The organism is Williamsia limnetica (assembly GCF_003217475.1).
GTDB classification, from domain to species: Bacteria; Actinomycetota; Actinomycetes; order Mycobacteriales; family Mycobacteriaceae; genus Williamsia; species Williamsia limnetica.
Map to the genome: position 1 here is coordinate 1 of NZ_QJSP01000024.1, position 57,467 is coordinate 57,467.

The following is a 57,467-nucleotide window of genomic DNA, read 5'->3' on the forward strand; positions in this document are numbered from 1 at the left end:
AGAAAACCGTCAAGGATCAGTCGGCGGCATCTTCCCGGGAAGGGGGCATGTATCCAGATTCGTCATCATTGGGGCCGACTGAGTCCAATGGTATCTCATCGAACATATGTGCGCAAGGGTCTCGTGCGGTCAATCCCCATGATCTGCAACATCTTTCGCCGCACGAACAACCTTTGCGGATCTGCCGATCACAGCTTACCGAAGGCCTCTGACATCGCGAGTTTCACTCAGGACCGGGCAAGTCGAAGCGCGCGAAACTCATGGCCTCGACGTCAGTTAGGCACGATCGACGTTCAGAAGAGCACGATCGACGGGTGGATTCCATGGAACGTTGCAACACCGGTTACGGGGTCGATGTTAGCAACGCTGTGAACGCCTCGCTTGGTGTGCGGAAGTCGAGTGCTTTTCTGGGTCGATTGTTCAGGGCTCAGGCTACGAAAAGGAGGTCTTCGGCACTGTAGACCGAGAGGTCAGTGTCCTTGGGAAAGTACTGCCGCAGAAGCCCGTTGGTGTGCTCGTTGGTTCCGCGTTCCTACGGTGAATGTGGGTTGCAATACTTTCAGGCTATGGGCGATAGCGATATCCCGATACGCCCCTCGCATTTCCGAGCCCTGGTCCCAGGTGATCGATCGTTTCATCTCAGCCGGCAAGTCACCAATGGCGGCGACCATCGCATCCCGAGTCTCCTCACCGGTACGGCCGTTCGGAAGGTGCAGCAAGATCGCATAGCGAGTCATCCGGTCCACCAGCGTCCCGATCTGCGAGAGACCGTCCTTGCCGAGAATGCAGTCCCCTTCCCAATCCCCAGGCAGTGCCCGGTCCTCGATGTCGGGACGTCGATGGGTGATGAGCAATTCCTCCGGCACGATCTGGCGGCGCACGTCGGTTTGGCGATGGGGCATGCGGACCGCTCGGCCGGTCCGTAACCGTTTGACCTCGCGTTTGAGCTCACCCTTAGGCAACACGTACACACTCTGGTAGATCGTTTCAGGGCTGATGCGCATACTGAAATCATCCGGGAACTTTGACGTTGGAATCACTCCGCCAGCTTTAGTCACCAAGTACCGCCCGTAGCGCTCGGAGAAGCCCGCGCGTGTCGCTGCGACCTTCGTCGACATCCCGTCAGCCTTGAACTGCCAAAACGTCCGAACCTTCATCACCGGAACAGGCGGTGTGCCCATCGAATCACCCTTTTTTGTCAGGGTGTTGCGACGTTCAGAAGAGCACGATCGACGCTCAGAAGGGCACGGTCGACGTCGGTCAGGCGCCCTCGGAACCCCCGCGACGACCCAGCGAGCGAGCGAGCAAATTCAACGCCGCGCCAACTCCTCCGTGCGTCTGCGGACCACCTCGGTCTGTTCGGGTGATCCGATCAAGTCTCGGATGGCCACTTGTTCGGCATCGAATCCCTCGGCCAAGGTTGCGTGACCGGCGAGGTCGAGCAAGTGCTTTGCGTGGACGAGGGCATTGCGTGAATTGCCGGCTATTTCTGTGGCCAGCGCGGTCGCGGCCGCCAGCGGGTCGTTGTCGACGCGTGTGACCAAACCCAGCGCAGCAGCTTCGGTTCCGCTGATCCGGCGTCCGGTGAAGACCAGCTCCTTGGCCACGTCTCGTCCGACCAGCTCGGGCAGCAATTGGGTGCCTGTCATGTCCGGGATCAGGCCCCACACGATCTCCATCACAGACAGCTTCGTGTCGGGTGCCGCGATCCTGATGTCGGCTCCGAGCGCCACCTGCAGGCCGCCGCCGAAAGCGACGCCGTGCAGCGCAGCGATCACCGGCACCGGCACCAGCGACCAGATGTGCGCAGCCTGCTGTCCGAGCGCCTTCGCTGCGCCGATGCGTTCGGTCTCCACCACGATGTCGTCTGCGCCATCCGCCATTTTCGCGAACTGCCCCATGTCCAGACCGGCGCAGAACGCACGGCCCTCGCCGGCGAGGACAACGGCTGACACATCTGTGCGGTCGATCAGACCCGAGCCCACCGACACGAGCGCTTCGAACAGCGCCGGATCGAGGGCGTTCATCTTGTCGGGACGGTTGAGGCGTACCTGCGCCACGCCGTCTTCGACGTCGCACGTCACTCGATTGGTGTTCACACGAGACTTCCTATCAGACTCGGACGTCGCGCGGTCAGAGTTTGCCGCCCGCAGCGGCAGGCGCCGTCGTATCGGCTCCGGTCACGGGTGCCATCTCCCTCGAGACGAAGTCCTCGAGATCAAACAGGGTTCCGCCGTTGCGGGTCGCGACCGTTCGCAGAGTATTCATCGCCGCGACCTCTTCGACCTGCTCTTTGAGGAACCACTGCATGAATTGCTCGCCGAGGTAATCGCCTTCGTCACGAGCACTTTTCGCCAGTGCCACAATCTGGTCGGTGACCTTCTTCTCGTGTCCCAGCGCCAAGGTGAGCGGTGCGATGTAGTCGTCGAAATCACTGACCGGTTCGTCGATCGCCGGAATCGGCGCCACCACGTCGCGATCCAGGAAGTGCTGGACGATCATCATCGCGTGGTTCCGCTCTTCGACGGCCTGGGCGTAGAAGTGTCTGGCCAGCTGGGGCAGCTTCTGGCTGTCATAGTAGATCGCGATCACGATGTACTGCTGCGACGCGTACAGCTCATTACCGATCTGTTCGCGTAACAGCTGACCGAACTCGCTCTGTGAAGACATCATGCGAGTGTAAGCGTGCCCTTACTGGTCTGTCGAAGGAGCTGCGCTCTCTGCCTGCGCCTTGATGGAGCTCAGGCGCCGGTCCCAGCCGCCGGCGATGGTCTCGAGTTCGCGCCCGATCATGCTCAGGGTCGCACCCACTGCGGTGAACCGAACCTCCCGCCCCGCTTTCTCCGCGGTCACCAAACCCGTCTCCTGCAGCACAGCAAGGTGTTTCGCGATCGCCTGCCGTGACACCGGGAACTCCGCCGCCAACGCTGATGCCGACGCGGGTGCGCTGCCAAGCCGGACGAGCAAACCCCAGCGCGTGTCGTCGGCAAGGGCCGCGAAGACCACGGGCAGCGCTACGTCAGCTCCGGACATCGACCTGGGCATCTTCGAGATGGGATTTCGCGACCCCGAGTTCGATCGTCCATCCCTCGGTGTTGTCGTCGAACTTCTTCCGACGTTCTGCTGCGTCGCCGGGAAGTGATGCGAATCCGCTCTCCACCACCTTGAGAACGACGGAGTTCGAGCCGGTTTCATCGATCCAGAACTCGACCAGCGTGGACGGCCCGTCTGTCTTATCCGGATCGGCAATCCAGCGGAAGGCAGCGTATTTCGGCGGATCAAGCGTCACCGTCCGGAACGCGAACGCCCCGTGAACCGGGTCGTGGACGATGTCGACATCGCCGGACCGCTCGATTCGATGTTCGGTGATGGTCTTGTCGTTGATGTACCAGCCCGGCTCGCTGATCAGGGACCAGACCCGTTCTGCGCCGGCGTCGATGTCGATCTGCTTCTCGATGCGATCAAAAGTTTCGGTCATGGTGTCCTCCAGCCAGGTGAAATGTCATTGTGCAACCAGAGCATTGCACATACACCACCCGACATGCAACCCTTAGGTTGCACAACAATCAACTCAGCGAGATTTTCAACTGCTCGGCCCACGCCGCGACCACTTGTTCACGGCGCGCCGAATCGTCGGACAGCGTGTCGGCAAGTCCGAGACCACGAGCGAAATCCAGGGTCGCCTGCACCAGGCGATGCACCCGCGGATCGGAATCGTCAACGCCGAGCATGCGGACGGTCATCTGATGCGCGGCCGCACCGAAACGACCCTCCAGCGGAAGAATCAGCTTCTTGAGCGCTTCGTCAGACGCCGCCGCGGACCAGACCTGAAGCGCTGCCTTGAATTCCGAACCGGTGTAAAAGGCCACGGCGCGCGCCACTGCGACTTCGATTCGGTTTGCGCCGGGTGGCAGCCGGTCCGTCTCGTCCGTCGCCATGTTCGTGAGTCGTTCGAAGATGTTCTCCAGCGACGCGGTGATCAGATCTTCGCGCGTGGGGAAGTGATGTTGCGCCGCGCCCCGCGACACACCGGCCCGCCCGGCGACCACACCTACGCTGCACGCCGCCCACCCGTCGACAGCGAGCACATCGATCGTCGCATCGAGGAGTCGCTGCCGGGTGACCCGACTGCGATCCTGTTGGGGCACACGGGTCGTCATTCCGACGCCCACGGAGGCGGCTGCCTGGTCAGGAACGCCGTCATACCTTCCCGGGCCTCGTCGGAGGCGAACAGCACCGCGGATTCCGATGCCAACCGCGCCGCGTCCCGATCGAACTCGCGGAGCACGTGCGCGGTGGTCAGCGCCTTGCTGGCTGCCAGCCCCTGAGGCGAACCCTTGCGCAGGTTGTCGCACCAACCGGCGACGACGGAATCCAGATCGGCTGCGTCCGCCACCGCGGTGGTGATCAACCCGATGTCCTGGGCGATGTCGGCACCAAACTTCTCTCCGGTCAAGAAGTACCGCGACGCCGCCCGTGAACTGAGCCGCGGCAACACCGTCAGTGAGATCATCGACGGTGCGACCCCGATCCGCGCTTCCGTCAGCGCGAAGGTACTCGAGGCGCCGGCAGCAACAAGGTCGCAGGCCCCGAGGAATCCGAAGCCACCCGCCCGCACATGACCGTCGACCCGGCCGATCACCGGCTTCGGGAGCTCGAGGATCATCCGCATGAGGTCGATCATCACCTCGGGTCGAGACTTCCCCGCCTCACTGAGATCGGCTCCTGCACAGAAGGTTCCCCCGGTATGCGTCAAGACCACTGCGCGTACCGCAGTGTCCTGGCGCGCTGAGCCCAGATGAGCGATGAGCTGCTCGACGAGCGCCGCGGAGATGGCGTTGCGGTTGTCAGGGGAATCGAGCGTGATGGTCGCGATGCCTGCGTCGACGTCGAACCGGACGAGTTCGGGCATGTCAGTACGACTTTGGCAGGCCGAGGCTGTTCTGCGCGACGAAGTTGAGAATCATCTCGCGACTGACCGGTGCAACCCGCGCAATGCGGCACAGGTTGAGCAAGGGTGCCAACCCGTATTCGGTGGACAGCCCGTTACCGCCGAGAGAGTGCACAGCCTGGTCGACGATCTTGACACAGGCCTCTGCCGCGGCGTATTTCGCCATGTTGGCCGGTTCGGCAGCGCCCCAGTCGTCGCCGGCGTCGTACAGCGTCGCGGCCTTCTGCATCATGAGCTTGGCGAGTTCCATCTCGATTTTGCCGACGGCCAGCGGATGGGCGATCGCCTGGTGCGCGCCGATCGGCGTCTTCCACACGGTCCGGTTGTTGACGTACTCAACTGCTCGACCGAGCGCGTACCGACCCATACCGACCGCCGACGCGGCGGCCATGATCCGTTCGGGATTCAGGCCGGCGAAGAGCTGGCTCAGCGCCGCGTCCTCTGACCCCACCAGGGCATCACCCGGGAGCCTGACATCGTCGAGGAACAGCAGGAACTGCTTCTCCGGGTTGAGCAGTTCCATCTCGATCTTCTGGAACTCGAAGTTCGGGGCGTCGGTCGGGACGATGAACAGTGCGGGCTTGAGCCGGCCGGTTTTTGCGTCCTCTGTGCGTGCCACGATCAGGACGGCCTGCGCCTGATCGACACCCGACACGTAGATCTTGCGGCCGGTCAGCAGCCAATCGCTGCCGTCCCGCCGAGCGGTGGTCGTGATGTTGTGCGAGTTCGAGCCTGCGTCGGGTTCGGTGATGCCGAAGGCCATGGTGATCGTGCCGTCAGCGAGACCGGGCAACCAGGTCTGCTTCTGCTCATCGGTGCCGAAGCGCGCGATGACGTTGCCACAGATGGCCGGGGAGACGACCATCATGAGCAGTCCGCTGCCGATGGCGGCCAATTCCTCCATGACGATGGCCAACTCGTACATCCCGGCCCCGCCGCCGCCGTATTCCTCCGGCAGGTTGACGCCGATGAATCCGAGTTTGCCCGCCTCGGACCACAACTCATCGGTCTTGCGGCCGGCACGTGCACATTCTTGGAAGTACTCGTGCCCGAACCTGCCACCGAGTCCGGCAACTGATTTCCGCAGGGCTTGCTGCTCTTCGGTCTCCACAAAGCTCATGTTCGTTCCTCAGTCCTGTTCTGTGATCACGGCGAGGATCTCTCCGACCGCCACCTGCTGTCCTGCCACCACCGGTAGCGCCCCGACGACCCCGTCGGCCGATGCTGCGATCGTGTGTTCCATCTTCATCGCTTCGAGCCACATCAACGGATCGCCACGTTTGATGGTCTGCCCTTCGACCACCGCGATCCGGATGACCGACCCCGGCATCGGCGCGAGGAGAGAGCCGGGCGCGCTGACGTCGGATGGATCGACGAATCTCGGCAGACGTTGCAAGGCAACCGATCCACCGGCGAAGTCAATCCACAGGCTCGCACCACTGCGCTCGACCCGGTAGGCGCGGTCGACACCTCCGACGGTCAGGATCACCTCGTGCGGCGTGATCGCGCCGACCGTCACATCCGGGTCATCGGGCAGCGCCACGCCGTCGCGGGTGAGCCGGTACCGGACCGCGATCTCGGTGTCGCCATGGGTGTAGCCCTTCGTCTGCGGCCCCGACGCAATGTTGCGCCACCCGGAGGGCAAACTCGCACCGATCTTCGCGTGACCGCGATTTGCCGCGGCGTCGGCCAACGCGGCGGCGATGGTCGCTCGGCGTACCTGCCGCTCATCGGCCAGCGGAGCCGCAAGCACATCGAGGCCGACTTCGTCGATGAACTTCGTGGTGGTGTTGCCATTACGAAACTGGCCGTGCCGCAGCATGTTGACCAACATGTCGCGGTTCGTCCGGGGGCCGTGCAGGCGTGCCGACGTGAGAGCACCTGCGAGCAGGTTGATCGCGGTGTCGCGATCGGGGGCCCAGCTGATCACCTTGGCCAGCATCGGATCGTAGAAGGTGGAGATCTCACTGCCGTCGACGACGCCGGAATCCAGGCGTACCCCCGCCTCGGCAAGCCTGCCGAACGTGGTGTCGGCGTCGATGCCGACGTGGTGGATCCGGCCGGACTGCGGTTGCCAGTCCGCAGCCGGGTCCTCGGCATAAAGTCGCACCTCGATCGAATGGCCTTGCGGGGGTGTCGGCACCGCCGCGAGTTCGTCGCCGCGGGCAATCCGCAACTGCCAGGCGACGAGGTCGAGTTTGCTCGTCTCCTCGGTCACCGGATGCTCGACCTGCAGCCGCGTGTTCATCTCCAGGAAGTAGAACCGGCCGTCGTCGTCGGCCAGGAACTCCACGGTCCCCGCCCCCGTGTAGTCGATCGCCGATGCGGCCGCCCGAGCGGCGTCGAACAGTTTGTCGCGCAGCCCCTGTCCGAGCCTCTCGACCAGTGGTGAGGGCGCTTCCTCGATCACCTTCTGGTGTCGGCGCTGGATGGAGCACTCGCGTTCGCCGACCGCCCACACTGCGCCGGCGCTGTCACCGAGAACCTGCACTTCGATGTGATGACCCCGCTCGATGTACGGCTCGCAGAACACTGTGTCGTCGCCGAACGCAGAGGCCGCTTCCCGGCGTGCGCCGGCCACCTGCTCCGGTAGGTCCGCAAGGCTGCGCACGATGCGCATGCCGCGGCCACCGCCACCGGATGACGCCTTGATCAGCACGGGCAGCTGTTCGTCGGTGATGGTCGCGGGGTCTAGGCTGCCCAGGACCGGGACACCCGCCCGTTCCATGATCGCCTTCGCGTTGACTTTTGAACCCATCGACTCGATCGCCTCGGGCGAAGGTCCGATCCACGTGAGGCCCGTTGTGAGCACCGCTCGGGCGAAACCTGCATTCTCCGAGAGGAACCCATAGCCCGGGTGGATGGCATCCGCGCCGGCTGCCACCGCCGCGCCGATGATGCGCTCGACGTCGAGGTAGGTCTTCGCCGAGGTGTCTCCCGGAAGGCGCACCGCGACGTCGGCCGCACGAACGTGTGGAGCGCCGGCGTCCGGGTCCGAATACACCGCAACCGTGCCGATGCCCAGGCGACGGCACGTCGCGAAGACGCGCAGCGCGATCTCGCCGCGGTTGGCTACCAATACTGTGTGCATGTTCCCCCTCACATCCGGAAGACGCCGAAGTTGGACGTACCTTGGACCGGTCCGTTGTCGATCGCCGAAAGGCATAGCCCGAGAACGGTTCTGCTGTCTCGCGGGTCGATGATTCCGTCGTCGTACATCATCCCGGACAGAAAAGCGGGCATGGACTCCTTTTCGATCTGCGCTTCGATCATTGCGCGCATCCCGGCGTCGGCCTCCTCGTCGACGGTGCCACCGCGCGCTTCGGTTGCCGCCCGCGACACCAGCGAGATCACGCCTGCGAGCTGCGCAGCTCCCATCACTGCCGACTTGGCGCTCGGCCAGCTGAACAGGAACCGAGGGTTGTACGCACGTCCACACATGCCGTAGTGCCCCGCGCCGTAGCTGGCGCCGATCAGCATGGAAATGTGCGGCACGGTGGAGTTCGACACGGCATTGATCATCATCGACCCGTGTTTGATGATGCCGCCACGCTCGTATTCCTGACCCACCATGTATCCGGTGGTGTTGTGCAAGAACAACAGTGGTGTATTCGAACGGTTCGCCAGCTGGATGAACTGTGTCGCCTTCTGCGCCTCGGCGCTGAACAACACGCCCTGCGCATTCGCAAGAATCCCGATTGGATACCCGTGGATGCGAGCCCATCCGGTGCACAGAGACGAGCCATATTCGGGCTTGAACTCGTCGAACAGGCTGCCGTCGACAAGGCGGACGATCACTTCGCGAGGGTCGAACGGGATCCTCAGATCTCCTGGCACGATTCCGAGCAGGTCGCTCGCCAGGTGGTGCGGATCGACGGACTCGGCGACCGGCCCCGGCCCCTGTTTGCGCCAATTGAGGCGGGCCACGATCCGTCGGCCTATTCGGATGGCGTCCTGCTCGTCGGTCGCATAGTAATCGGCGAGACCCGAGACTCGCGCATGCATCTGGGCGCCACCGAGCGACTCGTCGTCACTGATCTCACCGGTCGCCATCTTCACCAGTGGCGGACCACCGAGGAACACCTTGGACTGACCCTCGATCATCACGGTGTGGTCTGACATCCCTGGCAGATAGGCACCGCCTGCGGTCGAGTTACCGAACACCAGGGAGAGCGTCGGTATGCCGGCTGCACTGAGACGGGTGAGGTCGCGGAACATCGCTCCGCCGGGGATGAAGACCTCCTTCTGCGTCGGCAGGTCTGCGCCGCCGGACTCCACCAGGTTGATCAGCGGCAGCCTGTTCTCGAGCGCGATCTGATTGGCACGCAGGCCTTTGCGCAGGGTCCAGGGGTTCGAGGTGCCGCCGCGCACGGTCGGATCGTTGGCGATGAGCACACACTCGACGCCTTCGACAACGCCGATACCTGTGACGATCGAGGCGCCGACCGGGAAGTCCGAGCCGTAGGCGGCGATCGGTGAGAGTTCGAGAAATGCACTGTCCTCGTCGATGAGCAGTTCGATGCGTTCGCGGGGCAGCAGTTTGCCGCGCTGGCGATGCTTGGCGACCTTCTTCTCACCACCGCCCGCGAGGGCCTGGGCGAAGAGTTCTTCCAGTTCGGCGATCTTGCCGAGCATCGACGCTTCGGCGTCGGTGCGCTCCGGTGCGCTCACGGGTGGTATCCCAATCGTTTGCCGGCCAAGCCGGTGAGTATCTCGGTGGTGCCGCCGCCGATGCCGATGATCCGCATATCGCGGTACTGCCGTTCGACTTCGGTGCCCGTCATGTATCCGGCGCCACCGAAGAGCTGAACGGCCTTGTCGGCCACCCACTCCCCTGCTTCGACAGAGGTGTTCTTGGCGAAGCACACTTCTGCGATGAGGTCGGTCTCGCCGGCCATCGCGGCGTTGACGACCGCGTGGGTGTAGGTGCGGGCGACGTCGATCTTGCGGGCCATCTCGGTCACCGTCTCTTGCACCGACTGCCGGGCGATGAGGGGCTTACCGAACGTCTGGCGTTCGCGCACCCAGGCCAGCGTGAGGTCGAGACATCGCTGCGCGCTCGCGTATGCCTGTACCGACAACCCGACGCGCTCGGTGACGAAGGCCTGCGCGATCTGGAAGAATCCCGAGTTCTCGGCGCCGACGAGGTTCGCAACGGGAACGCGGGCATCGACATACGACAGTTCAGCGGTATCGGATGCGCGCCAACCCATCTTGTCGAGTTTTCGGGTCACGGTGAACCCCGGCGTGCCCTTCTCGACCACGACTAACGACACTCCACCCGCCCCGGCACCGCCCGTGCGTACGGCGGTGACGACGAAGTCCGCGCGCACCCCGGAGGTGATGTAGGTTTTTGCGCCGTTGACGATGTAATCGTCACCGTCACGGACCGCGGCGGTGGTGAGATGCCCGACGTCGCTGCCGCCGCCCGGCTCGGTGATCGCCAGGCTGCCGATCTTCTCACCTGACAGGGTGGGTTGCACCCAGCGTTCGATCTGCGCTCTGTCGTTGGCGGCGATGAGATGGGGCAGTGCGATCCCGCACGTGAGCAGTGAGGAGAACACCCCTCCCGCGACACCGACGTAGTGGAGTTCTTCACCGAGGATGGTCGCGTCGATCAGATCGCCACCAGAACCCCCTGCCTCTTCAGCGAAGCCCAGACCGAGGAGACCGACGTCTGCGGCCTGCTTGTGCAGATCAAGCGGTAGCTCGCCCTCGCGCTCCCAGTCGTCCTGGTAGGGCAGGATGTGGCGCTCCGCGAATGCCCGCACAGTGCTGCGTAACTGAGCTCGTTCAGGGGTGTTCCAGGCCGGCGCTTCAAGGTTCTTCACTCATTCTCCAAACTCGACAGGTATGGCGACGTGGCGCGAACGCAGCCACTCCCCCAGCCCTTTTGCCTGTGGATCGAATCGGACGTTGTCTGCGACGCCGCGGCCGAGGATGCCCTCGACGACGAAGTTGATGGCCGACAGATTCGGTAGTAGATGTCGCTGCACCTCGAGTCCGGACGCTTCCGGGATCAAGGTCTTGAACGATTCCACGGTCAGAGTTGCCGTCAGCCAATCGAAATGGGAGGGATCGCGCACCCACACACCGACGTTGGCGTTGCCGCCTTTGTCGCCGCTGCGGGCGCCCACGAGCTCACCGAGCGGCGCCCGGCGGGTGGGCCCCCAAGTCGATTCCGGCAACCGCGGGTCGCCGGCGAGATCGTCGGATCCGGGGCTGTCTCGGCGGGCCCGAGGACTCGGCTCGATGATGTGCTCTGAACCGTCGGCGAGGTGAACCCGATGCGACACCGACGCGGCCGGAACGTACCCGGCCTCGAACACCGCGAAGGGCGCGCCCGCGCCCGGTGGTGCGGTCATCGTGAATCCAGGGTAACTCGCGAGCGCCAGTTCGACTGCAACAGAGGAGAACTGTCGACCGACGTTCTTCTGATCAGCGTCTTTCGCGACACACTGCAGTAGCGCACTCGCTTGCTGCTGCGTCGGCGCGTCCGATCGATCGAGCCGCGTCAGCGTCCAGGCGATGTCCGCCGGCCGGGGGTCGAGGGCGGACTCGAACTGGCCACGAACCAGCTCTGCCTTGGCTTCGATGTCCAGCCCGGTGAGCACCATGGTGATCTCGTTGCGGAATCCTGCCAGGTGGTTGAGCGACACCTTGAGAGTGTCCGGCGGAGCTTCGCCGCGAACCCCGGAAACCTGCACGCGATCGGGACCCGCGTCGGTCAACACCACCGAGTCCATGCGCGTCGTGACGTCGGGGCCGAGATACCGCGGGCCGGCGATCTCATACAGCAGCTGCGCGGTCACGGTCTCCACCGTCACCGCGCCCCCGGTGTTCTCGTGCTTGGTGATGATCGAACTGCCGTCGATCGAGATCTCGGCGATCGGGAACCCCGGATGCCGCAGATCGTCGATCTCTGTGAAGAAGGAATAGTTGCCACCGGTGGCCTGCGTGCCGCATTCGATGATGTGTCCGGCGACAACCGCGCCGGCGAGCTGGTCGAGATCGTCTGGGCTCCAGCCGAAATGCGCCACGGCGGGTCCGACGGTCAAGGATGCGTCGGTGACGCGCCCGGTGACGACGATATCGGCGCCCGATTGCAGCGCCGCGGCGATTCCGAACCCACCGAGGTAGGCGTTGGCGGTCAGCGGCGACCCCAGCCCGAGGTCGGCGGCGTCGGCGATGAGGTCGTCTCCGTCGACGAAGGCAATGGTCGCCGGGAGGCCGAGCTTCTCCGCGAGTGCGGTCAACGCGGCGGCGAGACCTGCGGGGTTGACGCCTCCGGCATTGCTTACGATCTTGACGCCCCGGTCAAGCGCGACGCCGAGATTACTCTCCATCTGCCGCAAGAATGTCTTGGCATAGCCGAGCTTTGGATCTTTGAGACGGTCACGCCCGAGGATCAGCATGGTCAGTTCCGCGAGATAGTCGCCGGTCAGGTAGTCGAGATCGCCACCGGTGAGCATCTCTTCGACGGCCGAGAAGCGGTCGCCGTAGAACCCCGACGCGTTGCCGATCCGGACGGCCGCGGTCATCGGCCTCCTCCCGGAGGTCCCGCGAAGCACTGCGCAATCGTCACCCAGTGGGCGGCGTCGGAGCCGATTGTGTCGATGTCCAGCTCATTTCTGTTTCGTCGCTGCGTGACCAGCAAGCAGAAGTCCAGGGCCGATCCGGTCACGCGCTGGTGGGCATCTTCGGGGCCCCAGCTCCAGGTGGAGCCATCCGGCGCCTTCAACTCGATTCGAAAAGCGTCGGAGGGCGGGATCTGCCCATTGACCTGATAAGCGAAGTCGCGGGTCCGAACACCGAGGTGGGCAATCGCTTTGAGCCGGTCGGTCGGTTCCAGCTCGACCCCTAGCGCGTCGGCGATGTCGAGCCCGTGCGCCCACACCTCCATCAAGCGGGCTGTGGCCATCGACGCCGCGGACATCGGCGGCCCGAACCACGGCAGCTTCACGCCCTCCGGGGCGGCGATCAATGCAGCTGCGAGTGCATCGCGGCGTTCGCGCCACTGCCCGAGCAGCAGACTTGTCGGCTTCGCGGCCTCGTCGCGGGCGCCGTCGTCCACGAAGCCGGTCGGGTTCTGCCAGGCGACCTTGAGGATGTCGTCAAAAGCGGTCGGGTCGGTGGCTGCGATACGGGCCTGTTCGTCGGTCCAGGACAGATGCGCGATCTGGTCTCTGACCCTCCATCCGACAGCCGGAGTCGCTGAGTCCCAACCCTCTTCGGACAAGTCGGCCACCAGACCGTCGACGACGTCGGTCTCGGCAGACAGGTCTGCCACCAATGTGCGAACGATGCTCACGCCGCCAGCATCACACGGCCGACTCCCAAAAGCAAGCACTGGTGCTTGTTTATGGAAGTGGGCCACATCCCGGCGCGAGTTTCGGCACGCTCGACGCGAGTTTCGGCACGCTCGACGGAACCACCACGGTCTCGCGGCCCCGCACGTTCTGGACTGAGGAGGAGCGAGCGGAGCGATACAGAACCACCACGGTCTCGCGGCCCCGCGTTGTCTGGACAGACGAGGAGCGAGCGCAGCGATGCGACCGACGAGGGAAGAACGTGCGATCAGGGCCGCGACGACCCAGCGAGCGAGCGAGCAAATCCAACACCATCGGCTGATGCTTGGGTGAGTAGTTTTCCGTCTGAATCGGTCATCGTCGCGATGACTGAACTGATCCGTCGGCCCGACTTCACCTGGCTGACGGTGATGGTGAGGTCGCCGGCGTCGAGGGCCGGTGAGCGGAGGAAGCTTGCGGTGATGTCGCTGATCCGGTAGCGACCGCCGGCGGGAGCGGACAGTTCTGCAGCCAGTGAGCACGCCTCGGACATCATGGCGATCACGATCCCGCCGTGCATCGTCCCCATCTGATTTGCCATGGCGGCACTCGGGGTTGCCCGGACCTCGATGTCCGTCTCACCGACTGACGACACTGCAATCCCGAGGACTTGCGCGATCGGCCCCGGCGCCACTGTCCCGTCGATCAGTCCGAGCAGTATTCCCCTGCCCGTCAGGTCGGGATCGAGCGTCACCGGCGCCGGGGATGTCGCCGAGTCGGTCGCCGAAGCCACTGCATCGCGGCGCGGTATCTCACCGGTCGCCCTGCTCACCACCACCGCGCGGGCTGTTGCCACACAGACCACCGCGCCGCTCGCGTCGTCCACGAGCTCGGCGTAGGTGGTGCCGTGACCTTCGACTGCGCCGACCACGCGGCCTCTCCCGATGACATGTGCACCTGCCGTCACCGGGATCGTCGCGGACAGGGACAGCCGCGACTGGACGCAGGCCGTTCCCGGGGGTTGTGAGTGGTAGAAGCTCGAGCCGCCGACGATTTCTGCGAGCGTCGCGATCGCTGACAGGCCGATGTCACCGCGATGGTCCGCCAGGTCGGCGCCGACGGTTTGTCGCAGCACCGTTCCGTAGGGCTCTCCGGGCATGGACGTGATGGCCAGGGTTGCCATGGGGTCAGGTGCTTCAGTCATGACTGAACTCCTACCACGTGGCGGATGAACTCATTCGGTGACGAGCGTTGCCAGCTCCGCGAGGGTGTAGGGAGGTTCGTCGTCGTGGCCGCGATACGCCACGAACGAGGGCTCGAAGGCCGGGTATCGACCGATGAATCCGCCGGCGGCGCTGTAGATCTGGCCGGTGATACCGGCGGCGAGGTCACTCGCCAGATAGGTGTAGAGCGGAGCCACGTATTCGGGCGGCGCCGGATCGAGCGCGGCGTCGCGGGTGCCGGCATCGAGCAGACCCCGCTCGAACAGCTCGTTGATGTGAGCCTCGTACTCGGGTCCCGTCGACAGTCGTGTCTTGCCGCCCGGGCCCACCACGTTCACTCTCACGCCGTGTGGCTTCAGGTCGGCGGCAAGCGCCACCGAGAGGCTGTTGACGCCGCCCTTCCCCGCTGGATATCCGGTGCCGCCGAAACTCCCGCCAGACGCAGCGGAGCCCGTGGTGACGATTGCACCCGATCCCTGCCGCACAAGAGTGGGGGCGGCAGCTTTCGCCAGCTCGAAGGTGCTGACCAGGTGGGCATCGAGTTGGGCGAAGAACTCGTACGTGCTCATCGTGAGGATCGATGAACCCTCGGGCTCCGCCACCCCTGCACAGTTGATGACGACATCGAGGCCACCGAACTCGCCGACCGACGTCTCCATCAGTTGGTGCGCCACGTCTTCGTCGGCGACATTTCCCACGACGGGGACGGCCCGCCCGCCTGCGCCGACCACCTCATGCGCGGCCGCTGTGGTGGTCGCATCGTCGCGTCCGTTGACGACCACCGACGCACCCTCGGCAGCAAGCGCTTTCGCAACGGCAAGACCGATACCGCGACTCGAACCAGCCACCACTGCGCGTTTGCCGAGCAGATGCTGTGTGCTCACGCCGCTCAGGTACCTGCCGTCACCGGAGTGATCGACAGAGGAATTCCGCGGCCACGGTCCTCGAACTCGAACGTTGCGCCGCCACTGAAACGGGCTATCGCAACTTCCCCGAGTTCTTTCGCCAGCGGTTCGCCGTGGGCGATCTCGATCACCAGGTCTTCGCCGTCCGCGTAGCCGGATACCCCGGACCAACTGGGGTCGACGGCAGTCGCCATCGCCAACACGGGCTCGAGGTGCCCGGGGTCGAGGTGTGCCAACCATCCGTCATCCACGACGGCGTCGGAGTTACGGGGCAACCTCACCCTCACGATGGCGTCTTTGCCCGAGCCGACCGTCTCGACCTCGACTCCGCTGTACTGCACAGGTCCCAGAATCGGATGCAGTCGCAACACCGTCGCCAGATCCTCGGCCTCTCGGTCGAGACCGAGGCTCTGACGCAGCCGATCAGCGGTCAGCCCGCTGATGCCGGTGAGCTGTTTCCGGAAGATCTCGATGGCGCCGTCCTCGTCGGTCTTGCCGCGTACCGACATCAGGAACCCGAGGGCGAGTAACTGATGTTGCAGCGCAACCTCTTCTGCGATGCGCACCAGCGCCGAATGCGACCAGTCCTCGAACCTCAGGTCCTCCCAGACCGGGCCCAGGTAGTCATCATGGCCCTCGCCACCGGGTTCGATCGCGGACAACTCGGCGGCGGCGGCCCGAGTGCCCGACATGATGATCGATTCCGGGGGCAGCGGCAACTCATCCCGGTCGGGTTCGATCGTCACCGTCCAGGCGCAGTGCGGATGCTGATCCTGCGGCCTGCGCGGTGGCCGGTGGATCGGGCGGATCCGGGCGCGCCGATTGGTGGCGATGGCGGTGGCGTCGAACGTCGGGTCTTCGATGTCGTGGCACATCGAGGTGACGTAGTCGTCCCCCATCGGCTCGACATCCATCAGTGCGCCACAGTGATTGAGTACGAACTCGCCGTGGTACTCATCGAAGATCGTGTAGCGGAAGTCCATGAACTGCGGTGGCGCGCCGATGTCGAGTTGCAGACATTTGAACATGTCCGCCACCCCGTCTCCGTCGATCTTCAAGGCGGTACGCATCCGCTTGGTGTAGACGGGGCTTGCTGCCATCCATTCCTCGATGGCGATCTGGGCCATTGTCTCGCGCCCGAAAGCTGCGATGCAGTGCGCCATTCCGGATCGATCGATCAACTGTCCCGACAACAGGAGTTCGGGTACCAGCTTGGCCAGGGTCATGCGATCAAGGGCTGCGTACGACATTCTCAGATCACCACATCGGGACCGGTGATTTGCCGAGTGGGTACCAACCCGGCAGCAGCTCGGTGGCATTGACGACGCGGTCGATCCGGCCCTGCATGCCTTTGCTCATCACACCGTCGGTCATCATCTCCATGAACAGCGCGGTGACGTTGCCGTAGTCGAAGAAATCACGCTGCCAACCCCATTTGAAGTCGCCGGCATACTTGAACCAGCTGCCCTGGATGCCCTCCAGACCGTAGTGCGATCCGTCTGGGCGGGTTGCCTCGAAGATCTGCTTCCAAAGTCCGAGCATGTCGCCGGTCTTCTCGTCGATCACCCACGACTGATAGGGGTAGGTCCAACCGTCGAGCCCGTCCATCTCGTACCCGATGGCGTAGTCACGGATCTGATCGCGACCGATGGCCATGAAGTCGTGCTTTGCGCCGTAGTTCCAGCCATAGGTTGCGTCTTCGGTGTAGAACTCGGCCAGCGGACGCCAATCACCGGCCTTCTCGCAATCGCTGTTTCCCTGCAACCAGCGCTCGACCATCTCATCGAGTTCCGCACGATCAAAAGCCATGACAATGACCAACTTTCATTCTTCGACAATTCTGAGGGCTTGCGTCGGACAGTAGCGCACGGCGCGCTCCACGTCCGCCAAATGACTGCTATCAGGTTGTGAATCAAGCAGTTTCACAGATTCACGCTCTGCTTCGAACAGGTCCGGGGCTTCCATCTCGCACATTCCGTGCCCCTGACACAAATCGAGATCCACTTCGATCTTCATTCCGAACACCTCCACCAGAGCTCGGCGCCGACTACTTGGAACGTTTGCGATACTTGACCTTGCACGGCTGCGCGAGCTGCACCACCATCTTCGAGTGGTCGTTCTTGTACGACTCCGAGGGCTGGGCCATCTCGAACTCGTAATTCTGCAGGAGCACCGAGAAGATCGCCTTGAGCTGCATGATCGCGAACTGTGCGCCGACACAGCGGTGGCGGCCCGCGCCGAACGGGATCCAGGTCCAGCGGTTGACGAGATCCTCCTGGCGCGGCTCGAGATAGCGATCGGGGTCGAACGCGTCAGGGTTGGGGAAGTCCTCGGGCAAACGGTTGGAGATCGCCGGAGACACCGCGATCGACTGGCCGGGTTCGAGGTGGAAATCTTCGACTTCGAAGTCGTTCTGAACCACCCGCATCAAGACGATCAACGGTGGGTGCAACCGGAGCGCTTCTTTCAGCGCAGACTCGAGCTTCGGTATCTGGCGCATCGCACCGAAGCTGTATTCCGCACCGTCCGAATAGATCTCGTCCAGCTCGGCGGTCACCTGCGTCATATACTCCGGATGCCGCAGCAACTCGATCAACGTCCACGCGGCGGTACCCGATGTGGTGTGGTGGCCCGCGAACATCATCGAGATGAACATGCCGGTGATGGTGTCCGCAGTGAATCGAAGGTTGCCCTCGTCATCCCGGATCGAGATGAGGACATCGAGGAGGTCTTTGTCCTCATCGGTGGCAGGCTCTCCGGCGATTCTGGTGTCCATGATCTCTTGGACCAGCTCCACCAGCCCTTTCCGGGCGGCATCGCGCTTGCGGAAGCTCTCGATGTCGGCGTAGGCGTCGACGTACGCGATCGGGTCGGTGCCCTTTTCCAGGTCGTGGTAGAGATGCGCGAAACGCCCGTCGAGTTGCTCACGGAACTTCTTGCCCACCAGGCATGCCGACGAGGTGTAGATGGTCAGCTCCGCAAAGAACTCGAGCAGATCGATTTCGCCCTCATCACCCCAGTTGGCGATGATGCGCTCGGTCTCCAGAGGAATCGTGATCGCGTGCTGTTTCATGTGGGCGCCTTTGAGCGCCTGGTTGTGCAACATCTCCGACCGGCGCTCGGGGCTGGCATCGAACACGACGCCCTCGCCGAAGATCGGGGTCATGAACGGATAGGCAGCCGCCTGGTCGAGATCCTCCTCGGAGGCGCGGAAGAAGGCTTCGTTGGCGGCCGCTCCTGACACGAGCGCCACCTCGCGGTCGGCGAGCTGGAAGACACCGACGTCGCCGCACTCTTCACGGACCCGCCAGAACAGGCCGATCGGATCGGTCGAAAGTTCTTCGAGGTGTCCGTGTTCGCCTTCGCCACCGGATACGCGCTTCGGCTTCGTGAGGGTCATTTCTTCTTGTCTCCTTCGATGCGTGGGACCGGGGCTTCGGCCTCGACCTCGACCAGGCGCATGTGCGCTCCTCGAGGCATGGAAACGATCGTCAAGATTGCTGTGGCCAGATGTTCTGGTTTGAGGAAGTTGCTGTGGCGGGCCAGCCCGAAAGGAATCCAGTCATTGAGCACGGACTCGGCGACCTCCGGTGTGAAGTTCATACCCATACCCGTCATCACCTGACCGGGGCGAACGAGACTGGCGCGCACACCGGTGCCTTCGAGTTCCATCTGCGCCACCTCGGCGAGCCCCTCGACTCCGCGTTTGGCGGCTACGTAGGCGCCCATCTGCGGGCGGGGACGCATCACGACGTCTGAGCTGATGAACACGAAGTCGCCTCGACGCCTGGAGATCATCTCGGGTGCGACGCGCCGGTACAGGCGCTGCGCCCCGAGCAGGTGGACGTTGACCTGAGCGGCGAAATCGTCGTTGGTGATCTCGTGCGAACGGCCCGGATCGAGGTCGCCGGCACCCGATACCACGATCTCGGCCGGGCCCAGTTGCGCTTCGGCCTTGGTGACGAACTCATCGATCGATGCGGTGTCAGTGATGTCCAGTGGTAACGCAACCGCCTCGCCGCCGGCCTCGTTGATCTGGTCGACGAACTCCTGGGATTTGTGAACTCGCCGGGCGCCCAGCGCAACCGGGTGTCCGGCGGCACCGAGCATGACGGCGGTCGCCGCACCGATGCCGGACGACGCGCCGGCCACGAGCACGGGTCGCCGGGTGGGCTGGGGTTCGAAACGCGGCATCAGCGGGCCTTCACTTTCATGGGTAGTGATGCGAATCCACGGACGTTCACCGAATGCACGCGCTCGGCGTTGGCGATGTCGATATCGACCTGATTGATCGACTCGACGATCTGACCGAGCGCAACGTTCGATTCGAGCCTGGCCAGATGGGCGCCGAGGCAGAAATGCGTTCCCAGACCGAAGCTGGTGAGCGTCTGCGAACTGTCCCTGCCGATCTCGTAGCGGTCGGCGTTCTCGAAGACGTCGTCGTCGCGATTGGCCGAACCCAGGAGCAGCAGTACGCGTTGGCCCGCCGGGATGGTGTACCCGCCGTACTCGACATCCTCCATGACCCTGCGCACCACGATCTGGGTCGAGTTGTCGTAGCGCAGTGTCTCCTCGGTCCATGCCGGGACCGCTTCGGGATCGGCCATGGGGATTGCGAGCTGGTCGGGGTATCGCCAGCCCCAATACACGGCATTGGCAAGCAGTTTGGTGGTCGTCTCGTTGCCCGCGACGATCATGAGGATCATGAAGCCGATGATCTCGTCATCGGTGAGTCTGGTCTTCTCACCCGTCTCGTCGTCGAGGATCTCTGCGTCGAGCAGCGCCGAGACGAGATCGGTGCCGGGGTTCTTGCGGCGATCGACGAGCAATTCGCTGTAATAGCGGGTCAGTTCGAAGTAGGCGTAGACGGCCGCTTCCGGGACGTCGAACACGCCCTCCTCGCGGTGGATCAGCAGGTCCGACTGGGTACGCAGGTGGGCCCGGTCGGCGACCGGCACATCGAGCAGTTCCGACACGACATCCATCGGTAGCAGGCCCGCGAACTCGGTCACATAGTCGAACTCGCCCATCTCGAGGCAGCGATCCCAGTGCTGGTGGGTGAGTTCGGCGATCCGCTCTGCCAGCTCGCCGATCCGTTTCGGTGTGAAACCTTTCGACACCAGTTTGCGGATACGCATGTGCTTCGGATCGTCCAGTGCCAGAAAGGACATCGACTTGTGAGCGTCAGGTCCGTAGGCGGCAGGGTCCATCGACACGCCCCAGCTGTTGGACAGCCGGGTCGCATCTCGGAAACCGTTGCGCACGTCTTCATGCTTCGCGAACGCCCAGAAGTCCATGTCGGCGTTGTGATAGACCGGCGCCTCGGCACGGAGCCGGGCATAGGTCGGGTAAGGATCTTCGTGAAAGTTGTAGTCATACGGGTCGAACGGGAGCGGTTCACGAAGGTTCGGGGTCTGCATTCCTGCGGTCATCGGTTCTCCAGCAGTAGGTTTGCCGCGGCGACAAGCCGATCGGCGATGGCGGAATAAGTTTCGTAGCCCATCCCGGCGCGGACGAGCGCGCCGGAGTACAGCATTTCGAGTGCTTCGAGGAGACTTTCATCGGCCGGCGCCCCGGTGTCGGCGACCAGAGCCGACGAGAGTCGTTGGCGGATCAGCACGCCGATACGAACCCGCAGATGCTCGACGTCGGGGTCCGATCCCAGTAGAGATGCCGTGACCGCGCGTGCGAGTTGATTGTCATCCTCCACCGCGAGCGATACCGAGCGCAGCACCACCGCTACCCGCTCGGCGCGGGGCAGCGTCGGATCGGGCTCGACGATCTCCTCGGCCAGCCGCCGCCAGAACAGCTCGGCGACCACATGGCCTTTCGAACTGAAGTAGGTGTAGGCGGTCGCGGGCGCGACTCCGGCACGCTTGGCCACCGACCGCACCGTCAGCGCGTCGTAGCCGACGTCGCGGAGTACCTCGACCGCGGCCTCGGTGAGCTTGTTCACCGTGTCCGCCTGCGCGGTGGTGAGCCTGCGGCGAGTGGATTCGAAAGAAACCGGACTGGACATGGACACTGACATTACACTAGGTTCAAACGCGAGTCCAGACACCTGTCCAGAAGGAGGCGATCGGCGATGACGCTGAAGCCAGAAAACAGCTCCGAGCTGTTGATAGACGGTAAATTGGTCCCGGGATCCGGCGGCACCTTCGACATCATCAACCCCGCCACCGAGGAGGTGATCGGACAGGCCGCCGATGGCACCGCCGCTGACATGGACGCGGCGATCGCGGCTGCGCGCACCGCCTTCGACACCACCACGTGGTCACGTGATCCGGCTTTCCGCGCCAAGTGCCTACGCCAACTGCGCGATGCGTTGCAGGGCCACGTCGACGAACTCCGTGAGATCACGATCGCAGAGGTCGGCGCACCACACTTCCTCACCTCGGGCCCACAGCTCGAGGGCCCCATCGCAGACCTGGGCTACTTCGCCGATCTCGCCGAGAACTACGAGTGGAGTTCCGATCTCGGCCGGGCGAAGCCGATGGGCATCAAAAACGATCGGGTCGTGCAACGCGAGGCCGCAGGTGTCGTCGGCGCGATCACGCCGTGGAACTTCCCGCACCAGATCAATTTCGCCAAGATCGGCCCTGCACTGGCGGCCGGGTGCACCGTCGTCCTCAAGCCGGCACCCGACACCCCGTGGTGTGCGGCGCTGGTGGGCAAGATCATCGCCGAGGAAACCGACATGCCGGCGGGAGTCATCAACATCGTCACCTCGAGCGACCACAGCGTGGGAGCGCTCTTGTCGACCGATCCCCGTGTCGACATCGTCTCGTTCACCGGTTCCACTGCCACCGGCAAGAAGGTGATGATCGCCGCGGCCGAGTCACTCAAGCGGGTGTTCCTCGAACTGGGCGGCAAGTCGGCGTTCATCGTCCTCGACGACGCCGACCTCGCCTCGGCCTGCTCGATGGCCGGATTCTCCGTGGTCACACACGCCGGTCAAGGATGCGCCATCACCACCCGACTGCTCGTGCCACGCGAAAAATATTCCGAGGCAATCGGTTACGTGCGCGACAGCATGGCCGGCCTCCCAGCAGGCGATCCGGCCGACCCCGGGACCATTTGCGGACCGGTGATCTCTGCAGTGCAACGTGACCGCGTCGAGAGCTACATCCAGCTCGCTCGCGACGAAGGCGGCACCATCGAGATCGGCGGCGGACGGCCCACGAACAAGGACAAGGGCTACTTCATCGAGCCGACGCTGATCTCCGGTGTCGAGAACTCCGCCCGGGTCGCACAGGAAGAGATCTTCGGTCCCGTCCTCGTCATCATCCCGCACGATGGCGACGACGACGCGATCCGGATCGCCAACGACTCCCCCTACGGGCTGTCCGGCGCGGTGTGGGGTACCGACCCCGACCGGATCAAGAAGGTGGTCGACGGCGTCCGCACCGGAACCATGAGCATCAACGGCGGTATCTGGTACTCCGCCGACATCCCCTTCGGCGGCTACAAGCAGTCCGGGATCGGTCGCGAGATGGGCGTGGCCGGCTTCGAGGAATACCTGGAAACCAAAGCCATCGCGACACCAGCATAGGGAGCAGAACACAGTGAGCAACAATCGATTCGAAGGCAAGACAGCCATCGTCACCGGAGCGGCCGGCGGCATCGGCGAGGTCTACGCACGCCGACTGGCCGCCGAGGGTGCCAACGTCGTGGTCGCCGACCTCAACGACGAGGCGGGCAAGCAGGTCGCAGCAGACCTCGGTGGGCTCTACGTCAACACCGACGTCGCCGACCCGGGGTCCGCGCAGGCCCTGGCCACCGCGACCCTCGATGCATACGGACAGATCGACTACCTGGTCAACAACGCCGCGATCTACGGCGGAATGCAGCTCGACTTCCTCATCACCGTGCCCTGGGACTACTACAAGAAGTTCATGAGCGTGAACCTCGACGGCGCACTCAACGTGACCCGCGCCGTATACGGGCACATGAAGCCCGGCAGTGCGATCGTCAACCAGTCCTCTACCGCGGCGTGGCTCTACAGCGGTTTCTACGGACTCGCGAAGGTCGGCGTGAACGGATTGACCCAGCAGCTGGCCACCGAACTCGGCGGATCCGGCATTCGCGTCAACGCGATCGCACCGGGGCCGATCGACACCGAGGCCACCAAGTCGACCACCCCGGGCAACATGGTCAAGGACATGGTCGCCAAATTGCCGCTGTCCCGCATGGGAACTCCGGACGATCTGGTCGGCATGCTGCTGTTCCTCCTCTCCGACGAGGCGAGCTGGGTCACCGGCCAGATCTTCAATGTCGACGGCGGACAGATCATCCGGTCATGAGCGAGCAGACTGCGGTCGGGTTCATCGGGCTCGGCAACATGGGTTTGCCGATGGCGCAGAAACTCGCCGCGTGGCCCGGCGGATTGGTGTTCGCCGACCTGAATCCGGACGTCGATGTGCCGGGTGCAACGCGAGCAGGTTCCGCCGCGGAAGTCGCCAAGGCAGCGAGCGTCATCGGCGTCACGGTGCTCAACGACGAGCAGGTCGTGTCGGTGGTGCGCGGGCCGAACGGCATCCTCGAGACTGCGGCGCCCGGCACCGTGATCGCGATCCACTCGACGATCAGTCCCCAGACGGCGGTCGACCTGGAGAAGCACTGTGCCGAGCAGGGTGTTGCCCTGGTCGACGCACCGGTGTCCGGTGGTGCAGACGGAGCGAAACAGGGCCGCCTCGCCATCATGGTCGGTGGCGATCGCGAGGCATATCTGAAGCTCAAGGAGCCCTACGGGCTCATGTCCGACATGATGATCCACGCCGGACCCGTAGGTGCCGGGACCAAGATGAAACTGGCCCGAAACCTCTTGCACTTCATCGCTTTCACAGCGACGACCGAGGCCTCCCGACTTGCCGAAGCCGCAGGGGTCGACATCGTCAAACTCGGCAAGGTCGTGCGCCACACGGACGCGATCACCGGCGGCGCCGGGGCCATCATGCTGCGCGACAGCACTGCACCGATCGAACCGGACGACTTCTGGTACGACATCTTCACGCACGTGCGAGGCCTGGGAGAGAAGGATCTCGGACTGGCGCTGCAACTCGGCGCCGAGTTGGGGGTCGAACTCCCACTCGGTGAAATCTCTCTGCAACGGTTCGCCGACGGCTTGGGTGTAGGAAAGGACAACACATGACGACAGAGGAAACATCTGAGCAGCGCCAGAAGGGTCTGGACATGATGTCCAGGGTCTACGGCTGGGAGATGAAGGACGGGCCGGGAGACTTCTTCGCGCACACCGCCGACCATCTCTTCGGTGAGGTGTGGACGCGGGAGGGACTCTCGATCCGGGATCGTCGGCTACTGCTGCTGGGCGCATTGGCGGCGACCGGCCAGACCGACGTCGCGGAGATCCAGGCCGGGGCGGCCCTGGGCAACGGAGAGCTCGACGGCGACCAACTACGCGAGATCGCACTCTTCCTCTGCTACTACATCGGGTGGCCACAGGGCACCCGACTGAACTTCATGTTCGGCGATGTCATCGGCAAGTACGAGAAGGCACAGCGAAAAGAGGCCGAAGGCAACGGGGCTCGGCCGAGTTCATGACGTTCTTCGCGACGCGGTACGACTTCCGGGCGCCGGGCGCGTCGCCGACCGCACGAGCAGAACTCTTCGCTCGTGCGGTCGAGCAGGTCAAATACCTAGATACGCACGGTCAGGACGTCGTGATGCTCTCGGAACATCACGGCTCTCCTGACGGATATCTCCCGAATCCCTTGATGGTGGCCTCGGCGTTCGCGGCCGCCACCTCGCGGATCATGCTCACCGTCTCGGCCGTCGTCGTCAACCTCCATCACCCGTTGCGTCTCGCCGAGGACATTGCGCTGCTCGACCACCTCAGTGGCGGCCGGGTCTCGTACACGCTGGGTCTGGGTTATCTACCACAGGAATATGCTCAGCTCGGTGCCCCGTGGCGGACCAGAGGCGCCGACATCGAGCGGGCGATCACGGTTCTTCGACAAGCCTGGACAGGCGAGGAGTTCGAGTTCGAAGGCCGCACCGTCAGGGTCACACCCACTCCCCTCACCCAGCCCCATCCCATGCTCTTCTACGGCGGCGGCTCCCGCGCCGCGGCGCTACGCGCAGCCAGACTCGACCTCGGTTTCCAGCCCCAGGTCGCCGATCCCGAACTGCGTGAGATGTACGACGCAGAATGCCGGGCACACGGCCGAGAGCCGGGCTTCATGATGACCCCACCCCAGGGGCCGTCGACGGTTTTCTGCGCAGCGGATCCGGACCGCTTCTGGAGTGAGTACGGCGAGTACCTCCTCGCCGACGCCAAGGCCTACGATGCCTGGCACGGCGACCACGCGTCCCACGTCCGCGACAGCTCGTCGACGGTGAGCGAATTACGCAGCGGCACAGGTTACGTGGTGTGCACCCCGGATGAGCTCATCGAACGGTGCCGGAGCAGAGAGTTCCGCCTCGTCACCAGTCATCCACTCTGCGGAGGGATGCCGGCGACGCCTTCATGGGAAAGCGTCAACCTCATCGGCGAGAAGGTGATCCCCGCCCTGGTGCCCTAACGCCGTGACGCTCTGGTGCTCTCGTGTTCGGATGCCACGAGCGACGCCGCGAATGCCGCGATGGCGGCGCCCGTGACGTTCGGCTGGATGAGGGGGAACAAGTGGCTTGCACGGGGTATCACCGTGAGGTTGGCATTCGGTGAGACGGCCGTGAATCGGCGTTCGTTCACCCGGAACTGATCCCAGCCGCCGTTGACGAACTCGATCGGCCCCGGATAGTGCGCCAATTCGCCAAGGGCGTCGAACCGGGATACCTCGGCGACAACATCCTTGATCGAGGCCAACGCCAGTCCGCCGATCTCCATGTCGTCGGATACCTGTCGTCCGACGGCTGCACGGGTCAGCCACCGACTCATGGTTGCGGCTTGTTCGGGCAAGTACGCGGTCGCAGCCCCGAAGGCACGAAACGGTGTGGCGAGAAGCCGGCTGGGCTGGGCCGTCGAGCACATGGCGACCAGACCCGCCACGAGTTCGGGACGCCTACCCGCTGTCGCCATCGAGACATACCCGCCCATCGACATCCCGGCCACCACCGCAGGCTGACCGAGAGTCTCGATGGCTGCGACAACAGTGTCCACGGCGCCAGCGAGGGTGAAAGTCTCGTCCCGACGCGAACCATGACCGGGTAAGTCGGGGAACACCACCTGTCGGTCGGGTATCGCCGCGGCGATCCGGTGCAGTGATGCACCGCTGACGCGAATCCCATGGACAAGGACCACCGGCGTAGGTGCGGGCACAGACACGTCGTCAGTATGCCCGGACTGCGGATCTGCAGGCATCTTCAGCGTGAACAGCAGCAATGGGTAACGTGAAGAACTGTGTCTGAACCCGAAGCGCTGACCCTCGCCGAGGCAGGTGCCGTTCGCACTGTCTGGCAGCAACTCGACCTGCCGGGGCTTGTCGACGTGCACACCCACTTCATGCCGAAATCGGTCATGGACAAGGTCTGGGCGTACTTCGATTCGGTGGGTCCGATGGTGGGCCGCGAATGGCCGATCACCTACCGCGCCGATGAGACCCGGCGCGTCGAAGTACTGCGCGACTTCGGCGTCCGGGCGTTCACGTCCATGATCTATCCGCACAAGGCGGAGATGGCGACCTGGCTCAACAGCTGGGCGGCCGATTTCGCAGCACATACCCCCGAATGCCTGCACACGGCGACGTTCTACCCGGAACCCTCTGCACCGGACTATGTGGTCGCCGCCATCGAATCCGGCGCGAAGATCTTCAAGTCCCACATCCAGGTCGGCAATTACAGCCCCGTGGATCCATTGCTCGACGGTGTCTGGGCCGCCATCTCCGACGCCGAGGTTCCCGTGGTGATCCATTGCGGATCCGGTCCGGCACCTGGAGAGTTCACCGGGCCGCAGCCGATCGGCGACCTGCTACGCGCGTTCCCGCGGCTCCCGCTCATCATCGCCCACATGGGGATGCCCGAGTACGACGACTTCCTCGATCTGGCGGCCACGTACGAGAACGTGCACCTCGACACCACCATGGCGTTCACCGACTTCGCCGAGGAGGACGCCCCGTTCCCCGTGAACTCGAGGCAGAAGCTTCGTGATCTCGGTGACCGGATCCTGTGGGGCAGCGACTTCCCCAACATTCCGTACACCTACACCAGCGCACTCGATGCCGTGATCCGGCTCGACCTCGGCGACGACTGGGTTCGTGGGGTACTGCACAACAACGCCGCCCGGCTGTTCGACATCGCCTGACCCCGCAGAACCACATGTTCCAGGCAAAACCACACGTTGCAACGTGTGGTTTTGCCTGAAACATGTGGATTTGCAAGGGGTTTCAGGTCTGAGCGGCCGCCCGCGCCGCAATCCGCGCCTGCACCTCGGGCCGACGCAGCGGAGGCACCGTCTTGGGTGGCTGGCGCCGGGCAGGCAGCGCCTGCAGCAACTCCGTGGTCGCCGCGGTCACCCGCTGCACCGCGAGTTCGAACGCGTCGACGCTGGCCGCTGATGGCTTCTGCACGCCACTGACCTTGCGCACGTACTGACGCGCCGCCGCTTCGATCTCGACGCCGGTCGCAGGCGGTTCCAGTCCACGCAGTTCAGTTATGTTGCGGCACATGACTCTCCTTCGATCTCACTCCGAAATCTTGACTACCGCCTTGCCGAAGATCTTGCCATTGGCGAGGTCGTCGAGCGCCTGGGGCAGCTGGTCCAGCGTGTAGGTGACGTTGACCGGGGGACGCATCCCATCGGCGACCATGGCGGTCAGGTCTTCATGCAACTGCGCAGGCAACGCCGGATGGGTGCGCACGTACTCACCCCAGGCCGCGCCTGTCACGGAGATGTTGCGGAACAGGACGCGGTTGAGCTTCACGGTCGGGATTCCGCCTGCGGCGAAGCCGATGACCACGAATCGGCCATCCGGTGCGACCTGACGCAGCGCCTCGTCGAACACCTCGCCGCCGACCGGATCGATGAGCACATCGACGCCGCTGCCGGTGAGCTCCTTGATCTTTGCGCCCCACCCCTCTTCGAGCTGAACGACCTCGTCGGCACCGACAGAACGGAGCAGTTCCTCGGCGCCCTTCCGGTGCACGATGGCGATGACCCTCGCACCCATCGCTTTTGCGACCTGGATGGTCGCGACCCCGACGCCGCCCGCGCTGCCCAGCACCCCGACGGTCTCCCCCGGCTGCAGGTTCGCTCGTGTCTTGAGCGCGAAGATCGCGGTCTGCAGATTGATGCCCATCGCAGCACCCTCGTCGAAGCTCAGTTCTGGTGGGATCCGCAGCAGCTGGTCCGGGGCAGCAACCACCTTTTCCGCGAAACCGCCGACGATGGACATCACCTGGACGCGGTCGCCGACGGAGAACCCCGACCCTGCCGGCGCCTGCGCGACGACGCCGGCGACCTCGGTGCCCGGCGTGAACGGCACCGGCACCTTGAGTTGATACTTGCCCTGGCTCATCAACAGGTCGGGAAAACACACGCCGCACGATTTGACGTCGACCAGGACCTGATCGTCGTTCGGTACCGGGTCAGGGACCTCGCCAAGGGTCAGTCCACTCGGGCCGGTTTCTTCGTTGAGTATCTGCGCCTTCATAAAGGACAACCCTACGCGGGAGTGCCGATAGCATCACAGGTATGACATCAGTACCCGAGACACGCACCGATCAGCCGTCCGAGCGCCACCTCCAGGTCGCCGCCGACGCCCCGGGGTTCATGCCGATCGACGAGGCAATAGCCCTCTATCAGGTTGCAGCACAATATTTGTCACTCGACGATTCCGTCGCTATCGGCGTCGAGATCGGTACGTACTGCGGCAAATCGACCGTCTTCCTCGGTGCCGCTGCACAGCCGGTGGGCGCCACCATCGTCACCATCGACCACCACCGGGGCTCCGAGGAGCACCAGCCCGGCTGGGAGTACCACGACACCTCACTGGTCGACCCGCACACGGGCAGACTCGACACCTCCGCCCGCTTCCGGAGAACGATGTGGGACGCCGGGCTCGACGACACCGTCATCGGCCTGCTCGCGACGTCGACGGCGGCCGCGAAGGTGTGGGGCCGGCCCGCCGACTTCATCTTCATCGACGGTGGTCACAGCAGCGAGGCAGCCCAGAACGACCTGGCGGGCTGGGCGCCGTGGGTGCGCGTCGGCGGCGCCCTGCTGATCCACGATGTGTTCCCCGACCCCGCGGACGGGGGACGGCCGCCGTTCGAGATCTACGAGAAGGCGCTCGGCACCGGGCAGTTCACCGAGGTCGGCGTCCAGGGCTCCCTACGGGTGCTGCGACGGGACTCCGGAGAGCCCGGTCAGCCGCTCTTCTGATTCCGGACCGGCAGTCGATGGACCCGCACGTCGAGCACGGAGTCGTCGTCGATGGTGGCCGTCATATACGTGCAGTGCGGCTGCCTGCGGCGATCGGTGGGTGATCCCGGATTGAGCAGGCGCAGGCCGGTGTCGCTGGTGGTGTCCCAGGGGATGTGACTGTGTCCGAAGACGAGCACGTCGGTGTCGGGATAGGCAAGGGACATCCGCTTCTCGCGCCCCGCCGACGGCCCCGTCTCATGGGTCACGGTGAACCGCAGGCCCCCGAGTTCGACATCGACGCGCTCGGGCATGCGTCCGCGAAGGTCGTCGCCGTCGTTGTTTCCCCAGCACGCGACCAGTCGCCGGGAGCGCGCCTGGAGGGCTTCGAACGATGCCAGGTCCACCCAGTCGCCGGCGTGGATGACCACGTCGGCGACCTCGACCGCGTCCCAGACCGGCGCGGGCAGATCTCGCGCACGCTTCGGGATGTGAGTGTCAGAGATCAGTAGAAGATCCACTGGTCGAATTTAGCTTGCGGGCGCCCAGATAGGCACCCTCGACCAGCGATGGATCGCGACGTAGAACCGCGGCAGCTTCTTCGAGCGCAATCTCACCATGGACCAGGATCACGGCACGATCGGCCACCTCGAGTGCCAGATGAACATGCTGTTCCACCAACACCACGGCCGTCCCCCGTTGCTCGGCGACCGTTCGCAAGATCGGCAGAATCGACTCGACGACGACGGGCGCCAACCCCATGCTCAGTTCGTCGATCAACAGCACCTTGGGCTGCTGGATCAGTGCGCGCCCGATGGCCAGCATCTGCTGCTCGCCCCCGGAGAGTTGCCCGGCGTCGACCTTCAGTCGCGCTGCGAGGGCGGGAAAGTACTCGAGGACCTCGCCGAGGGCCTGCTTGCCACGCGTCCGGCCGTGGGTGGCCAGCTGCAGGTTCTTCCGGACGCTCAGCCCGCGGAACAGGGCGCGGTCGTCAGGCACGAGCACCAGGCCCGAACGTACTGCAGCGCGCGGACTTCCACTCTTCACGGCAGAGTCACCCACGGTCACACTGCCGGCAGAACTCGTGAGCAGCCCTGCCAGTGTCAACAGCAGCGTGGTCTTCCCGGCACCGTTGGGCCCCAGCAGACAAACCACTTCCCCGGCGTCGAGCGTCAGGTCGACGTTCCGCACGCAGGGGCTGCGCTTGAAATACCCGGCTTCGAGGCCAGCGCACACGAGGGCACTCATGACGTCACTCCCGGCTTGGTGAGTTCGATACTCGGCGGCGGCTCCCCAGCACCTTTCGGTACACCGAGGTAGGCGCGGATGACCTCTTGATCCGCGCGGATGTCATCGGGCGTGCCCGATGCGATGACCTTGCCCAGATCGAGCACGATGATCCGATCGCAGACCGACAGAACGAGTTCCATGTCGTGGTCGACCAACAGCATGGTCACACCGGTGTCCCGGACTGCGCGCATGCGCGCACCCAGCCATCGACTTTCGGTGCTGTCCAGGCCCGCCGCGGGTTCGTCGAGCATTGCCACCGAGGGATTGCCTGCGAGCACCCGGGCCACCGACACCAGTTGCCGTTGTCCCTGCGACAGCGAGGCGACGGTGACGTCGGCGACGCCGCGCAGGCCCAGTCGCTGCAGCACCGCTTCCACGCTGTCCCCACGGGCCCCGACCGTGACGTTCTCCTTCACCGACAGGTCGTCGTACAGTTCGACATCCTGGAACGTGCGGCCGAGTCCGCGGCGACTGCGCAGGTGCGGTGAGACACCATCGAGGGTGTGCCCACCCAGAGTCACCGTGCCAACGGATTCGGCGAACCCACTGACCGCGTCGATGAGTGTGGTCTTGCCTGCTCCGTTGGGCCCGATCAGACCGACGATCTCGCCCTCGAACACTTCGAAGGACACATCGCTGACCGCAGCCACCGCGCCATACCGAACACCGACTCCGGTTACGGCCAGCAGCGGAACATCCGACGTGGGCACGCGCGGGGCGGTGTCGGACTCGTCGATCGGCCCAGCCGCTTCTGATCCCGTCGGTGCCGCGGTGGCGGGCTGTCGGCGGGCGGCGATCGCGCGCTGGATCCGTCCGGCGATACCGTCCGGGTTGATCATCACCGTGACGATCAACAACACCCCGCTGACCAAGGCGTAGTAGTCGCCGGAGTCGAAGGCGCGGTCGAGGACGACGAACAACAGTGCGCCCGGTGCCAGCACCCCGGCGAGCAAGCCGCCGGACACCGAGGTGATCCCGGCGGTGTAGATGACGGCGAAGATCGCAATACCCGCGAACACACTGTATGACCCGGCCGTGGCCAACGTCTGCTGGTACGCCAGCAGGGTGCCGCTGATCCCGGCCAGGAACGATCCGATCGCAAACGCTGCCAACTTGGTTCGTGACACGTTGATCCCGGCTGCGGCTGCGGCTCGTTCGTTTGCTCGCACCGCGAGCATCGCCGAGCCCAATCGGCTCCGACGCAGCAGGGCCACGCCCACTGCAGCCGCGACGACGATTATCAAACACATGAGTCCGAATGAGATCCTCGGGTAGTTCTCCCCCGCACCGATTCCCAGATCGACACCGAAGATCTCGGGTGCGTCGAAGTTCGCACCTTCGATACCGCCGTTGAACGACGGATTGCGGAACCAGAAGGCCTCCAGGAACACCGCGAGCGCCAAAGTGACGACCATGAACGGTAACCCGCGGATCCGCAGAGCCGGCAGCCCGACCACCACGCCGATCACGGTGGCCATCAACGCGGCCAGGATGGGCGCGAAGGGGAACGGGATACCGAGTTGGGTGTTCACCACACTAAGTCCGAACGCGCCCGCCCCGGCGAGGGTCAACTGAGCGAGCGACACCTGCCCGGCGAACCCGGTGATCACCACCTGCGAGAGTCCGAGGATCGCGAAGATGAACGTCGCGATGATCGCCCCCCGATAGCTGCCGGAGGTCAGACACACCGCCACGAGCGCAACGCCCGTGACCACGATCGAGGGAAGCAGAACCCGTTTCGGGCGGGGCGCACGACCCAGGTTCTGATGCACGATGGCACCACGACTGGGCAGCGGGCGGCCTTTCACCACCAGGAAAACCAGAATCAGGATCAGCGGAATGGCCTCGGAGACACCCGAATCGGGCACCCAGTCATACAGACTCTGAAAGTGGGTTCCCTCGGACTGCAGGATGCCGATACCCAGTCCGGCCGCCACCGCCAATGCCATCGACGAGAAGTTCCCGACCAGGGCTGCGGCCAGCGCCGGCACGATGAACATCGTGTAGGCAATCGGGCTGAGTGGGACGATCGGCGCGATCAGGATGCCGCCCAGTCCGGCGATCACCGATGACAGGGCCCAGTTGCTGATCGCGATGCGATCGGGAGACAGACCGGTGACGAATGCGCCCTTCTCCGATTCGGCCGCGGCCTCGGTCGCGACGCCGAACCTCGAGAAGTGATAGGCAAGCGCCACAACAGTTGCCAGCGCGACGATCACGACCGCCAGCCAGATGCGGTCCGTGGGCACCTGGCTCTCCCCGATCGAGATCGTCCCCGGTTCGAAGATCGGCGCGACCGGCACCGACGAGGTGCCGAGCCGCAGTGCGAGCAGAGCCTGGATCGTGAGCATCAGCCCGATCGACGCCACCGCCTTGGCAACCACCGGTGCCGACCGCATCGGACGGAAGATCGCCAGGTACAGCACGGCTCCGAGCACCGCCGCGATGACCAGGGAGATGGCCACCGCCGGAACCAGTCCCAACTCGCCTCCGAGTTCGATCGACGAAGGGAAGCCGGGAATCGGGTTGAGCAGTTCACCCTGGCGCAGCATGCCGTAGGTGTACGTGGTGTACAGCGCCACAGCACCTGTCGCGAAGTTCACCACCCCCGAACTCTTGAAGGTCATCACCAACGCGAGTCCGAGGGCGGCGTACACCGCACCGTTGCCCAGGCCGAGGAACAGATAGGCAAAGTGTTCGGTCATCTACTTCATTCCCAACTTCTTCTTCGTCACAACCGATTGCGGCCCACTCCGGATCTAGCCGACAGGGGTGAGATTCTGTGGACGGCCCTGGCTGTCCACCTCACCGATCAGCAGGGACTTGCTGCAGATCGACTTCAGTTGCGGGATCGCGGTTCCGTCGCAGGTGAAGGTCAAACCGGTGCCGAGTGGCAGCGGAATGTTCTTCGCGGTCCGTAGTGCTTCCGTCACCGCCGCAGGCGTCACGTCGCCGGTCAGATTCTGGATGACGCGGTACAGGCCCATGACTCCCTGGTAGCCGGTGTATCCGTAGCCGCGGATGTCGGTGTCGGGTGCATACTGCGCCATGACCGACCGGTACAGCACCGAATCGGGCTCCTCCGAGTACAGGTCAACCGTGGTGAAGTCCATGATGCCTTCGATGACAGAGCCGCCGACTGCTTCGACCACCTCGGGCGCGACACACGTGGGCACCACGAATCGCTCTTTTCCGGGAGCCACGGTCTGGATCGTCTTCAGCACCGTGATGCACATGTTCGCGTCGCCGACGATCGCTACCGCATCCGGGTTGTCAGACAGGCCGGCGGTCACCTGCGGTGTCGGATCCGGCACCCCCGAGGGGATCGGGACCACCTTCAGTTCGAGGCCCGCAGCCTGGAAGATCGGCGTGCCGATCGCCGAGATCGCAGCTGGGGTCCCGCCTCCGTCTCCGGACAACAGGGCGATTTTTTTGATGCCGTTCTTCGCGGAATACTCTGCCATCCCGGACAACACGCCCGGGAGGCCTGCGGTGTACATGTACGAATCCGGTGACGTCAGTTCGATGGGGGTGACGCCCACGGGACCGGTGTACGGGATACCGGCGCCCGAGAGGATCGGCAACATGGCCGCACCCTGCGCGCCGCCCGGCACGACGACCGCGGACACCTTCTGCTCGACCATCTGGTTGGCGCAGCTCGTCGCCGACGCCGGTTCCTCCTGCTGCTTGCACACGACGAGATCGATGGGCCGCCCACCTATCCCGCCCAGGTTGGCGTTGATGTACTCGGTCGCGGCCTCCGCGTTCTCCCGATTGGCCGGGAACGACGCGAACGAGCCACCCTCACTGTTGATGAACCCGATCTTGATCGGGGCTCCGGTGGCTTCGTTCGCCGGAAGCGCAGTGGTCGCCAGTGAGGACTCGGCGTTGTCACCACTGCTGTCCGACCCGTCACTGCACGCAGTGACTCCCAGCGACGCGACCAGCAGCGAGATGCCGACCCCGACAAGTGCCTTATGCCTTCGACAACTCACGTTGCGTGCCTTCATATGTGGTGTCCTTTTCAGTCCGTGGTGAGGCGAACGAGATGTGCAACGCCGATACACCTCCGCGGTGGGACTGTTCGGCCGGCGAATCCGGCACGCGAGGGTGAAGGACGAAGCGACGGTGATACAGATCACTTCTGTTGTGGAACGTAAGGGACATTACGCATAGACCTACGTATCGTCAACCGTATCGACACTCGTCCAGTTTTCGTAATCGTCTCTCGCGCAGCACAAAAGGACACGTCGCAGCTCAGTCGCCCGACGTGAGGGGTGCGGGTCGCACTCAGCCCGGATAGGCTTCGCGCACCTTCCGCTTGAGGATCTTCCCTGTCGCATTGCGCGGCAGTGGGCCGAGGTCGAAAACCACGTTTGTCGGGATCTTGTACTCGGCCAGGGTCTCTCGGACGATGTCCTGGACCTCGGCGGTCGTCATCTCCCGTCCGTCGCGGGTGTTCACGACGGCGACCACCGTCTCCCCGAGTCGCTCGTGAGGTACCCCGAACACCGCAACCTCGACAAAGAGGCCCGAGGCCATGAGCGCATACTCGACCTCGGCGCAGTAGACGTTCTCGCCGGCCGAGATGACGATGTCCTTCTTGCGATCGACAACGAAGACGAGTCCATTGGTATCGACGTATCCGAGATCGCCCGTGCGATACCAGGACCCGTCGAACACCGCGCTCGTCTCGTCCGGGCGGTCGAGGTATCCGGCCATGATCAGGGGCCCGCGGGCCTGGAGTTCACCGATCTCACCCTGCGACAGGGCAATGCCGGCCGGGTCCACCACTCTCACATCCATGACCGGACTCACCGGCCCCGACGAATCCGGATGCGCAGCCAGCAGATCCCCGCCCGCCGTGCAGATACTGCCGGTGGCCTCGGTCATCCCCCATCCGACGCTACGGCCGGCAGACGGCAGCACCGCACCGATTCTCGCCACCAGGTCCGGCGGGGTCGCCTGCCCCGCCGGTGAGATGTTCACCAGACTGGATACGGCCTCGGCCGGGGGGTTCACCGACAACAGGTCGGTGATGACCATGGGCGGGCCTGCGAGCATCGCCAGTTTGTGTCGGGAGATCATCTCGATCGCCGCCGCAGGATCCCATCGCCGCAAGATCACCACGAAGCCGCCCGACGTCATCGTCGTGAGCAACGAAACCAGCCCCGACGTGTGGAACAGCGGAAATATCAGCAGCGCCGACAGTTTCGGCATCAAGTCGCGCAGAGCGTCGACTTCCATCCCGTACTTCCGGGCATTCACCGCGATGTTCATCTCTTTGATCAGCCGCAGGTTCATGATCATCGTGCAGACGTTGCGCTGCGTGAGGACCACGCCTTTGCTCCGTCCCGACGTTCCGGAGGTGAACAGGATCAGGCACGGGGAGTCGGCGGTCACGGCCGCCGGTTCACCGCTTACCGATCCGGTCGCGACGAGGTCGGCATAGGCCCGCGCCGGGCCTGCAGGCAACTCCTCGCCGACCACGATCAACTCGGCCAGCACGTCGCTCTCCCTGACGAGGGCGGCGCGCGTCTGGTCTGCGATCACCACGACGCATGAGGCGTCGGCCACTGCCGCACCGATCTGACCGGGGGTCTCGCGACTGTTGAACAGCACCGCCACCGCACCCCGCCGCGCGATGGCCATCACTGAAACCACAAAGGCAAGTTGGTTTCTCATGATCACACCGACTCGCTGGCCGGCTTCGATCCGATAGTCCGAACTCAGCGCCGCAGCCAGTCGCTCCGCCATCTCGGCGACGTCACGATAGGTGTACTCGACCCCTTCCTCGATGAGAAGGACGCTGTCGGCGTAGGTATCGGTCAGACCGCGCAAGACGTCGTCGAGACTGGCCGGGGTCTCGCGGTACACCCTCATGGGCTCGCCCGCGACGTCGATCGTCGTCAGCGCGAACGGCCCCTGCGGACCTGTCAGCTCCGACTCGAGTTCGCGATACAGGGACACCGAATCTACAGCGGCGGTCATGCGTTCATCTCCTCTGCGGTTTTCGGTCTGGGGTTTTTCGGTCTGGGGTTTTCGGTCTGGGGTTTTTCGGTCTGGGGGCACGTCACGCGCACTCGAAAGAGAACACGTTCTAGTCGAAGATAGACCACCAGCGGTGTCCGATTCAGCAGAATCAACCTGGGAGTTGTCCGTGGTCAGGTAAATGGCGACGGCTTCGACCAGACCACGGCGACCCTCGGACTCGTCGGCGTAGGTACTCATCTCGAACTCCTCGCGTAGTCCACGCAGCGCTCCGGGCAGAAAGATCCGCACCCGGCGCAGCCGATCGGAGTTCAGCGGCAACCCCGCAAAAGCACCCTCATACGAGGCGGTCCACACCCGGTCCCAGTCAGCGATCGCGGCTGCGGTCCGCGGATAGGCCGACTCGAGTTCCGACCGATCACCCGGCAGCAGTGTTCGGAGATTGTTGACCGCCCGGGCCCGTGGTGTTCCGAGCAGGTTCCAGAATCGGTCGATTACGGCGGCAACACGATCCGCCGTGGCCTCCGGCGCATCACGCGGTGACGGGTCGGACGGCGCGGGGAGCAGTTCCCATTCGTCCAGGATGAGCCCCAGTACGGCCGCCCAGAGTCCGTCCACGTCGCCGAACTGGTGCTGGACCGTCCCCCACGTGACTCCGGCTTCCCGCGCGATCTGATTTGCGCTGGCCGGGTCGGCAGCATCATGGGCGGCCAGACACACGATCGCCACCTCGAGCAGCTGACGACGCGTCTGCAGACCACGACGGTTGAGCCGGGTTCCCTTGGCGCTGATGACCATCGGTGCACAGTAGCGACTCCCGGGCCACTCCGTGGCGATTGACACATAAAGGCCTCTATGACTAAATGAGCACAGCAAACTGTGATCTAGGTCTCATTGTTTGCACAGTGCAAATCGCCGCGTGGTCCACCGTGGACCCCGCATCAAGGAGCAGGCGTGTGAGTCAGGGAACCGTGGATACCCAGTCCGTCGTCGAGACGTATCGCGAGATCGAGCAGTCGCTGACTGCGCCGGGCGCACCATTCGAGATGACGTCGACGATCGTGCGCGGCGAGCCGGTCCGGACGTATCGCAACGCCGAATCGAGCCTGTACGACGTCTTTGCAGCGCTCGGCCGCAGCGGTGGCGACAACCTCCTGGTGGCCGACGGTGACACCGGCTACTCCTACGCCGAGGTGTTCGCCGACGCCGACCGTCTCGCCGCCGCACTCGCCCACGACTACGGCATCACCACCGGCGATCACGTCGGCGTCGTGATGAGCAACCAGTACGCCTATCTGGTAACACTTTTCGCGGTCCTGCGCGCCGGCGGCGTCGGCGTGCTCTACAACGCACGGAGCTCAACCGCGGAACTGACCGCCGCGATGGCGGATGTCCCGTCGTCGGTGACCGTGGTGGATCCGCGCCGGATCGAACTCGTCCGGAACGCTGATCAGAACACCAGGCTGATCGTGACGCAACCCTGTCTCGACGACCTGCCAGACCTCCCCGAAATCCTGACCCGAGACCATCCCGACCTCCCGGACCCGTCTGCTGATCCGGACTCGACTGCACTCATCCTGTTCACGTCCGGCACTTCCGGTGCTCCCAAAGGTGTTGAGCTCACCCATCGCAACATGTGCAATGTGGTGCTCAACATGCGATTCGTCGCCGACACCAACATCGCCTTCGCCGCCAACACCTACGGGCTGTCGGTCGACGAAGTCCGCGGTTTCATGCCGCAGATCAGTGCACTGCTGATCTTCCCGCTGTTCCACGTCTCAGGGCTGGCCGCCTTGTCGTCGGCCATGGGTTCGGGTGGTCTCATCGTCACCATGGACCGCTGGGATCCGGACCGGGCCGCGGACCTGATCAAACAGCACGCGATCACCCTGATGTCCGGTCCGCCCATGGTCGTCAGCGACCTCATGGCGATCGACGGCGCCGAGGACAAACTCGGCACACTGGTGAATGTGGTGCCCGGCGGGCAGGCGACGCCACCCAACATCACTGCCCAGATAGTTTCTCGCCTACCGAATTCGCGCCGCAGTTCCGGATGGGGCATGACCGAGGTGGGCGGGAGTGTGTGTACCGCGGGCGGCGACATCCTCGGCGCCTTCCCGGAGACCGCGGGGCCGATGAGTCCGACCATGGATGTCCGCGTGATCGGCGCCGACGGACATGAAGTCCCGGCAGGTAGCGCCGGAGAGCTGTATTTGCGCGGCGGGCTGATCATGAAGGGCTACTTCGGGCGCCCCGACGACACCGAGGCCGCATTCGACGGATCCTGGCTGCGCACCGGAGACATCGGTTATGTGGACGAGTACGGCCTGGTCTATCTGGTGGACCGCAAGAAAGATCTGGTCATCACCAGAGGCGAGAACATCTCGTGTGTGGAAGTCGAATCTGTTCTTGCAGCGTCGGATCGATTCACCGAGGTGGCGGTGTTCGGAGTACCGGATCCACGGCTGGGCGAACGTCTGATCGCGGCCGTTCGCCCGCGGACAGACGAAGCCGACATCAGCGGTGACGAGGTCAAGGCCATCGTCGGAGCAACCCTGAACTCGCAGAAGATTCCTGACGACGTCGTGATCGCCACGGCACCCCTTCCGCGCAACGCCACCGGCAAGTTGCTCAAACGAGTGCTGCGTCAGTCATATCTGGATACTCACGCCGGCAATCGCTGAACCGGCGTACCGAGCACCTGGCGAATATTCGCGCTGGTCGTCTTGCGCAACATGTTCGCACTGCGCAAACCATGCCCGAATGTGATTGGGCGCCAAGCCATCAGCGTCCGAGAACATTGACACACCTTCGAGCTCGTGAGCTAATCGATCCCATGAGGGCAGCAGTGATCGAGAGTGGGCAGTTCACCGTTCGCGAGGTCCCTGACCCGCAGCCGGGCCCGGACGAATTGATCCTGCGCGTCCACGGTTGCGGAGTGTGCGGTTCGGATCTCAAGACCTACCCGCTGCTGCCCGACGGGACGATCATGGGTCATGAGTTCGCCGGCGAGGTCGTGGCGACCGGTCGGGACGTGGCCGCGCACTGGCCGCTGGGCACACCTGCTGCCGCTCTGCCGGTGGTCGGTTGCGGAGCTTGCCGCCGCTGCAGGGCGGGTGATCCGGCGCGTTGCGTGACCCCGCAACCCTTGGGGCTGGGTATCCGCCCTGGAGGCTTTGCCGAGTACGTGGCCGTCGCGGCGTCGGAATCGGTGGTGCTCGATCCGTCGATCGACCTGCGGACCGGCGCCCTCGTCGAACCGCTCGCGGTCGGATTGCACGCTCTCGATCGCGCTGACGCCCACGTCGGCGACCGGCTGTTGGTCATCGGTGCCGGACCCGTCGGATTGTCGATCGTGGTCTGGGCCCGCCATCGCGGTATCACCGACATCACTGTCGCCGACCCGATTCCCTGGCGTCGCGAGGGCGCCATCGCCTTGGGGGCCGCGCGGGCGGTCGACCCTGCCGCGGGGCCTCCCGGTACAGATTTCGACGTGGTGATCGAGTGCGTGGGCAAGAGCGGGATGGTCGCTGCGTGCGTCGACGCGGTCGCCCCCGGCGGCCATGTCGTCATCGCGGGAGTGTGCATGACCGAGGACACGTTCATGCCCGTCGGCGCGGTGGTCAAAGACATCACCATGAGCTTCGTCAGCTACTACACACGCGATGAGTTCCGCTCTGCTGCCCAAGCTTTGGGCAGCGGACACCTCCGGCTCGATGGCCTCGTCAGCGCCTTCGCCACGCTCGAGGAACTGCAAGAGGTCGTCGAGAACCTCAGCGATCCCACTGATCAGCAGAAGATCATCATCACGCCCCAATCGAGGAGTATCCCGTGAGCTCATCCCCCATATCGATCATCATCGGTGGCGCATCCGGCATCGGCCTCGCCACGGCACAGGACCTCAGTGGCACCGGCCATCGCGTCGTCATCGCCGACGTGAACGCCACCGCCGCTGCCGAGCGTGCAGGCGAACTCGGCGACCAGGCCTACTCCGCGGAGGTCGACGTCACGAAGGAAGAGTCGGTGAGTGCGCTGTTCGACCACGTCATCGAGACATACGGGCAGCCGCGGTCCGTGGTGAACTGCGCGGGCCTGACCATCCCCGGCGCCATCGCCGATCTGAGCCTCGCCGATTGGAACACGACCATCGCGGTCTGTCAGACGGGCACCTTCCTCACCCTCAAGTACGCGTCGCGGCACATCTTGGACGGTGGTTCGATCGTCACGATCGCTTCTCTGAACGGCCGTCAGCCCGCCAAGGGCATGGCCGCGTACTGCGCCGCCAAAGCTGCGGTACTCATGCTGACCGAGGTTGCTGCGCTCGAACTCGGCGAACGGGGCATTCGGGTCAATGCCATCTCGCCGGGGCTGGTCGACACGCCACTGGTGGCTGGTTTGTCTCTGGTACCCGGGATGCTCGAGGACTACCACGAGAACACCCCACTCGGACGCAGCGGAAGACCGGAAGAGATCGCCGCGATGGTCGCATTCCTTTTGTCTGACAAGGCCGCCTGGATCACCGGTGCCGCATTCGACGTCAACGGTGGAGCCCACACCCGGCGATACCCTGATCTACTCAAACATCTTGCCGCGATGTGAAATTCGCAACCACCCGTCCAGGCAAACCCACCCGGTGCAGGCAAACCCACCCGGTGCAGGCAATCCCAGCCGCTGCAGCAACTGGGTGTGCCCGAAACGCCTGGTTCTGTTGGACGTCAGAAGCGTTCAGGCCAGGATCCGGCGCGCGGCCGACTCCATCTGGTCAGCCACCTCGTCGTAGGAGAAGTGACCCGACCCGGCTCGCACCATGGCGCCCGTGTAGATCAGCTCGATCAGTTCTACCGTCTGGGCGTCACCGGCGGTACCGACCGCCGCGGCGATCAGCTTGTGGATCACCCTGCTCACCTGCGTCCGCAGCTCGACAACATCCGAATCGTCGCTGAACAGCGACTTCGTCACCGCACCTGCGAACTGGGGCTCGTCCGCGACGAGCAAAGCGAGTTGGCGCAGTACCGCGACCACTCGGTCGGCGACATCTGGAGCGTCGTTGTCGGGCGGCGAGATGCCGGCCAGTCGCCGCCAGTAGACCTCCGCGACGAGGTGCTCTTTCGAAGAGAAGTAGATGTATGCGGTGGCCCTGGCCAAGCCGGCGTGGGCGGCGACCATCGGGACCGTCATCTCCGAGTAGCTCACCTGACGCAGGACTTCGATCGTGGCGTCGCCGAGCCGCAGGACCGTGTCCGCCCGCTTACCGGTCAGACGGCGTCGGGTCGCTTCAACTGCAGTCGGTTCAGACACGCGTCTAGACACTACGGGAGCGCGTAGGGCCTGACAAACGGTCCGTCAGCCGTTCCCGAAGCCGTAGTGGCTGCGAACAAGCGGGAGGTCGGCCATGGTGGCGAGCCCGGGCGGGGCCGCGCACACGGCATCGATGGCGTTGAGGATCTGCATGGCTGTGGCGACACTGGCGGCATGGACGTGGTCGGCGATCGGCAGCTCGCGGGTGAAGCTGGCCAGGGAGATGAAGTGCGCCTGCATCGATGGCTCACCCTCGATGGTCAGGGTCCATCCATGCCTGGGTCTCGGCCAGTGCGGAGGGTCTTCGCCACCTACGGTCCACAACGCCTCGATCTCGATGAGTTCGTCGTCGCCGCGCCTGCCCACCCACCGCCAGCGCTGCCCGGCAGTGGTCCCGGCTCGCAACAGGTGATCGAAGATCAGGTGATCGGTCACCGCGGCAACGGCTTCGACCTCAGCGGTGACCGTATCGATGTCAGCATTCAACGCATCGGCAAGAAACCACACCTGTTCGACGAACAGTGAACTGTTGAAGGCAAGGAACTCGCTACCCGTCGGGCTGATCATGTCGAGCGGTTCGCCAAAAGCCATGTTGTCGAATGTGATCGACGTGCTCTCGTACACCGACCAGTCGGCGCGCTCCTGCAGGGTGATCTTATCGATGCGTTTGCTCATCCCGGACAACGCCAGCGGGAGGACGCCAGACAGATTGCCCGGGTTGAGGCCGCTTCCGTGCACGCTTGTCCCGCCGGCCTTGCACGCCGCTATGACGCGATCGCGATCGGTCGGATCGACTCGGCGGGGGTGGAACAAGAACGCCGTTGTGCACACGTTCTTGCCGGACGCGAGGAGCTGACAGACCTCCGTGACCGACGCGGTACGTGGCGTGTAGATCACGAGATCCGCCTCCAGTGCCAGGATCTCGGCCGAGTCACTCGTCGCGACCACACCTTGACCAGGCCTGTCGACGAGATCACCGACATCGACACCGGCCTTCTGCTCGGAATACACTCGGACGCCGACGATGTGGAGATCGTCCCGCGTGTCGATGATGGACTGCAACGCCTCCGCCCCGACCGCTCCGGTACCCCAGACGATGACGCGGCGCTTGTTCACACGCCAACGGTACAACAAGAAAGAGACACGAATCCAGACAGTGGTCTAATTTGCCTACAGAAGGACAATCGTCAACCACCCGCGCGACGGTACGGCGCCCGCCCGCCCAGTCGAGACGTGACGTCGTCGGCGACCGAGCTCACCAGTTCGCCCAGTTCGACCAGTTGCGACCCGGTGATGGGTGCAGACGCGTCGAGCGCACACAGTGCACCAACCGGTCTGCCTCCCGCACCGAAGATCGGGGCGTTGACAGACAACGGGCGGTAGCGAGCGTGATCGTCGATCGCCCCGACAAGGATGTCGGCACCCAGTCTGCTCTGCTGCCCTTCGGTGAAACGCGAGGTCCGCCGGGAACCGTAGGAGTTCGGTCCCGTTGCGGACGCAGCCATATCGTTGAAACCTGCGACCGCCGAAGGATATTGCTCGACGGCGTAGTGCCTGCGCCGTACTGCGACCAATATGTCGCGGTACCGCGAGTGATGTTCGGCCAGTTGTGGATTGCGCTCCAGCCACGCATCGACGGACGCCGCGGACGACCACGCGACCAGCACCGCACCGAGTGGTGGGCTGAATCCGACGCGGTCACCGGGTCGCAACTGGAGGCCGCCGGTGTCGTCCGCGATCGCGGACTGCACCTTCGCGACGACCAGATCGCCGCCCGAGGGCACCACCACACAGCACTGCTTGCCGGTCGACTCCGCCAACGACGACAGTGCATCCGCGGTCGGCGCCAACTCTGCGATGCCCGCCTCCGCGGCTCCCCCGATCCGGGCCAGGGCGGGGCCGAGTTGATAGGTCTTCGCGCTCGGGTGTTTGACCACCCATCCCACCCTGGTCAACTCTGTGAGCATCGGGTAAAGCGTCGTCTTGTCGATGTCGAGTGCAGCGGCGAGGTCGGTCAGGCTCTCACTCCGGCCAGGCGGAGCCGAGAGCAACTCGATGACGTCGACGAGTCGCTCGGTCTGGGGGGACCGTCTGGCACTCACGCGCCCGGCGAGTGATCGGATGCCGGCCGGGGCGCGAGATGGCGGACCAAGAACTGGATCTGGTGCGCCACTGCGCGCTCGAACCAGGCCTGCCCGTGATAGACACCGAAATGGTCACACGGGTAGTGCCGCACCTCGGCCCGCGCTTTCACCGCCGCATTGGCAGCCGAATGCGTTGGTGCGCTCCGATCGAAGTCGGCGATCTGCATCAACACCGGAGCGGTGATGCCGGCGGCGTCGCGGTCGGCACGGTAGCTGCCGATCTCCTGCCCGATGGCAGCGTCGATGGTGTTCTGCCACGTCGGCCCGGCGATCGCCAGGTAGTCATCGCGATACCCCGGCAGGGTCAGCGCACCCACCTCACCGGGCCCGGCGACGATCGGCATCATGATCGGGGCACGGCCCATCCGCTTTCGAACGCGGCTCCGCATACCCAGGCCTGTCGATCGGGCGATGGATGACGCCGGAACGTGTCCGAGGGCGAGCCGGCCCGCGGCCAGACCGTTGACCAACGGGGTCATGGCAATGATGGCTGCCACATCCCCTCTCCCGGAGCCGACTGACAGCACGTGCCCGCCCGACAGCGAGACGCCCCACAGGACAACCCGCTTCGCATCAACACCTTCGATCGCGGTCGCGGCGGACACCGCCGCCCGATAGTCCTCGAGCTGACCGGAGATCGAGACCGATTGACGATCGACGCCACCCGAGGCGCCGAAGCCCCGATAATCGAACGCGAACACGTCCAGGCCTGCTGCCGCAAGACGCTCGGCATAGGGCACAAGTCCTGAATCCTTCGTGCCACCGAGCCCGTGTGCCATCACCACGATCGGCCGGCCGGCCGGCCGGGTGAGGGTGTCGTTCCCGGCGACGAAATGCCACGCCTCGCAGCGCGTTCCGCCACTGCGGAAACTGATCGTGGCGAAATCGGGAACCCGAGGTGCATCCACCTGCGCGGTCATGCCGGCACCGCCCAGCTCGGAGCGCCGAGTTCTGCTGCGCGCGCCATGCCGGCCGCCAGTTCTCTCGTTCGCAGATCGTGTTCATAGATGAAGTAGTCGACCTGCTGAGTGTGCCGAGGCCGGTCCAGCATGTGCCCGGTGTACTTCTGTTGATCTGCCACGATCACCTCTTCCATCACCTCGTCCGACGGCAGTCGGTACCGCCCTGCCGCATAGGCGCCGAGGAGCCTCGACTGACATTCCACAAACGGGAACAGCGTTGGCGTCGACTGTGCGAAGCCGATGAACACCAGGTCGTCGATACCCGGTTTGAACATTCGCTTGTAGAGCGGGATGTGGTTGTCCGGCGCGCTGATGAAGTCTTCGTCGAAGAACGGGAACGTGATGTTGTAGCCGGTCGCGTAGACGATCACGTCGAACTCACTGCTCGTGCCGTCGTCGAAGTGCACCGTCGAGCCGTCGAGTCGAGAAACATTCGGTTTCGGGATCACATCGCCAGATCCGAGCCGCAGCGGTAGCTCCACAGACTGCGTCGGATGTGCTTCGAAGAACTTGTGGTTCGGGGTCGGGAGGCCGAAGTTCTCCGGACGTCCGGCCGAGATCGGTTGCCCCCATTGAGCAACCTTGCGCTGCCACGACAACGGGATATGGGGCGAGGTCTTGAAGTACTTGTCGGCCGGACGCCCCGCGATGTACTTCGGGACGATCCAGGCGCCCGATCGCGTCGATAGGGTCACGTGGTTGCCATAGGCCTTGGACGAGAGTTCGACAGCGATGTCGGCCGCACTGTTGCCGATGCCGACGATCAAGATCCGTTTGTCGGCAAGCGGGAGTGGATCCTGCGGGTCGATGTAGTTGTGCGCGTGGATCGAATCGCCCGTGAACGTGCCGGGAAAGGTCGCGGTCCGCGGATCCCAGTGGTGTCCGTTACCGACGACCAGCAGGTCGAAGTGGCGCTGCTGTCCGGATTGCGTCTGCAGTTCCCAGCCACCTGATTCGAGGCGGCGGGCGTGCGTCACGCCGTTCTGGAATTCGATGTTCGACTTGAGATCGAATGCCTCCGCGTAGTCCTCGAGATAAGACTTGATCTGGGTGTGGTGGGGAAAATCCGGGTAGCTCTCGGGCATCGGAAAGTCCTTGAAGGAGAGCCGGTGTTTTGACGTGTCGATATGCAGGGACCGGTATGCGCTGCTGTAGCCGTTCGGGTTGCCGAACGCCCAGTTACCGCCGATTCTGTCCGAGACCTCGAAGCAGGTGTAGGGGATGCCGTAGTCGTTGAGCATCTTTCCGGCCGTCAACCCGCTGATGCCGGCGCCGATGATTGCTGTGGTGGGTCCGGGCATCGCAGCTCCTCGTGGCAGAGTAGACAAAAAGTAGAACTTGTTCACCCGCAGAGTACACAGATCTCAGAATCTGTCTATTGGTTTTGCTATGTTTGGGCCATCCCCGCGGGTGCGGTGAGTGAGAACAGGCAAGGATGTCGAGTGACCGAGACCGCAAGCGTGCAGGACCGATTGCTCGACGCGGCGGAGCAATGTCTGGGAGCGAAAGGGATCAGGGCGACCACAGTCCTCGAGGTCGCGGAGGCGGCCGGCGTGTCCCGGGCATGGCTGTACCGGCATTTCCCGGACAAGGCGACCTTGCTCGGGGCGGCGATCGTCCGGTTGAACGAGGCCTTCTGGGCCGGATCGCATGCCGCCCTCGCCGAGATCGACACCTTCGACGCCCAGCTTGCTGCCGGCGTCGCGATCGGTCGCACCGCCTACGATCAACCCGGCGCGCTCTTGATGAAACTCCGGGTCACCGAACCGGAAGAGTTCGCCGCCTGCGCGGGCGCCGGCGTGCAAGGCCTCGTACCGGACCTCGCAGCATTCTGGCATCCGTATGTGGTCGAAGCCCGCGCGCGCGGCGAGATCCATCCGGACATCGACACCGTCGAGGCGTCCGAATGGGTGGCTCGCCTACTCATCAGCCTGGCGACGGTCCCGGGGAACACCCTGGACCCAGATGACCGAATCGCAGTGCTGCGCCACATCAGGCGCTACGTTCTACCCGGGCTGCAAGCTGCACCTGGACAATAGTTTTCACACCGCCTCACGTCCGGCGGTCGGCGAGAGGTGAGTCATGACCGGATCCGTTCTGGTGGTCATCGGTGTCGGTGGCATGGGCGAGGCGATCGCGCGGCGTCTGGGCTCGGGTAGGCCGACTCTCATCGCCGATCACAATGCCGAGCGAGTCGAGGGGTTGCGGGAGCAGCTGCGCCACAGCGGCTACGACGTGCACGCCCAACGGGTCGATGTTGCCTGCCGGGACTCACTGCGCGCCTTGGCGGCGACCGCCGGCGGGCTCGGCGACATCACGTCCGTCGTGCACACGGCAGGCGTCTCCCCCGCTCAGGCGCCGGCACACAGGATCATCGAGGTCGACCTCATCGGCACCGCGCTCTCACTCGAGGTGTTCGGTTCCGTGATCGCCCCCGGCGGCGCCGGTGTGTACATCGCGAGCGTCGCAGGCCACATCCTCGGCGCAGCCGTCGACGAGGCCTCAGCCGCGGTACTCGCCGGTGGCACCCCCGACGAGCTGGCCGACGCAGCACTCTTCGACATGCCAGATGTGCCGGACGATTTGGCCAGGGCCCTGACCTACGGATACTGCAAGCGGGGCAACCAACTTCGGGTGCAGTCGGCAGCACCTCTGTGGGGCGACCGCGGAGCGCGGGTCAACAGTGTGAGCCCAGGGGTGGTGGCCACCGAGATGGGCTGGGAGGAGTTCAACGCCGACTTCGCGCACGACGCCTACGAAGCGATGATCAGCGACTCTGCCGCCGGACGCTTCGGCACCGCCGAGGACGTCGCCGCCGCCACCGAGTTCCTGCTGGACAACACCAAGTCGAGCTTCATCACCGGCACCGATCTTCTCGTCGACGGTGGTGTCGTCGCCGGACTGCGCTCCGGCCGGGTCGGTATGGCTGGGGCCTGACCACATTCGTCGGACAGTGGACACCTGGTGCGTCGTAACCTAGTGTGCATACATAGGTCCAGACAGATGTCCAGCTCGAATCGATCTGTCTGACAGGTCAATCGCAGACCATCCGGCGCTGCGCTCGAACGAACTGGGGAGAATCACCGTGGGCAAGCTCGACGGAAAAGTCGCTTTCATCACCGGTGCTGCGCGAGGCCAAGGCCGCAGTCACGCCATCAGGCTCGCCCAGGAGGGCGCGGACATCATCGCCGTCGACCTCTGCGCCGACATCGCAACGGTGCCCTACCCACTCGGTACCCCTGAAGAGCTCGCCGAGACCGTGAAACAGGTAGAAGCGCTGGACCGACGGATCATTGCCACCAAGGCCGACGTGCGCGACCTGGCTGCGATGCGCACCGCGGTCGAAGAAGGCGAAGCGCAGCTCGGCAAGATCAACATCGTCCTCGCGAACGCCGGTATCTCGGTGTTCGGCGAAGACGGCTCCGACATCGAGACGCCGTGGAATGACGTCATCGGCGTCAACCTCACCGGCGTGTACAACACCGTCATGGCCGCCGTTCCAAGCCTGATCGCGGCGAGCGCCGGTTCTATCGTGCTCACCAGTTCATCTCAGGGCCTCAAAGGTACCGGCGGTGTCGGCGCTCCGGGCAACACCGGATACGTCGCGGCGAAACACGCACTCGTCGGACTCATGCGTACCTGGGCCAATTGGCTGGGACCCCACAACATCCGGGTGAACACCATTCACCCCACCGGTGTGAACACGCCGATGATCCGCAACAAGTTGATGGAAGAGATCTTCGAAGCCTTCCCCGAGGCGATCGAGGCGACTCGCAATCTGATCCCGGTGCCCTGGGTGGAGCCCGAAGACATCTCGAACGCGATTGCTTTCCTCGTCAGCGACGAGGGACGGTACATCACCGGCGTGGCGTTGCCCGTCGATGCCGGGTTTGCTGCCCGCTGACTCAGACGGCGGTGGCAGAACCCGCCAGATCGATGGTCCCGAGGTCGCGGATGGCTGCACACGAGCGGGCGACCATGGCGGCGAACATCCTGTCTCCGCGTTCGGTGCGCGTGCCGTAGGCGCATCCGAACACCGCCACCAACGGCCCCTGGATCATTGCGAAACAGTAGTCTTCCCAGCAGTTCTCGAGGCCATAGTCGAGTGCACCGTGAGATTGCAGAGCCCGGTGGTAGTGCGCCACCAGATCCCGTTCGTGCGCGCGACGTTCTTCCGGCGAGAGGCTGGTGCCGAGGAAGTACGCGAGGTCGCGCGCCGGCAGGGCCAGGCTCAACGTCTGCCAGTCGATGGCGGTCACCCCTGGGCCGCCATCCGGCGGGAACAGCAGATTGTCGAGCCGGTAGTCGCCATGGACCAGACCGAATCGTTCCGGATGTGCGAGCGCCCATTTCTCGGCCACACCCACGCATTCCCAGAGTGTCTCGCGGTCCTCGGCGGCGACCAGTTCACCGAGACCGTCGATGAAGATCTCCGTCGCGGGGCCGTACATCTCGGCGAGAAGTTTGGCGTCGTCGGGTCCGTTCACCGCCAGTCCGTCGACGTCGAGCAGAGCAGGGTCGCACCAGCGGGGTCCGTGCAGACCGGCCAGATTTTCCACCGCATCCCGGGCCTGCGCAACCGTGCACCCCGCGAGCTGATCACCCTGTTGCGCAGGGCTCATGTCCTGTAGCAGCAACGTGAAATCCGCACCGCTGGAGGAGATGTCGGCGTAGTAACATCTCGGGACCCGGATCGCGACCGTGGCAGCGATCTCGCCGTAGAACCGGACCTCCGACCGATACACCCCGGCGAGCATCTCGCGCGTCGCGGGATCGATCGCAGGCAGTTTCGCAAGCATGGTGGTCGGCTCGCCGACACCGGTCAGCTCCAGGCGGAAGCAGGTTCCGATCTGCCCGGTGCCGACCGCCTCGGCCCGCACGGACTCGACATCCTTGCCGAGGGTGTCCGAAAGCCACTCGGCGGTCAGTTGATCGGCGGACGTCACGATAGGTGCGGTCACGACGTGAACCTTCCTGGATTGGCGGCCAGCTGATCGAAGCGACCCCGCGGCCGCACGGTGCGCCAGGCGTCGAGGACCGGCGCGAGTTCGGTGGGGGTCGCACCATGCAGGATGACTCCGTCAGCGCCGCAGCTGAACTGGTCGGCAACGCGTTCCGCGCAGCGCGCCGCAGATCCGGTCGCCGACGCGGCAAGCCAGTGGGCAGGTAGCAAGTCGGCCACCCGCGTGAGGTCGTCGACGGTGCCGATCGCGTCGAACGCGCCGGGGAAGTTCTGCACGAACTCGTCGTTTCGGAACCGTGCGAGGTCGGCGGTATCCCAGCCGTTCACCTCGACCAGCACCTGGCCGTACCCCTGCAGATACGTGGCCATCCGACCGACCAGCTTTCGCAGTCTCAGTTCTTCGGAAATCGAGTCCTCGATCGTCGCCAGCACCGACCAGATCCGAACCGATTCCGGGTCGCGGCCGGCTTCTTGCGCTGCGGTCCTGATCGTCCGGACCGCACGATCGAGGGTCTCGTCACTGAAGAACGTATGCAAGACAACACCATCGGCGATCCGACCGGCAAGCCTCAGTGTCTTCTCCCCGATTGCGACCATCATGATCGGGATGTCTTCGTCGAACGACGGGTCCTGCATCAGGAACGGGTACTTGCCTGCCGGGCCGTCGTGCCCGGCCACGCTCCCACCGGACCACAGGGTGCGGTAGATACCGACGGCATCCTCGATCTGCGCAGAGGTGACGCGAGGCAGGCCCATCACATCGAAGAGCATGTCGAAGCCACGGCCGAGGCCGAGCGAGTACCGTCCGCCCGTCAGTCGATGCATCGTGGTGGCCAGAGTCGCGGTGACCAAGGGATGGCGGGTGTTGTGATTGGTTGCCGCCGAGGCGATCCCGATCTGTTCGGTCACCGCGCCGACAGCACCGGCGAGTACACCGGCGTCCTTGGTGTTGAACCGCTCTGACAAGAAGATCGAACCGATGCCCAACTGCTCGGCCAGCCTGGCCTCGTCCACCAGGTCTCGAGGGCTGTTCGAATGTCCCGCCAGCCCGTAACAACCCAGCTCAGGGAGGGGTGAGAGGTCCACTGTCAGACCGTGGCCGGGCTCAGACCCAATTTGCCCGAGAGTTTCGTGAGGTAGGCGCCGGCTCGTTCCTCACTGTCGTCTGGCACGCCGTACAGCACCGTGGTGACCCCGAGTTCGCGCCACTGGTCCAGCTTCTCCTGGACGGGTTTGAAGTCGAGCACCACGATCTGGGGATGGCCTTCGCGTCCCGCGTCGGCCCAGATCTGCTTGAGAAGCCCTACCGAGCCCTCGATGTCCTGCTCACCCGGCGTGGTGATCCAGCCCGCTGCACTGCGCGCGATCCACTTGAAGTTCTTCTCGTTGCCCGCCGCACCGACGAGCACCGGTGGACCAGGCTGCTGCACGGTCTTCGGCCATGCCCAGCTCGGACCGAAGTTGACGAACTCTCCCGAGTATTCCGCTTCTTCCTGCGACCACAGCGCAGTCATCGCCTCGAGGTACTCCCGCAGCATCGTGCGCCGGCGTTTCGGCGGCACGTGGTGGTCACCCAATTCGTCGAGGTTCCAGCCGAAGCCGACCCCGAGGGTCACCCTGCCGCCCGACAGGTGATCGAGGGTGGCAATGGCTTTGGCCAGTGTGATCGGGTCGGACTGCACGGGCAGCGCAACCGCGGTGGCCAGCCGGATCCGGGTGGTGACCGCCGCGGCCATGCTCAGCGAGACCCATGGGTCGAGGGTCCGCATATAGCGGTCGTCGGGCAGCGAGGAATCCCCTGTTTGCGGATGAGCGGCGTCTCGCCGAGTAGGGATGTGACCGTGTTCGGGCACGTAGTACGCGTCGAATCCGGCCTGCTCGATCAGGGGGGCCAGGATCGCCGGCGCCAGTCCGCGATCACTGGTGAATTGGACGATTCCGTAGTCCATCGTGTCTCCTGCTCTTCGATCCGGTCCGATACGGACCGGTGACTGGACACCAGTCTAGGTCGAAGAACAGTAACACGTTCTAAATTGCGCGGATTTCTCTGCCCGTGAACAGCTCAGCCTGCGGATCGGCGTCGCGGAAGATGCCGTTGCCCGGGGTCGTCCGGCTCAACGCGTCGACCGCGAGCACCACCGCTGCCGATGTCCAGCAGCTCTTCTCGACGGGCCAGCGCTTACCGTCGGCGAAGACCAATCCGGTCCAGTACGAGCCATCGGGATCACGCAGATGCTGCATGTCGCCGAGCAACTCGAGGGCATCCGCGGTGTCGCCGAGCGCATCGAGCGCCAACACCAGCTCGCACGTCTCCGCCCCGGTCACCCAGGGCCGATGATCGACACACCGGATACCGAGGTCGGTCACGACGAAGTCATCCCAGCGCTGGGCGATGAGCTCTTGCCCTGCCCTGCCACGGATCGCACCGCCGAGTACCGGGTAGTACCAGTCCATCGAGTACTCGGACTTCGGCTCGAACAGTTGCGGCCGGTTTCGCAAGGCGTCGCCGAGCAGTGCCAACGAGTGCCGCCACTGTTCACACGGCTGATCCAGCTCCGCCGCGATCGCGACCGCGCATCCCAGCGCCTGGTGGATACTCGAGTTGCCCGTGACCAGCGCCGAGTGATAAATCCCCGGGAACGAGCCGGACGACTGGTCCGGCATCGGATATGTTGCCCCCCAATAGATCTGTCCACCGGGAGCTTGCATGGCCACGACCAGATCGATGGCCGCACAGACCGTCGGCCACATCCTCTCCAGGAACCGCACGTCGGAGGTGATCAGGTAGTGATGCCACACCCCGACCGCGATGTATGCGCAGAAGTTGCTGTCGGTGTTGGGGTCGGTGACGTCGCCGACCACCATGCGGATCGGCCACGACCCGTCATCGCGCTGTTCGCGCCGAGACCACTCGTAGGCGGCCTCGGCCTCCGCGATCAGACCGGTCGCGCTCAGCGCCATCGCGGACTCGATGTGATCCCACGGGTCGGTCTGCCCGCCGGGGAACCACGGCATGGCCCCGGAGGGTTCCTGCATGGCTGCGATCGCGCGGCCGGTGGCCAGCGTCTCGTCGGCGGTGATCAGGTCATCGAGTTCGGGGATGGCCGCCATTGCCTATGCCGGCTTGTGCAGGTAGAGGATCACGCTCTTGCCGATGACCGGGTTGAGCACCTGCTCGCCGACGCGCGTCAGTTTGGGCGCGCTCATCATGTCCCAGACCAGCAGTTTGTGATACGCCTTCACCAGCGGGTTGTCGTTCTTTTCCACGCCCACAGCACATTTGAGCCACCAGTACGGCGAATGCAGCGCATGGGCATGACCGGTACCGGTGACCTCGAGTCCCGCGCCCCGGAGTTTGTCGGCCAGCTCGGACGCCTTGTAGATGCGTACGTGCCCGCCCTCGTTCGCGTGATATTCGTCGGAGAAGGTCCAGCACACCTTCTCGGGCCAGTAGCGCGGCACGGTGACCGCGGCCAGTCCGCCCGGCGCCAGGATGCGTGCCATCTCGGCGATCGCATCGGTGTCGTCGGGGATGTGTTCGAGGATTTCCGACATGAGCACGACATCGAACTCTCCGTCGCCGTAGGGCAACCGAAGTGCGTCGCCGACCTCCGCGCGAGCCTTCGCCGACGCCGGCACCTCACCTTCGGCGATCATGGCGTCGAACATCTCGGCCACCTCGGCCATGTCGCTCTCGGACTGATCGAAAGCGATCACGTCGGCGCCACGACGGAACATCTCGAACGAGTGCCTGCCCTGGCCTGCTCCGATGTCGATGACCTTGCTTCCTGCACTGACGCCGAGCCGGTCAAAATCAACGGTTAGCAACGCTGCCTCCTCGGGCGAGATCTTCTGACTGTACGAATTTGGTGGTGCCGGCGAACTCATCGATCGCCGCTTGGTAGTTCTGCGCGGTCTTCGCTGCGACGGCTGCCCAGCTGTACCGCTCCTCGACCCTCTCGCGACCGCCGGCGCCCAGCCGGGCACGCAACGTCGCATCGTCCAGCAGACGTCCGAGTGCCGCGGCGAGTGCGCCGGAGTCCCTCGGCGGCACCAGGATGGCCGCCTCTTCTGCTTCACCGACCACCTCGGGGATAGCGCCGGCCCTGGTCGCGACGAGGGGCGTACCGCAACTCATCGCCTCGACGGCAGGCAACGAGAACCCCTCGTACAGCGACGGCACACACGCAACCTCCGCCGATGCGAGCAGCGCCGCCAGTTCGTCGTCGTCGAGCCCCGAGACGACACGAACCGAATCCCTGATCGACAGTTCGTCGATACGGGTATCCGACGGCCCACCTGACACCAGCTTCGACACCAGCACCAGCTCCACCTGACGCTCGGCACGCAGCTTGGCCACCGCTTCGAGCAGGTACGAGACGCCTTTGAGCGGTGCATCAGCGCTGGCGACGCAGACGATCCTGCCCGCGACCCGATCGATCGATGGCCGGAACTGTTCGGTGTTGACGCCCAGTGGGATGGTGGTCAGGCGGCCTTCCGGGATACCGAAGGCCTTGCGGATGTCCACTTCGCTGCTCTTCGAGACGGTGAGCAACCGCGGGATCTTCCGGGCGACCTTGCCCTGCATGCGAAGGAAACTGTGCCAGCGGCGGGCGGTGATCTTGTGCAGGCCTTTCGCAGCCTTCACCGCGAGTTCGCGGTCGCGGGTGATCGGGTGGTGGATCGTGGCGACCACCGGCAGTCCATCGCGTTCGATCTGCAACAACCCGTAGCCGAGGCACTGATTGTCGTGCACCACGTCGAAGTCAGCAGTGCGCTTCTTGAGAAGCTTTGCCGCCCGAAGACTGAAAGTGAGCGGCTCGGGGAAGCCGGCCGTCCACATCGTCAGCACCTCTAGAGCATCGATCCAGCTCTTGATCTCCCACGGCCACGGTGTCCGGAAAGGGTTCTCGTCGTTGTAGAGGTCGAGGCTCGGGACCTTGGTGAGCGTGACACCGGCGGCGATGGCCGTCTCGTCGAGATCGGGGTACGGCTGACCGGAGAAGACCTCGACCTGATGACCGAGCAGAGCCAGCTCCCGCGACAGGTGACGAACATAAACGCCCTGTCCACCGCAGTGAGGCTTACTTCGGTACGACAGCAGTGCTATGCGCATTGTGACCTTTCGTACGGGCCTTGGGTGGCCGTAACCTTATCCGCCCAGCGATGTCCTCGCTGTTCGGCCGAACTCCCTCACGACTACCCGCCGTCGCGGGTCGGCGGTCAGGCCCGCGCGGCGGCTTCCATCGCTTCGATACTGACGAACTTGACGCGTCGACGCCCGGCTTCCTTGCCCGCAGTGCGTTCGGCCAGATCGATCTTCTTCCAGCCGTCGCCCGCGATCCGCCCGGCGCCGCGTTCGGCGATCAGATCCGGGATCTGCTCGCGGGACTTGGCCGGTTCGGGAACTCTGCCCTCTGTGAAGTCTGCGATCACGGCCATCGCCGTCTCCTGACCGCACAACCGGTTCATGCCGATACCGCCCGTCGCGCCGCGCTTGATCCACCCGGTCACGTACACACCCTCGACCCGCTCACCGCCCGGCGCATCGAGCACCCGGCCACCGGCGTTGGGGACCACACCTTGCCCACCATCGAACGGCACACCATCGAGCGGCAGACCGGTGTACCCGATCGCCCGCATCACGATCCCGGCCGGCAGGTCGAACTCCTCGCCGGTCGGGCGGATTGCCACCCGCCCCGACGTCGGCCGCGGGCTGTCGCCGGGATTGTCCGGCGACTCATCGGGCGCGTCGACGAACTCATTGCGCGCACACCGAATCGTTTCCACCCCCTGATCACTGCCCTTGATCGACAGCGGCGAGACCAGATAACGGAACACCACCCGCTTGTTCCCGTCGGTCGGGGTGCGCTGCGCGAAATCCTTCGCGATCCGGACCTTCGTGGCGATCGTCGAATCGAGCGTCCCCGCATCGGCAGCCGCCTGGTTCGCGGCGTCGAGCACCAACTCATCAGGATCGACGATCACATCGACACCCTCCATGTCACCCATCGCCAGGAACTCGGAGTTCGTGTACGCCGCCTGCGCGATCCCACGCCGGCCCAGCAACACCACTTCCTGAACGTTCGACGTGCGCAGCTTCTCGAGCGCATGGTCGGCGATGTCGGTCTTACCCAGATGATCGGGATCGTCGAGCAGGATCCGCGCCACATCCAGGGCGACGTTGCCGTTGCCCACCACCACTGCCCGCTCGGCGCTGAGGTCGAAGTCGCGGTCGGCGAAGTCGGGGTGGCCGTTGTACCAGGCCACGAAATCGGTCGCAGCGATGGAACCGGGCAGATCTTCCCCCTCGATCCCCAGGTGCTTGTCGGTCGAGGCGCCGTGGGCGTAAATGACAGCACCGTAGTGATCGAGCAACTCGTCGTGGTTGATGTGCTTGCCCACCTCGACGTTGAGGAAGTACTCGAACGTCCGCTTGGCAGCGGTCGCCGCGAACGTCTTCTCCACACCCTTGGTCGAGGGATGATCCGGTGCCACACCGGCGCGGACCAGCCCGTACGGCGTGGGCAGCCGATCGAACATGTCGACGCGGATCGCCGAATGCTTCACCAGCTCCTCAGCGGCGTAGAACGCCGCGGGGCCGGCACCGACGATCGCCACATGCAGTTCTTTGCCCGCAGGCAGCGGAGGCTTCTTGCGCGGCGGGACCAACCCGCCCGACACATCGTGGTCGGTGTAGTAATCGGCGTTGATCTGCAGATACCGCTCCTGACCCTCATCGAGCGAATCGTCGGGGAAGATGGCCTCCACCGGACACTCGTCGATACAGGCACCACAATCGATGCAGGTATCGGGATCGATGTACAACATTTCCGCGCTGGCGAACTCCGGCTCATCCGGCGTCGGATGAATACAGTTCACCGGGCAGACACTGATGCAACTGGCATCGTTGCAGCAAGGCTGCGTGATCACGTGCGCCATACGGCCTCTACCTCGGATATCGTCGTCGTCCCTGGAATGGAACGTGTTCCAATTTTTACTCGATTTTTCCCCAATGGCCAAGGGCCGGGCCATCGGGGGCAGTCAGTTGTCCAGATCAGTGTCCATCTTGGGCCCCGATCCAGACGAACGCCAAAAGCTCTCCCACTCACCCGACCGGGGAGACACTTTTCGA

At 64.5% G+C, this 57,467-nt stretch carries 55 protein-coding genes; 13 read left to right on the top strand and 42 right to left on the bottom strand.

Annotated elements, in window-relative coordinates; all coding sequences use genetic code 11:
• Window positions 1-470: 470 nt before the first annotated feature.
• From DFR67_RS27220 to DFR67_RS27325, 22 genes are all read right to left on the bottom strand, one after another.
• On the bottom strand, window positions 471-1,181 hold the full coding sequence (locus DFR67_RS27220) for an IS30 family transposase (RefSeq protein ID WP_110472592.1): 711 nt from the start codon (window positions 1,179-1,181) through the stop codon (window positions 471-473).
• 129 nt (window positions 1,182-1,310) lie between these two features.
• Window positions 1,311-2,099 carry a crotonase/enoyl-CoA hydratase family protein gene (locus DFR67_RS27225; protein ID WP_211325176.1) on the bottom strand — a complete coding sequence of 263 codons (789 nt, stop codon included), beginning with the start codon at window positions 2,097-2,099 and terminating at the stop codon, window positions 1,311-1,313.
• A gap of 34 nt (window positions 2,100-2,133) precedes the next feature.
• Window positions 2,134-2,670, bottom strand: a complete 537-nt coding sequence (locus tag DFR67_RS27230; protein WP_110472654.1) for a ferritin — start codon at window positions 2,668-2,670, stop codon at window positions 2,134-2,136.
• Between the two features lie 21 nt (window positions 2,671-2,691).
• Window positions 2,692-3,033 (bottom strand): ArsR/SmtB family transcription factor, encoded by a 342-nt coding sequence (locus tag DFR67_RS27235; protein WP_245938197.1) that lies wholly within the window; start codon window positions 3,031-3,033, stop codon window positions 2,692-2,694.
• Entirely contained in the window at window positions 3,020-3,478 is a 459-nt protein-coding gene (locus tag DFR67_RS27240) for an SRPBCC family protein (RefSeq protein ID WP_110472594.1), read from the bottom strand. Before DFR67_RS27240 ends, DFR67_RS27235 begins: the two co-directional genes overlap by 14 nt.
• Window positions 3,479-3,566: 88 nt before the next feature.
• On the bottom strand, window positions 3,567-4,160 hold the full coding sequence (locus DFR67_RS27245) for a TetR/AcrR family transcriptional regulator (protein ID WP_110472595.1): 594 nt from the start codon (window positions 4,158-4,160) through the stop codon (window positions 3,567-3,569).
• On the bottom strand, window positions 4,157-4,912 hold the full coding sequence (locus DFR67_RS27250) for an enoyl-CoA hydratase family protein (RefSeq protein WP_110472596.1): 756 nt from the start codon (window positions 4,910-4,912) through the stop codon (window positions 4,157-4,159). The genes DFR67_RS27245 and DFR67_RS27250 overlap by 4 nt, the downstream gene beginning before the upstream one ends.
• A 1-nt stretch (window position 4,913) precedes the next feature.
• Complete coding sequence (locus tag DFR67_RS27255; RefSeq protein ID WP_110472597.1) at window positions 4,914-6,071, bottom strand: acyl-CoA dehydrogenase family protein; 1,158 nt, start codon at window positions 6,069-6,071, stop codon at window positions 4,914-4,916.
• A 9-nt stretch (window positions 6,072-6,080) separates the two neighbouring features.
• Complete coding sequence (locus DFR67_RS27260) at window positions 6,081-8,042, bottom strand: acetyl/propionyl/methylcrotonyl-CoA carboxylase subunit alpha (RefSeq protein WP_110472598.1); 1,962 nt, start codon at window positions 8,040-8,042, stop codon at window positions 6,081-6,083.
• A gap of 8 nt (window positions 8,043-8,050) precedes the next feature.
• Window positions 8,051-9,586, bottom strand: coding sequence for an acyl-CoA carboxylase subunit beta (locus DFR67_RS27265; RefSeq protein ID WP_245938204.1), 1,536 nt, complete (start codon window positions 9,584-9,586; stop codon window positions 8,051-8,053).
• Window positions 9,587-9,618: 32 nt separating this feature from the next.
• Window positions 9,619-10,782, bottom strand: coding sequence for an acyl-CoA dehydrogenase family protein (locus tag DFR67_RS27270; protein WP_110472599.1), 1,164 nt, complete (start codon window positions 10,780-10,782; stop codon window positions 9,619-9,621).
• Window positions 10,783-12,492, bottom strand: a complete 1,710-nt coding sequence (locus DFR67_RS27275) for an acyclic terpene utilization AtuA family protein (RefSeq protein WP_110472600.1) — start codon at window positions 12,490-12,492, stop codon at window positions 10,783-10,785.
• Window positions 12,489-13,262, bottom strand: a complete 774-nt coding sequence (locus tag DFR67_RS27280; protein ID WP_110472601.1) for a TIGR03084 family metal-binding protein — start codon at window positions 13,260-13,262, stop codon at window positions 12,489-12,491. Before DFR67_RS27280 ends, DFR67_RS27275 begins: the two co-directional genes overlap by 4 nt.
• Before the next feature lie 266 nt (window positions 13,263-13,528).
• Window positions 13,529-14,443, bottom strand: a complete 915-nt coding sequence (locus DFR67_RS27285) for a PaaI family thioesterase (protein ID WP_146240553.1) — start codon at window positions 14,441-14,443, stop codon at window positions 13,529-13,531.
• Between the two features lie 30 nt (window positions 14,444-14,473).
• Entirely contained in the window at window positions 14,474-15,346 is an 873-nt protein-coding gene (locus DFR67_RS27290; RefSeq protein WP_110472603.1) for an SDR family NAD(P)-dependent oxidoreductase, read from the bottom strand.
• Between the two features lie 5 nt (window positions 15,347-15,351).
• A complete protein-coding gene (locus DFR67_RS27295) occupies window positions 15,352-16,617 on the bottom strand; it encodes a hypothetical protein (protein WP_110472604.1) in 1,266 nt (421 codons plus the stop codon).
• 7 nt (window positions 16,618-16,624) lie between these two features.
• Window positions 16,625-17,176, bottom strand: coding sequence for a nuclear transport factor 2 family protein (locus tag DFR67_RS27300; protein WP_110472605.1), 552 nt, complete (start codon window positions 17,174-17,176; stop codon window positions 16,625-16,627).
• A gap of 15 nt (window positions 17,177-17,191) precedes the next feature.
• The gene (locus tag DFR67_RS27305; RefSeq protein ID WP_110472656.1) at window positions 17,192-17,383 is read right to left on the bottom strand and encodes a ferredoxin; all 192 of its coding nucleotides are present in this window, start codon (window positions 17,381-17,383) and stop codon (window positions 17,192-17,194) included.
• 31 nt (window positions 17,384-17,414) lie between these two features.
• Window positions 17,415-18,767, bottom strand: a complete 1,353-nt coding sequence (locus DFR67_RS27310) for a cytochrome P450 (RefSeq protein WP_110472606.1) — start codon at window positions 18,765-18,767, stop codon at window positions 17,415-17,417.
• Window positions 18,764-19,561, bottom strand: a complete 798-nt coding sequence (locus tag DFR67_RS27315) for an SDR family oxidoreductase (RefSeq protein WP_110472607.1) — start codon at window positions 19,559-19,561, stop codon at window positions 18,764-18,766. The genes DFR67_RS27310 and DFR67_RS27315 overlap by 4 nt, the downstream gene beginning before the upstream one ends.
• On the bottom strand, window positions 19,561-20,799 hold the full coding sequence (locus DFR67_RS27320; RefSeq protein WP_110472608.1) for a cytochrome P450: 1,239 nt from the start codon (window positions 20,797-20,799) through the stop codon (window positions 19,561-19,563). The genes DFR67_RS27315 and DFR67_RS27320 overlap by 1 nt, the downstream gene beginning before the upstream one ends.
• Window positions 20,796-21,386, bottom strand: a complete 591-nt coding sequence (locus tag DFR67_RS27325; RefSeq protein WP_110472609.1) for a TetR/AcrR family transcriptional regulator — start codon at window positions 21,384-21,386, stop codon at window positions 20,796-20,798. The genes DFR67_RS27320 and DFR67_RS27325 overlap by 4 nt, the downstream gene beginning before the upstream one ends.
• Window positions 21,387-21,452: 66 nt before the next feature.
• On the opposite strand from DFR67_RS27325, the gene DFR67_RS27330 reads away from it, so the two are divergent.
• Genes DFR67_RS27330 through DFR67_RS27350 form a run of 5 tightly spaced genes read left to right on the top strand, consistent with a single transcriptional unit; the run spans window position 21,453 to window position 25,908 of the window.
• Window positions 21,453-22,919 carry an aldehyde dehydrogenase gene (locus DFR67_RS27330; RefSeq protein ID WP_110472610.1) on the top strand — a complete coding sequence of 489 codons (1,467 nt, stop codon included), beginning with the start codon at window positions 21,453-21,455 and terminating at the stop codon, window positions 22,917-22,919.
• A gap of 13 nt (window positions 22,920-22,932) precedes the next feature.
• On the top strand, window positions 22,933-23,670 hold the full coding sequence (locus DFR67_RS27335; protein ID WP_110472611.1) for an SDR family oxidoreductase: 738 nt from the start codon (window positions 22,933-22,935) through the stop codon (window positions 23,668-23,670).
• On the top strand, window positions 23,667-24,518 hold the full coding sequence (locus DFR67_RS27340; protein ID WP_110472612.1) for an NAD(P)-dependent oxidoreductase: 852 nt from the start codon (window positions 23,667-23,669) through the stop codon (window positions 24,516-24,518). The genes DFR67_RS27335 and DFR67_RS27340 overlap by 4 nt, the downstream gene beginning before the upstream one ends.
• Window positions 24,515-24,928, top strand: coding sequence for a carboxymuconolactone decarboxylase family protein (locus tag DFR67_RS27345; protein WP_110472613.1), 414 nt, complete (start codon window positions 24,515-24,517; stop codon window positions 24,926-24,928). Before DFR67_RS27340 ends, DFR67_RS27345 begins: the two co-directional genes overlap by 4 nt.
• Window positions 24,925-25,908 (top strand): LLM class flavin-dependent oxidoreductase, encoded by a 984-nt coding sequence (locus tag DFR67_RS27350; RefSeq protein ID WP_110472614.1) that lies wholly within the window; start codon window positions 24,925-24,927, stop codon window positions 25,906-25,908. The genes DFR67_RS27345 and DFR67_RS27350 overlap by 4 nt, the downstream gene beginning before the upstream one ends.
• On the opposite strand, the gene DFR67_RS27355 is transcribed toward DFR67_RS27350, so the two are convergent.
• Complete coding sequence (locus DFR67_RS27355; RefSeq protein WP_245938198.1) at window positions 25,905-26,651, bottom strand: alpha/beta fold hydrolase; 747 nt, start codon at window positions 26,649-26,651, stop codon at window positions 25,905-25,907. The genes DFR67_RS27350 and DFR67_RS27355 overlap by 4 nt on opposite strands.
• A gap of 75 nt (window positions 26,652-26,726) precedes the next feature.
• Here DFR67_RS27355 and DFR67_RS27360 point away from each other — a divergent pair, with 75 nt between their 5' ends.
• Entirely contained in the window at window positions 26,727-27,626 is a 900-nt protein-coding gene (locus tag DFR67_RS27360) for an amidohydrolase family protein (RefSeq protein ID WP_110472615.1), read from the top strand.
• Window positions 27,627-27,708: 82 nt separating this feature from the next.
• Here DFR67_RS27360 and DFR67_RS27365 read toward each other — a convergent pair whose 3' ends face one another.
• Together DFR67_RS27365 and DFR67_RS27370 are read right to left on the bottom strand one after the other, a co-directional pair.
• On the bottom strand, window positions 27,709-27,990 hold the full coding sequence (locus DFR67_RS27365) for a DUF2277 domain-containing protein (protein ID WP_084893569.1): 282 nt from the start codon (window positions 27,988-27,990) through the stop codon (window positions 27,709-27,711).
• Between the two features lie 15 nt (window positions 27,991-28,005).
• Complete coding sequence (locus DFR67_RS27370; protein WP_110472616.1) at window positions 28,006-28,974, bottom strand: NADPH:quinone oxidoreductase family protein; 969 nt, start codon at window positions 28,972-28,974, stop codon at window positions 28,006-28,008.
• 41 nt (window positions 28,975-29,015) lie between these two features.
• On the opposite strand from DFR67_RS27370, the gene DFR67_RS27375 reads away from it, so the two are divergent.
• Entirely contained in the window at window positions 29,016-29,705 is a 690-nt protein-coding gene (locus DFR67_RS27375; RefSeq protein WP_110472617.1) for a class I SAM-dependent methyltransferase, read from the top strand.
• Here DFR67_RS27375 and DFR67_RS27380 read toward each other — a convergent pair.
• From DFR67_RS27380 to DFR67_RS27400, 5 genes are all read right to left on the bottom strand, one after another.
• Window positions 29,690-30,205, bottom strand: a complete 516-nt coding sequence (locus tag DFR67_RS27380) for a metallophosphoesterase family protein (protein ID WP_110472618.1) — start codon at window positions 30,203-30,205, stop codon at window positions 29,690-29,692. The genes DFR67_RS27375 and DFR67_RS27380 overlap by 16 nt on opposite strands.
• The gene (locus DFR67_RS27385) at window positions 30,183-30,932 is read right to left on the bottom strand and encodes an ABC transporter ATP-binding protein (RefSeq protein ID WP_110472619.1); all 750 of its coding nucleotides are present in this window, start codon (window positions 30,930-30,932) and stop codon (window positions 30,183-30,185) included. Before DFR67_RS27385 ends, DFR67_RS27380 begins: the two co-directional genes overlap by 23 nt.
• Window positions 30,929-33,679 carry a branched-chain amino acid ABC transporter permease/ATP-binding protein gene (locus DFR67_RS27390; RefSeq protein ID WP_110472620.1) on the bottom strand — a complete coding sequence of 917 codons (2,751 nt, stop codon included), beginning with the start codon at window positions 33,677-33,679 and terminating at the stop codon, window positions 30,929-30,931. Before DFR67_RS27390 ends, DFR67_RS27385 begins: the two co-directional genes overlap by 4 nt.
• A 54-nt stretch (window positions 33,680-33,733) precedes the next feature.
• The gene (locus DFR67_RS27395; protein WP_110472621.1) at window positions 33,734-34,984 is read right to left on the bottom strand and encodes an ABC transporter substrate-binding protein; all 1,251 of its coding nucleotides are present in this window, start codon (window positions 34,982-34,984) and stop codon (window positions 33,734-33,736) included.
• Between the two features lie 280 nt (window positions 34,985-35,264).
• A complete protein-coding gene (locus tag DFR67_RS27400; protein ID WP_245938199.1) occupies window positions 35,265-37,763 on the bottom strand; it encodes an AMP-binding protein in 2,499 nt (832 codons plus the stop codon).
• A gap of 158 nt (window positions 37,764-37,921) precedes the next feature.
• On the opposite strand from DFR67_RS27400, the gene DFR67_RS27405 reads away from it, so the two are divergent.
• From DFR67_RS27405 to DFR67_RS27415, 3 genes are all read left to right on the top strand, one after another.
• Window positions 37,922-39,649: a class I adenylate-forming enzyme family protein gene (locus DFR67_RS27405; protein ID WP_245938200.1), complete on the top strand. Its 1,728-nt coding sequence runs from the start codon at window positions 37,922-37,924 to the stop codon at window positions 39,647-39,649.
• Window positions 39,650-39,801: 152 nt separating this feature from the next.
• The gene (locus DFR67_RS27410; RefSeq protein ID WP_110472623.1) at window positions 39,802-40,800 is read left to right on the top strand and encodes a zinc-dependent alcohol dehydrogenase; all 999 of its coding nucleotides are present in this window, start codon (window positions 39,802-39,804) and stop codon (window positions 40,798-40,800) included.
• Window positions 40,797-41,564: an SDR family NAD(P)-dependent oxidoreductase gene (locus tag DFR67_RS27415; RefSeq protein ID WP_245938201.1), complete on the top strand. Its 768-nt coding sequence runs from the start codon at window positions 40,797-40,799 to the stop codon at window positions 41,562-41,564. Before DFR67_RS27410 ends, DFR67_RS27415 begins: the two co-directional genes overlap by 4 nt.
• Window positions 41,565-41,690: 126 nt before the next feature.
• Here the strand turns inward: DFR67_RS27415 and DFR67_RS27420 are convergent, their stop codons facing one another.
• From DFR67_RS27420 to DFR67_RS27440, 5 genes are all read right to left on the bottom strand, one after another.
• Window positions 41,691-42,263: a TetR/AcrR family transcriptional regulator gene (locus tag DFR67_RS27420; RefSeq protein ID WP_110472624.1), complete on the bottom strand. Its 573-nt coding sequence runs from the start codon at window positions 42,261-42,263 to the stop codon at window positions 41,691-41,693.
• A 45-nt stretch (window positions 42,264-42,308) separates the two neighbouring features.
• Window positions 42,309-43,379: an NAD(P)H-dependent amine dehydrogenase family protein gene (locus tag DFR67_RS27425; RefSeq protein ID WP_110472625.1), complete on the bottom strand. Its 1,071-nt coding sequence runs from the start codon at window positions 43,377-43,379 to the stop codon at window positions 42,309-42,311.
• A 71-nt stretch (window positions 43,380-43,450) separates the two neighbouring features.
• Window positions 43,451-44,365: a helix-turn-helix domain-containing protein gene (locus DFR67_RS27430; protein ID WP_158540054.1), complete on the bottom strand. Its 915-nt coding sequence runs from the start codon at window positions 44,363-44,365 to the stop codon at window positions 43,451-43,453.
• On the bottom strand, window positions 44,362-45,327 hold the full coding sequence (locus DFR67_RS27435; protein ID WP_110472627.1) for an alpha/beta hydrolase: 966 nt from the start codon (window positions 45,325-45,327) through the stop codon (window positions 44,362-44,364). The genes DFR67_RS27430 and DFR67_RS27435 overlap by 4 nt, the downstream gene beginning before the upstream one ends.
• Entirely contained in the window at window positions 45,324-46,670 is a 1,347-nt protein-coding gene (locus DFR67_RS27440; protein WP_110472628.1) for a flavin-containing monooxygenase, read from the bottom strand. The genes DFR67_RS27435 and DFR67_RS27440 overlap by 4 nt, the downstream gene beginning before the upstream one ends.
• Before the next feature lie 141 nt (window positions 46,671-46,811).
• Here DFR67_RS27440 and DFR67_RS27445 point away from each other — a divergent pair, with 141 nt between their 5' ends.
• The 3 genes from DFR67_RS27445 to DFR67_RS27455 all read left to right on the top strand — a co-directional run bounded on the left by DFR67_RS27445 (window position 46,812) and on the right by DFR67_RS27455 (window position 49,273).
• Complete coding sequence (locus tag DFR67_RS27445) at window positions 46,812-47,408, top strand: TetR/AcrR family transcriptional regulator (RefSeq protein WP_110472629.1); 597 nt, start codon at window positions 46,812-46,814, stop codon at window positions 47,406-47,408.
• 43 nt (window positions 47,409-47,451) lie between these two features.
• A complete protein-coding gene (locus DFR67_RS27450) occupies window positions 47,452-48,306 on the top strand; it encodes an SDR family oxidoreductase (protein ID WP_110472630.1) in 855 nt (284 codons plus the stop codon).
• 148 nt (window positions 48,307-48,454) lie between these two features.
• The gene (locus DFR67_RS27455; RefSeq protein ID WP_110472631.1) at window positions 48,455-49,273 is read left to right on the top strand and encodes a mycofactocin-coupled SDR family oxidoreductase; all 819 of its coding nucleotides are present in this window, start codon (window positions 48,455-48,457) and stop codon (window positions 49,271-49,273) included.
• 1 nt (window position 49,274) lies between these two features.
• Here the strand turns inward: DFR67_RS27455 and DFR67_RS27460 are convergent, their stop codons facing one another.
• From DFR67_RS27460 to DFR67_RS27490, 7 genes are all read right to left on the bottom strand, one after another.
• Window positions 49,275-50,330, bottom strand: coding sequence for a phosphotransferase family protein (locus DFR67_RS27460; RefSeq protein ID WP_211325177.1), 1,056 nt, complete (start codon window positions 50,328-50,330; stop codon window positions 49,275-49,277).
• The gene (locus DFR67_RS27465) at window positions 50,327-51,424 is read right to left on the bottom strand and encodes a TIGR03857 family LLM class F420-dependent oxidoreductase (RefSeq protein ID WP_110472632.1); all 1,098 of its coding nucleotides are present in this window, start codon (window positions 51,422-51,424) and stop codon (window positions 50,327-50,329) included. Before DFR67_RS27465 ends, DFR67_RS27460 begins: the two co-directional genes overlap by 4 nt.
• Window positions 51,421-52,281 (bottom strand): LLM class F420-dependent oxidoreductase, encoded by an 861-nt coding sequence (locus tag DFR67_RS27470; protein ID WP_110472633.1) that lies wholly within the window; start codon window positions 52,279-52,281, stop codon window positions 51,421-51,423. The genes DFR67_RS27465 and DFR67_RS27470 overlap by 4 nt, the downstream gene beginning before the upstream one ends.
• Before the next feature lie 79 nt (window positions 52,282-52,360).
• Window positions 52,361-53,443, bottom strand: coding sequence for a prenyltransferase (locus DFR67_RS27475; protein WP_110472634.1), 1,083 nt, complete (start codon window positions 53,441-53,443; stop codon window positions 52,361-52,363).
• Window positions 53,444-53,446: 3 nt separating this feature from the next.
• Window positions 53,447-54,160 (bottom strand): class I SAM-dependent methyltransferase, encoded by a 714-nt coding sequence (locus DFR67_RS27480; RefSeq protein WP_110472635.1) that lies wholly within the window; start codon window positions 54,158-54,160, stop codon window positions 53,447-53,449.
• On the bottom strand, window positions 54,147-55,448 hold the full coding sequence (locus tag DFR67_RS27485) for a glycosyltransferase family 4 protein (protein ID WP_110472636.1): 1,302 nt from the start codon (window positions 55,446-55,448) through the stop codon (window positions 54,147-54,149). Before DFR67_RS27485 ends, DFR67_RS27480 begins: the two co-directional genes overlap by 14 nt.
• A 107-nt stretch (window positions 55,449-55,555) precedes the next feature.
• On the bottom strand, window positions 55,556-57,274 hold the full coding sequence (locus DFR67_RS27490; protein WP_110472637.1) for an FAD-dependent oxidoreductase: 1,719 nt from the start codon (window positions 57,272-57,274) through the stop codon (window positions 55,556-55,558).
• Window positions 57,275-57,467: the final 193 nt, after the last annotated feature.

Coding starts and splice junctions, on each gene's coding strand:
- DFR67_RS27410 (WP_110472623.1), top strand. CDS start 39,802: ATGAGGGCAGCAGTGATCGAGAGTGGGCAGTTCACCGTTCGCGAGGTC.
- DFR67_RS27470 (WP_110472633.1), bottom strand. CDS start 52,281: ATGGACTACGGAATCGTCCAATTCACCAGTGATCGCGGACTGGCGCCG.
- DFR67_RS27370 (WP_110472616.1), bottom strand. CDS start 28,974: ATGAAGGCGCAGATACTCAACGAAGAAACCGGCCCGAGTGGACTGACC.
- DFR67_RS27390 (WP_110472620.1), bottom strand. CDS start 33,679: ATGACCGAACACTTTGCCTATCTGTTCCTCGGCCTGGGCAACGGTGCG.
- DFR67_RS27340 (WP_110472612.1), top strand. CDS start 23,667: ATGAGCGAGCAGACTGCGGTCGGGTTCATCGGGCTCGGCAACATGGGT.
- DFR67_RS27255 (WP_110472597.1), bottom strand. CDS start 6,071: ATGAGCTTTGTGGAGACCGAAGAGCAGCAAGCCCTGCGGAAATCAGTT.
- DFR67_RS27450 (WP_110472630.1), top strand. CDS start 47,452: ATGACCGGATCCGTTCTGGTGGTCATCGGTGTCGGTGGCATGGGCGAG.
- DFR67_RS27330 (WP_110472610.1), top strand. CDS start 21,453: ATGACGCTGAAGCCAGAAAACAGCTCCGAGCTGTTGATAGACGGTAAA.
- DFR67_RS27345 (WP_110472613.1), top strand. CDS start 24,515: ATGACGACAGAGGAAACATCTGAGCAGCGCCAGAAGGGTCTGGACATG.
- DFR67_RS27240 (WP_110472594.1), bottom strand. CDS start 3,478: ATGACCGAAACTTTTGATCGCATCGAGAAGCAGATCGACATCGACGCC.
- DFR67_RS27305 (WP_110472656.1), bottom strand. CDS start 17,383: ATGAAGATCGAAGTGGATCTCGATTTGTGTCAGGGGCACGGAATGTGC.
- DFR67_RS27350 (WP_110472614.1), top strand. CDS start 24,925: ATGACGTTCTTCGCGACGCGGTACGACTTCCGGGCGCCGGGCGCGTCG.
- DFR67_RS27300 (WP_110472605.1), bottom strand. CDS start 17,176: ATGGCTTTTGATCGTGCGGAACTCGATGAGATGGTCGAGCGCTGGTTG.
- DFR67_RS27310 (WP_110472606.1), bottom strand. CDS start 18,767: ATGACCCTCACGAAGCCGAAGCGCGTATCCGGTGGCGAAGGCGAACAC.
- DFR67_RS27250 (WP_110472596.1), bottom strand. CDS start 4,912: ATGCCCGAACTCGTCCGGTTCGACGTCGACGCAGGCATCGCGACCATC.
- DFR67_RS27260 (WP_110472598.1), bottom strand. CDS start 8,042: ATGCACACAGTATTGGTAGCCAACCGCGGCGAGATCGCGCTGCGCGTC.
- DFR67_RS27400 (WP_245938199.1), bottom strand. CDS start 37,763: ATGGTCATCAGCGCCAAGGGAACCCGGCTCAACCGTCGTGGTCTGCAG.
- DFR67_RS27440 (WP_110472628.1), bottom strand. CDS start 46,670: ATGCCCGGACCCACCACAGCAATCATCGGCGCCGGCATCAGCGGGTTG.
- DFR67_RS27235 (WP_245938197.1), bottom strand. CDS start 3,033: ATGTCCGGAGCTGACGTAGCGCTGCCCGTGGTCTTCGCGGCCCTTGCC.
- DFR67_RS27325 (WP_110472609.1), bottom strand. CDS start 21,386: ATGTCCAGTCCGGTTTCTTTCGAATCCACTCGCCGCAGGCTCACCACC.
- DFR67_RS27475 (WP_110472634.1), bottom strand. CDS start 53,443: ATGGCGGCCATCCCCGAACTCGATGACCTGATCACCGCCGACGAGACG.
- DFR67_RS27220 (WP_110472592.1), bottom strand. CDS start 1,181: ATGGGCACACCGCCTGTTCCGGTGATGAAGGTTCGGACGTTTTGGCAG.
- DFR67_RS27315 (WP_110472607.1), bottom strand. CDS start 19,561: ATGCCGCGTTTCGAACCCCAGCCCACCCGGCGACCCGTGCTCGTGGCC.
- DFR67_RS27395 (WP_110472621.1), bottom strand. CDS start 34,984: ATGAAGGCACGCAACGTGAGTTGTCGAAGGCATAAGGCACTTGTCGGG.
- DFR67_RS27490 (WP_110472637.1), bottom strand. CDS start 57,274: ATGGCGCACGTGATCACGCAGCCTTGCTGCAACGATGCCAGTTGCATC.
- DFR67_RS27295 (WP_110472604.1), bottom strand. CDS start 16,617: ATGTCGTACGCAGCCCTTGATCGCATGACCCTGGCCAAGCTGGTACCC.
- DFR67_RS27285 (WP_146240553.1), bottom strand. CDS start 14,443: ATGACTGAAGCACCTGACCCCATGGCAACCCTGGCCATCACGTCCATG.
- DFR67_RS27385 (WP_110472619.1), bottom strand. CDS start 30,932: ATGAGTGCCCTCGTGTGCGCTGGCCTCGAAGCCGGGTATTTCAAGCGC.
- DFR67_RS27320 (WP_110472608.1), bottom strand. CDS start 20,799: ATGACCGCAGGAATGCAGACCCCGAACCTTCGTGAACCGCTCCCGTTC.
- DFR67_RS27485 (WP_110472636.1), bottom strand. CDS start 55,448: ATGCGCATAGCACTGCTGTCGTACCGAAGTAAGCCTCACTGCGGTGGA.
- DFR67_RS27245 (WP_110472595.1), bottom strand. CDS start 4,160: ATGACGACCCGTGTGCCCCAACAGGATCGCAGTCGGGTCACCCGGCAG.
- DFR67_RS27230 (WP_110472654.1), bottom strand. CDS start 2,670: ATGTCTTCACAGAGCGAGTTCGGTCAGCTGTTACGCGAACAGATCGGT.
- DFR67_RS27265 (WP_245938204.1), bottom strand. CDS start 9,586: ATGCTCGGCAAGATCGCCGAACTGGAAGAACTCTTCGCCCAGGCCCTC.
- DFR67_RS27435 (WP_110472627.1), bottom strand. CDS start 45,327: ATGACCGCGCAGGTGGATGCACCTCGGGTTCCCGATTTCGCCACGATC.
- DFR67_RS27375 (WP_110472617.1), top strand. CDS start 29,016: ATGACATCAGTACCCGAGACACGCACCGATCAGCCGTCCGAGCGCCAC.
- DFR67_RS27365 (WP_084893569.1), bottom strand. CDS start 27,990: ATGTGCCGCAACATAACTGAACTGCGTGGACTGGAACCGCCTGCGACC.
- DFR67_RS27275 (WP_110472600.1), bottom strand. CDS start 12,492: ATGACCGCGGCCGTCCGGATCGGCAACGCGTCGGGGTTCTACGGCGAC.